The organism is Streptomyces humicola (assembly GCF_024436035.1).
In the GTDB taxonomy this organism is placed as follows: Bacteria; Actinomycetota; Actinomycetes; order Streptomycetales; family Streptomycetaceae; genus Streptantibioticus_B; species Streptantibioticus_B humicola.
The window spans coordinates 1-56,585 of the sequence record NZ_JANFNG010000014.1 but is presented as its reverse complement, the minus strand read 5'-3'; the positions used below and the strand labels follow the sequence as shown (position 1 = coordinate 56,585).

Sequence of the window (56,585 nt, the reverse complement as noted above, 5' to 3'; positions counted from 1 at the left end):
GCATACCGTACGCGCCGCTGAGCAGGCGGTCGGTGTTCTGGATCGCGAAGCTGTCGCGGTCCTTGGTGCCCTTCTTGTAGTCCCCGGGGAAGCGGGCGCTCGCCGTCGAGCAGTAAGAGCGGAAGTCCGCGTTCTGCAGCCCCGCGCGGGCGAAGAGCGTGAGGTCGTACGCCGACGAGACCTGACCGGGCATGTCGTAGCCGTCGGGCGAGACCACGTGCGTGTCGTACGCCTGCAGATCGTTGGCGCGCTGCTGCATCTCGGCGACGGTCTTGTCCACGCCACCGTTCATCGTGGCGAGCACGTGCACCGCGTCGTTGCCCGACCGCAGGAAGACGCCGCGCCACAAGTCCGCGACGCTGTAAGGGAGGTTGGGCTTGATGCCCACCATGCTGCTGCCGTCCCCTATCCCGGCGAGGTCCGAGGGCTGGACCGTATGCACCTCGTCCTTGGAGAACTTGGGGATGACGGTGTCGGCGAAGAGCATCTTCAACGTGCTCGCAGGCGCGAGACGCCAGTGCGGGTTGTGCGACGCGAGCACCTGGCCGGTGTCCGCGTCCGAGACGATCCACGAGCGCGCGGTGGTCCGCGGCGGCGCGGGGACGCCGGGCACGAGGTGCACCTGGGTGCCGGGCCTGCCCAGCAGGTCACCGCCGGTCGTCGACATGTGGTCGGGCGGGGCGGGCTCACTGGTTTCGGCGAACGCGATCGGGGCAGCAGCCGAAAGCAGTGTGCCGCCGGCCAGGGTGGCAGCACACAACGTCAACACGGGACGGCGCAGGGCCGGGTGAATCGAGGGCACTCAGCGAAAGTACAGGGAGATAGCCGATAAGAGGACATAAGCAAGCTGACCCAATGGAGTGAGGTGGCCCACTATCGACGGGCGGAACCGTTCACCCCATGGAGACCGTCTGTTGTCGAGTGGGCCTCGGACTGACACCATGAGGCACAGCCGTCACTCAGGTACCTCTGCCTGGATCGGGCAAGGGGTGGGCTAGACGTGACGGTAACAGACAGCGACCAGATTTGTGACGCTAGGTAACGGTATGCGCTTGTTGGCCCCCTCAAGGCCACGCGTTCTGGCGAGCTGTGTCTGGAGCCTTCCCCCCACGGCCCGGGCAACCCTGGCGGCCCCTGTGGCAGCCCCGGCGGGACCGCTCGCGAACTCCCCCCACGAAGACATTCGACAGGTTTCCTCCATGATTTTTGCTGGCTCGGAACGGCAGGTGTGGCAGTGACCGCGGTAGTGACAGGGCCGCGTGCCGCCAACCGGACCCAACAGCGGCCCCAGCAGGCCGCGAAGTCGAACCTGCCGTCCCTCACCGGGATGCGGTGGATGGCCGCGCTGCTCGTCTTCGGCCTCCACGTCCACAACTTCGGCTACTTCGCGGGCCGGGGACAGACCTTCGTGTCCTGGGGTTTCGACGCGGGCGACACGGGCGTGTCGTTCTTCTTCGTCCTCTCGGGCTTCGTGCTGATGTGGTCGGCGCGCCCGAACGACAAGGCCACCGGCTTCTGGCGGCGGCGCTTCGCCCGCATCTACCCGGTGCACTTCGTCACCGTGATCCTCGCCCTCCTCATGGCGTACACGATGGCGCCGGCGATGAAGCCCACCGGCGAGGAGGCGGCGGCCAATCTGCTGCTGGTGCACTCCTGGGTCCACGCCTGGTGGCAGACGCTGGACCCGGTCAGCTGGTCGCTCGCCTGCGAGGCCTTCTTCTACGCGCTCTTCCCCGCGCTCGCCTGGGCGCTGCGGAAGCTGCCCGCCCGCGCACTCACGGCGGTCACCGCGGCGTGCGTCCTCACCGTCCTCGCGCTGCCGTGGGTGAACACGCACTTCAACCTGGGCTGGGACATCTACGCCTACCCGCTCGCCCGCGTGCCCGAGTTCATCCTCGGCGCCGCCGCCGCCCGGCTCGTGCTTCTCGGCCGCTGGCGCGGGCCGCGGCTCGAAGCGTCCCTGGCGGTGACGATCATCGGCTACTTCCTCGCGCCGAAGCTCGGCGACGGCCCCGAACATGTCGCGGGGACCATCGTCGGCTTCGCACTGCTCATACCGGCCGCCGCGTGCGCTGATCTGAAGGGCGAGCCCTCCATGTGGCGGCACCGGATCCTGGTGCGCCTGGGTGAACTCTCCTTCGCCTTCTACATGATTCACCTGCTTGTACTCCACGCAGGCGAGCACCTGTTCGCCTCCTCGCCGCACCTTCCGGCGATCGAGGCGCTCGCCGCGGCGGGTGTGGCCTTCGCCATCTCCCTGGCCCTGGCGTGGGTACTTTATGAGGGCGTGGAACGCCCCGGCAGGCGCCTTCTGCTCCGCAGCCGGCGGCGCCGTCGCCCAGTGGCCGCAGCCGCGGCCACGGCCGAGTCCACGACCGCGGCTGCGACCGCAGGTGCCGGCGCCGGGGAGGCGTGAGGTGGGGCAGCGACATCGTCCTCCCCTCGCCACCAGGGGGCACCTCCCGCCGAAGGCAGAGGGAGGGGGAAGGCACCCCCGGACGCGGCGGGCAAGTCTGGCCAGGGCGGGCGTGCGGGCGAGCGCCATGGGCGCGGCGGTCGTTGCCCTCGCGCTGCCCCTGACCAGCAGCGGTGCGGCGAAGCCCGCCCGCACGGCGTCGACCGCGCACCAGCCGGGCCGCTGCCCCGCTGTCCGGGCGCCCCGCCACGCACCCCCGGACGGGAGCGGGGTCACCGTGGTGGTGGGCGCGTCGATCGCCGAGGGCTACCACACCACCGGAGGCGAGCGCACTGCCTGGCCGCACCTGCTCGGCGAACGGCTGCGGCACGAGGACGCGCCCGGGACGATCGTCAACGACAGCGTCAACGCCGCCCGCCTGCTGGCCGACACCACCGGCCACCCGTGCACCAGCGCCCTGCACCGGGAGGACCAGGCGCTCGCTGTACCGGGCGTGCGAACCCTCGTGCTCACCGACCTGATCAACGACATCCAGCAGACCCCGCACGTCCACGACCCCCGGACGATCACCGACGGTCTGAAGGCATTCGTGGCGAGGGCCCACGCGCGGGGCGTCCGCGTCGTCGCGGGCACGATCTCCCCGTACGGCGGATTCGTCAGTTACGAGCCGGCAGGCGAACGCACCCGGCGCGCGGTGAACGACTTCATCCGCCACAGCGGCCTCTTCGACGGCGTGATCGACTTCGACGCCATCGTCGCAGACCCGGGCAATCCCTCCCGTATGCGCCCCGCCTACGACTCGGGCGACCACCTCCACCCCAACGACGCGGGCCAGCGCGCCATAACGCAGGGCATCCCCCTCGACGTGCTGCAATAGGCCCCCCGCGTCGGGCACACGGGTGCGCCCGACGCATACTGGGCGCTATGAAGCTCAGCCGCCGTGTCTCCTGGTTCCTTGTCGCCTTCGGCGTCTGGAGCTGGTGGATCTGGATCACCTTCGCCAAGAACCTGTGGGCCGACGGGAGCGGCCTGGCCTTCCACGACGGCCACCCGACGGCGTACTTCTGGGTCCACCTGCTCCTTGCGATCACCTCCTTCATCCTGGGCACGGTGATCGGGATCATCGGCCTGCGGGGCCTGCGCGCGCTGCGCGCGGAGTGATTCGACGGCGAAGGCGGGTGTCTTTGCCGCACGTACGACGAAGGCCCCGCCGGACGGAGCGCGTCCGGCGGGGCCCACTTACGTGATGCGCGGATCGTCAGATTCGGCGCGTGATCAGGGCGCGCTTGACCTCCTGGATGGCCTTGGTGACCTCGATGCCGCGGGGGCAGGCGTCCGTGCAGTTGAACGTCGTGCGGCAACGCCACACGCCCTCACGGTCGTTGAGGATCTCCAGGCGCTGCTCGCCGCCCTCGTCGCGCGAGTCGAAGATGAAGCGGTGCGCGTTGACGATCGCGGCCGGGCCGAAGTACTGGCCGTCGTTCCAGAAGACCGGGCAGGACGACGTACACGCCGCGCACAGGATGCACTTGGTGGTGTCGTCGAAGCGCTCGCGGTCCTCCGCGGACTGCAGGCGCTCGCGGGTCGGCGCGTTGCCCTTGGTGATCAGGAAGGGCATGACGTCGCGGTACGCCTGGAAGAACGGCTCCATGTCGACCACGAGGTCCTTCAGGACCGCAAGTCCCTTGATGGGCTCGACCGTGATCGGCTTCTCCGGGTTGATGTCCTTCAGCAGCGTCTTGCAGGCCAGCCGGTTGCGCCCGTTGATCCGCATCGCGTCGGAGCCGCAGATGCCGTGCGCGCAGGAGCGGCGGAAGGTCAGCGTGCCGTCGAGCTCCCACTTGACCTTGTGGAGGGCGTCCAGGACGCGCTCCTTCGGGTCCATCTGCAGCTCGTAGTCCACCCATGACGCCTCGGCCGCGACCTCCGGGTTGAAGCGCCGGACCCGCAGGGTGATGGTGATCAGGTGCGAGGCGGTGCTCTCCGCCGTGTCCAGCGCTGCGGAGTGGGGGTTGTCCACCGTTGCGGTGCTCATCAGTACTTACGCTCCATCGGCTGGTAGCGGGTCTGCACGACCGGCTTGTAGTCGAGGCGGATCGACTCGGTGCCGTCCTCGCCGACCTCCCGGTACGTCATGGTGTGGCGCATGAAGTTGACGTCGTCGCGGTTCGGGTAGTCCTCGCGGTAGTGGCCGCCGCGCGACTCCTTGCGGGCGAGCGCGGAGACCGCGAGCACTTCGGCGAGGTCGAGCAGGTTGCCCAGCTCGATGGCCTCGAGCAGGTCGGTGTTGAACCGCTTGCCCTTGTCCTGGACGCTCACGTTCTTGTAGCGCTGCTTCAGCTCGGCGATGTCCTCGACGGCCTGCTTCAGCGTCTGCTCGGTGCGGAACACCATGGCGTTCATGTCCATGGTCTCCTGCAGCGCCTTGCGGATCTCGGCGACCCGCTCGGTGCCCGTCGAGTCGCGCAGCGACTCGACCTGGCCGGCCACCAGCGCGGCCGGGTCCTCGGGCAGCTCGACGAAGTCGTTCCGCGACGCGTACTCGGCGGCCGCGATGCCCGCGCGCCGGCCGAAGACGTTGATGTCGAGGAGCGAATTGGTGCCCAGGCGGTTGGCGCCGTGCACCGACACGCACGCGACCTCGCCCGCCGCGTACAGGCCCGGCACGGTGTCGATGTTGTTGGAGAGCACCTCGCCCTGGACGTTGGTCGGGATGCCGCCCATCGCGTAGTGCGCGGTCGGCTGGATCGGGATCGGGTCGGTGTACGGCTCGATGCCCAGGTACGTGCGCGCGAACTCGGTGATGTCCGGCAGCTTGGCGTCCAGCTGCTCCGGCGGCAGGTGGGTGAGGTCGAGGTAGACGTGGTCGCCCTCGGGGCCGCAGCCGCGGCCCTCGCGGATCTCGGTGTAGATCGCGCGGGAGACGACGTCACGCGAGGCGAGGTCCTTCATGACGGGCGCGTACTTCTCCATGAAGCGTTCGCCGTCCTTGTTGCGAAGGATGCCGCCCTCGCCGCGGGCGCCCTCGGTGAGCAGGATGCCCATGCGCCAGATGCCGGTCGGGTGGAACTGGAAGAACTCCATGTCCTCCAGCGGCAGCCCGCGCCGGTAGGCGACCGCCTGGCCGTCACCGGTGAGGGTGTGGGCGTTCGAGGTCACCTTGAAGAACTTGCCGGTGCCGCCGGAGGCGAAGACGACGGCCTTCGCCTGGAAGACGTGGATCTCGCCGGTGGCCAGCTCGTACGCGACGACGCCCGCGGTGCGCCGCACCCCGTCGACGTCGTTGAGCAGCAGGTCGAGGACGTAGAACTCGTTGAAGAACTCCACACCCTCCTTGACGCAGTTCTGGTACAGCGTCTGGAGGATCATGTGACCGGTGCGGTCGGCCGCGTAGCAGGCGCGGCGCACCGCCGCCTCGCCGTGATTGCGGGTGTGGCCGCCGAAGCGGCGCTGGTCGATCCGGCCCTGCGGCGTCCGGTTGAACGGCAGGCCCATCTTCTCCAGGTCGAGGACGGCGTCGATGGCCTCCTTCGCCAGGATCTCGGCGGCGTCCTGGTCGACCAGGTAGTCACCGCCCTTGATGGTGTCGAAGGTGTGCCACTCCCAGTTGTCGTCCTCGACGTTGGCGAGGGCCGCGGCCATGCCGCCCTGGGCGGCGCCGGTGTGGGAGCGGGTCGGGTAGAGCTTGGTCAGCACGGCGGTACGGCTGCGCTTGGTCGACTCGATGGCCGCGCGCATGCCGGCGCCGCCGGCGCCGACGATGACGGTGTCGTACTTGTGGATCTGCATGGTCGCGTCAGCCCCGGGTCTACTGGATGTTCGGGTCGAAGGTGAAGATCACCAGCGTGCCGAGGAAGACGGTGAACACCGTGGCGGTGTAGAGCAGCGTCTTCAACCAGAAGCGGGTGGTGTCACGCTCGGCGTAGTCGTTGATGACCGTACGCAGGCCGTTGGCGCCGTGCAGCATGGCGAGCCACAGCATGCCCAGGTCCCACAGCTGCCAGAACGGCGAGGCCCAGCGGCCGGCGACGAAGGCGAAGCCGATCTTGCTCACGCCGCCGTCGAGGACGAGCTGGATGATCAGGTGGCCCAGCACCAGCACCACGAGGACGATGCCGGACAGGCGCATGAACAGCCAGGCCCACATCTCGAAGTTGGTGCGGCTCACCTTCTTGGGGCTGCGCGAGGTGCGGGCCCGCGGCGGCTCGATCACCGGTGCGGGGTTGTCCGGGCTGTAGGTTCCCGCGCTGGTGGAGGTGAGCTCCACAGCGTCGGAGGGGGTCGAGGTCTCGGCAGACATAATCGGTTCCTCAGCTCCCGAACACAGTGCGCAGGGTGTGCTGCAGGACGGGGTAGAAGGCCCCGGCCATCAGCACGATCCAGATGCCGACCACGGACCACAGCATCTGCCGCTGGTACTTCGGGCCCTTGGACCAGAAGTCGACGGCGATGACGCGAAGGCCGTTGAGCGCGTGGAAGAGGATGGCGGCGACGAGGCCGTACTCCAACAGGTTGACGACGGGGTTCTTGTAGGTCGCCACGACGTTGTCGTAATCCTGCGGGGAGACGCGCACGAGCGCGGTGTCGAGGACGTGGACGAACAGGAAGAAGAAGATGAGGACGCCGGTGACTCGGTGAGCCACCCAGGACCACATGCCTTCCCGGCCGCGGTACAGCGTTCCAGCCGGCACGGAAAAACCCTCCGGTTACGGGACTAGGGACCTGCCGGCTTCACTGTCGGTCGGGCCCGGCCGGGGACGGTCACCGGCCCCGGCCATGGTAGCGACGCGCTGTCGGCTCCCGCTCCCGGGGTAGGCCAGGTGTGATCGATCTAGCACGAGCGGCTCAACGAACGGGCGCGGGGTTCAGGGCCGGGCGGAGCGCACCAGGCGGACGAGCCGGGCGCGGGCGATCCCGCGCAGCTCCTCGGCGGCGACCGCGCGCTCCTCGTCGGGCTCGTTGCCGAGCCGGGCGCGGATGCCGGTGAGCACCTGGTCGAGGTGCTCACCAGGATGCTCGGGGTCGAGGCAGATCACGAAGACGTGGCCGAAACGCGCCTCGTACGCGGCGTGGGCGGCGTGCAGCGCGGTGCGGGCGGCGGAGCCCACAAGCGTGGTGGGCGGAAGGTGTGGGAGGGCGGTCTCGTTGGCGAGCGCTTCGGCGAGATCGGCGGGGCGCATGTCGTACGCGGCCTCGTCGGCGGCGGCGAGCAGTGCGCCGAGGTCCGGGTACGGGCGGTGGGCGGCGAGCCTGCGCGCCCAGCGGAGGCTGCCGTAGCAGGTGAGCAGCGCGGCTTCGGCGGTTTTGGGGGGAATGGAGTTGAGATGGCTCAGGCCGTCACGGATGTACGGAATATCCGGTTGAGTGTCCGTTGGGTTCAGTGGCTCTGGTCTGCCGTCCCGAGTGGGGGCGTGGGTCCCGCTGCCACGGCTTTGCGCGGGCAGCGGAAGCGACGGTCTCGGCCGGGACGCCGCCGTCGGCGACGAGGCGGCCGGAAGCTTTCTGGCCAGCTTCGGACTCCTGGGGTGATGCCGCGAGGCGGAACAGGGCGGCGGGACGCGGAACGCAGGGCGGGAACGGGCGGGGGAAACGCAGGGCGGGAACGGGCGGGGGAAACGCAGGGCGGGAACGGGTGGGAGAAGCGCAGGGTGGGAACGGGCGGGGGAAGCGCAGGACGGGAACGGGTGGGAGAAGCGCAGCGAGATGGGGACGCCCTGACAACGTACTGACCCATGGACGCCGTTGACCGACAGATGCGCGAATTTCACCCGTACGGGCAATGTCTCGGCCCCTACGTGGACGGAAGCGCAGACGCGCGGGCACGAGCGGAGTAGACAGTGTCCTTGTCGGTTTCCTTGGCGTGACAAGGACGCCCGCGCGGACGTGAGAGACGGCCGGAGTCGCCTCCCCCCACAGGAGCTTCCCCGGCCGCCGTCTCGCAGCGCGCGCCGTTCTGCACGCCGCTTACTCAACACAGCGTCCGGTGGGCGGAAAGTGTCACACCAGCCCGGCTGCGGGGCTGGGACTCGGCTCGGGGGGACGGATCGGGCATGATGAGGCACGTGCTGCGGCGGGACGGAGATGGCGACGACGCGCAGGTGACGGCTGCCATAGCCGCTGCGCAGCGAGGCGATGAGGCCTCCTTTCGCACCGTCTACCGCAGCGTCCACCCCCGGTTGCTCGCGTATGTGCGCACGCTCGTGGGCGACGCCGACGCCGAGGATGTCGCCTCGGAGGCATGGCTGCAGATCACCCGTGACCTGGCACGATTCAGCGGGGACGCGGACCGCTTCCGCGGGTGGACGGCGACGATCGCACGCAACCGCGCGCTGGACCACGTGCGGCGGCTCGGCCGCAGGCCCGCCATCGGCGGCGACGAGACCGTGCTCTACGGGATGGCCGACCACCGCGCCGACACCGCCGGTGAGGCGCTGGAGGCGCTGGCCACCGAGCGGGCGATGGAGCTGATATCCCGGCTGCCGGTGGACCAGGCGGAGGCGGTGATGCTGCGTGCCGTCGTGGGGCTCGACGCGAAGAGCGCGGCGGAGGTGCTCGGCAAGCGTCCCGGCGCCGTGCGCACGGCCGCGCACCGGGGTTTGCGACGGCTCGCGGAACTGCTGGAGGCGTCCTCGGCGTCCGACGGTGTGACGTTTGCGGGCGCGCCGACGCAGAAGGACGTGAGATGAGCGGAAGCCGCCAAGACTGGCTGGACGACCACACCGCCGAGCGTCTGCTGCGCGGTGAGCCGGTCGACCCCGGTCGCGCCCGCGCGAGCGAGCCACTGGCGGCACTGCTGGCGGCAGCCGCCGCGGGCGGCCGGCCGGATCCGGCCGGTGAGGAGGCGGTGCTGGCCGCCTACCGCGCGGCGCTTGAGTCGGATACGGCGGTGGCGGTCACTGCTGCGCCTGTCGGCCCCCCTTGTGATTCCGTTGGCCGCCACCGGGGCCGGATGGACCGGCTGCGCGGCCTGCCCGGCTCGGCGAAGGTCGCGGTGGCGGCGGCGTTCGCCACGACCGCGCTGGTCGGCGGGGTTGCGGCGGCCGCCGGCACAGGCGTGATCCCGTCCCCATTCACCAGCACGGGCGGGGATCCCGCGACCGTTCCGTCGAGCGGGGCGTCGCATCCTTCGACGGACTCCACGACTCCGCAACGTGATCCTGAGGTCACCCCGTCGCCGTCGCCCACCCCGTCGTCCACCCCCCCTGCGTCGCCGTCGACGACGGCCGGTCCGTCCGGCACCGCCGGTACCGGGGCGGGAGGCGCTCCTACGCCGACGCACACCACGCCGGGCCATGACAAGGGCGGCCGGGGCCAGGACCCCGCCGACCCCAAGGGCCCGGTCAAGCACCACCGCGTCGACGTGTCGGGCCTGACGGACCAGCTGACGGACTCTGTCCCCGAGACGGTCTCGCACGTGGCGGACACCCCTGTGAAGGCCACGAAGGCCCCGAAAGCCCCGCGGACCCCGAAAGCCCCGCAGATTACGACGACCGCGCAGATCACGAAGACCGCGCAGATCACGAAGACCGCGCAGCCGACGCAGGCCGCGCACCCACGGGACGCCCAGCCCAAGCAGACCGGACAGGCCAGGCACGCCAAGCGCCCCAAGCACGCCAAGCCCTCCACCGGGCTGGCCCCGCTCCTGCGCTCGGGCGGCCGGGCAGGCAGCGGCGGAGGGCTGTAACACTTTTCAGCCGCCTGGCGCAGATGCTTATGGGTCGACTGGTCATCGACCCGCGGACGTGCCGGTTCCCCCGTTACTGGCCGAAGTCCGCGCCTGACGCGGGCGGGGTGTTTTTCCCCCCGCCCCGCCCGCGTCGACAGGCTCGTCCACCCGTCTTCTTCTTGTGCTCCCTACCCTGTGAGCAAGGTCCCAGCCTCAAGGCCTCCACGGCTCGCACGGTCGCCGCTACAGTCCGTGGCGAGGGCAGGGATTACCAGCCGGTAAGCCAGACGGAGGGTTGTGACGATGGGGCGCGAGTCAGAGTCGGGTCTGCCGATCGAGCCGGTGTACGGGCCCGATGACCTGGCGGGCTGGGATCCTGCGGTCAAGCTGGGCGAGCCGGGTGCATACCCGTTCACCCGCGGTGTGTACCCGACGATGTACACCGGCAAGCCGTGGACGATGCGCCAGTACGCCGGTTTCGGCACGGCGGCCGAGTCCAACGCCCGCTACAAGGAGCTGATCGCGCACGGCACGATGGGCCTGTCGGTCGCCTTCGACCTGCCCACCCAGATGGGCCACGACTCCGATGCGCCGATCGCGCACGGCGAGGTCGGCAAGGTGGGTGTCGCGATCGACTCCGTCGACGACATGCGGGTGCTCTTCGGCGGGATCCCGCTGGACAAGGTGTCGACGTCGATGACGATCAACGCCCCTGCGGCCCTGCTGCTCCTGCTCTACCAGCTCGTCGCCGAGGAACAGGGCGTCCCGGCCGACAAGCTCACCGGCACCATCCAGAACGACGTGCTCAAGGAGTACATCGCCCGCGGGACTTACATCTTCCCGCCCAAGCCGTCGCTGCGCCTGATCGCCGACATCTTCAAGTACTGCAAGGCCGAGATCCCGAAGTGGAACACCATCTCGATCTCCGGCTACCACATGGCCGAGGCCGGTGCCTCTCCCGCACAGGAGATCGCCTTCACCCTTGCCGATGGCATCGAGTACGTACGCACCGCGATCGCGGCCGGCATGGACGTCGACGACTTCGCGCCGCGCCTGTCGTTCTTCTTCGTCTCCCGCACCACGATCCTCGAGGAGGTCGCCAAGTTCCGCGCAGCGCGCAGGATCTGGGCGCGCGTGATGCGCGAGGAGTTCGGTGCGAGGAACCCCAAGTCGCAGATGCTGCGCTTCCACACCCAGACCGCCGGCGTCCAGCTGACCGCGCAGCAGCCGGAGGTGAACCTGGTGCGCGTCGCCGTCCAGGGGCTCGCCGCCGTGCTCGGCGGCACGCAGTCGCTGCACACCAACTCCTTCGACGAGGCGATCGCCCTGCCGACGGAGAAGTCGGCACGGCTTGCGCTGCGCACCCAGCAGGTGCTGGCCTACGAGACGGACGTGACGGCGACCGTCGACCCGTTCGCCGGCTCCTACGTCATCGAGAAGATGACCGACGAGGTGGAGGCCGCGGCCGTCGAACTGATTGCCAAGGTCGAGGAGTTCGGCGGCGCGGTCAATGCGATCGAGCACGGCTTCCAGAAGAGCGAGATCGAGCGCAACGCCTACCGCATCGCCCAGGAGACGGACTCCGGCGAGCGCGTCGTGGTCGGCGTCAACCGCTTCAAGCTCGACGAGGAGGAGCCGTACGAGCCCCTGCGCGTCGACCCGGCGATCGAGGCCCAGCAGGCCGAACGCCTGGCGAAGCTGCGCGCCGAGCGCGACCAGTCGGCAGTGGACGCGGCGCTGGCCGCGCTCAAGGAAGCTGCCGAGGGCACGAACAACGTCCTCTACCCGATGAAGGAGGCCCTGCGCGCCCGCGCAACGGTCGGCGAGGTCTGCAACACGCTCCGCGAGGTGTGGGGGGCCTACGTCCCCACGGACGCGTTCTGAGGGTGAGCGGCGGACGGTATACGTGCGGCAGCGCGAGCACACCCTTGCCGCACTCGACTGCTTCAGCCGGTCAGTGCTCGCCTGACGCGTGACGCGAGCGGGCGTTCGACGAAGCGGTGGAGGAGCCAGGCGAGGACCAGCATTGCCGCCGGGGTCACCACGAGGACGGCCGCGGCCGGGAGGCGGAGGTCATGGTGGAGGGCGGGGATGGCGACCCAGCCCAGGTGTTCGTGGACGAGGTAGAAGGGGTACGTCAAGGCGCCGGCCGTGGTCAGCCAGGGCCAGGGGGTCCGGGCGGCCGGGGTGAGGGTGACGACGGCGACGGCGACGAACGCGAGCGTCACCAGCGCGATCACGGTGAGCTGCGTGCGGTGGTGGAACGCCGCGACGTGCGCCGGGGCCACCAGCTCCTTCACCGCGTAGTGCTGGCCGAGCAGCCAGCCGACGGCGACGACCGACCAGGCGCTCGCGTCGTGCCCGTAACGGTGGACGAGATACAGGCCGATGCCTCCGACGAAGAACGGCGCATAGTCGGGCATCAGCACCTGCTGGAGCAGCGCGTTGTGCGCCGCGTCGGCGAAGAGCGCGCCAGCCGTCCACAGCACGCAGAAGAGCAGCACCCTGCGCCTCGTCGCGCCGCGCCACAGGACGCACAGTGCGAACAGGAGGTAGAAGCGCGCCTCCGCCCACAGCGTCCAGTCCACTCCGAGGACGCGCGGCGCGCCCACCGGCATCTGAAGCATCGTGAGGTTGGTGAGCAGATCGCTGGGCGAGACGGGGTGGAAGCGCACCCACGGAAGCGCGAACACCGCTGTGATCAGCAGCACCGCCGCCCAGTAGGCGGGAAAGAGGCGGGCGGCGCGCGAGGCGGCGAAGGCCCGCACCGTGCGGCCCCAGCCGCTCATGCAGATCACGAACCCGCTGATGACGAAGAAGAGCTGAACGCCCAGGCAGCCGTACGAGAATGGGCCGGAGAGCGCGGGGAACAACGTGTGCGGCGAGGTGCCCCAGGCGCGGGTGATGTCGCCGCCGCGTCCCGCGTAGTGGTAGGCGCACACCCCGAGCGCGGCGATCAGCCGTAGGCCGTCGAGGGCGCGCAGCCGCGCGGGCGCGGGCGGCGGCGTCGCGGATCTGGGGGCGGGGATGGCCGCCTCGACGGCGGTCATGTGCCTGTGCCTCCCTTGGGGCGGAGCCTGAGCAGTCGGAACGTGCGCCGCGCGACCCTGCGGACGAGCGGACTGCGCGGCAGGAAGGCGAGCCCGGAGGGGATGCCGCCGGGCAGCGCGAGTGCCACGAGGCGGCGGCGGCCGAAGTAGCGGCGGGTACGGCGGTCGCGGTGGCGGGCGAGATAGCGGACGGTCTCGACGCGCAGCTTCGGATACGCCTTCGCCTGCATGCAGAAGCCCACCGCCCGCAGCAGCGCGGTCAGTTCGGGCACGGTGAGCGGCTCGGCCGCGTCCTCCCGTGGATCGAGGGCCGGGAGCAGCGCCTCGGCGATGGTGACCGGCACCCGGTTGCTGTTCTGGTACGGGGTCAGCCGCCGCAGCAGCAGATCGGTGCCGGTACGGGCGACCGGAATCCCGTACAGCGCCGAAGCGGTGAACAGCGCGGTGGAGAAGCAGCCGACGACCAGCGCGGGCCGCAGCTGCTGGAAGAGCACCTCGGCGAGGACCGGCTCGTCGAAGACCGTCAGCTCGACGCCGAGATCCGCGGCCTCCTTCTCCAGCCGCCGCGACCAGCGCGCCGGCGCACTCGGGTGCGGCTTGAAAACGATGGTGCGGTGGCCGCGCGCCGCCGCGCCGCGCAGCATGCGCACATGCAGCCGCTCCTCCTCGTCGGCGGTGAGGATGCCGAGCACCGCCAGATACTGGCCGAGCAGCACCGCCGGGCCCTCCCCGGCGGGCTCGCCCAACGGTGTGGCCTTCGCCAGCTCCTCCAGCACGTCGACGAAGGCGGCCGTCGGCACCACCTGCGGTTCGACCCCGTACTCGGAGAGCAGCAACGGCCGCAGTCCGGGGACGAGATCGGGGTGGAGCAGCCGCCGGATGCGGGTGGTGACCAGCGGCTCCAGCTTGTTGCGCGTCGGGCCGTAGCTCATCAGCCCGTCCGCGTAGACGTCGACCGTCGCGGACGGGAAGAGCTGGACGAGCGCGAGGGCCGGCTCCACGTGGACGGACTCGACGGCCAGCTCGATCTCGTCGTCGCCGAGCCCCCACAGCAGCCGCAGATACCGCTCCCACATGGGCTCGTCGTCCGGGCGCGGCGCCCAACCGCTGGGATGGAACGGAGAGATCGCCTCGTTCCAGGAGAGCACGCCGTCGAAGCGGTCGCGCAGCGCGGCGAAGCCATGCGTGGCATCGAGCGGCGGGGTGGTCTCGGGGACGGCTGCATTGTTGGAGACCAGCAGCAGTCGGCGGTCGGCTGGGCCGAAGCAGCCGGCGTCGAGCGCGGCGGCCACGGTTGCCGCGCCGTAGAGGGTCGAGGCGAGGACGATCTGGGTGCGCGGCATCAGGCGGCGACCTCTTCCCCGGCAACAGCGCCGGCAACGACAGCTGCCTGCTCCCTGCTGAGACGCAGCAGACGTCGCAGCCGCAGCGAGCGGTCGAAGTTCATCGAGTCCAGTGCCTCAGCGAGCAGGTCCTGCGGCATCCGCTTCAGCGCGGCCGCACTCATCGACCGCAGCCGGCGCGCGATCGGCGGCTCGAACCGCTCGATCGTATTGAGATGATGGGCGATGATCGCGCAGTACGTGCGAACCGCCTTCGGCATCAGCTGATCGGCCTGCGGATCGTTTGCCGTCTCCGCGAGCACTTGATCGAACGAGCGGATGAAGTCGAGCTGGCGCACATCTCCGATCTGGGTGAGCGAGGTCGCAACCCCGCGCCGGTAGAAGACACCGAACATCCCCAGGACGGCGAACGACTCGGCCTCGCGGTGCAACCGCCAGATCCAGGGACGGTCCTCGGCGGTGCGCAGCCCGTCCCGGAAGTGCAGCAGCCCCGCATCCTTCAGCCGGCGGTGGTACATCCCGGCCCAGGCGTAGGGGTAGTCGACGGACGTCGAGCGGTCGGCGGGCAGGATCGCATCGCGCGGAACGAGCACCTCACCGCGCCTGCCGTGCGGTACGCGGCGGATCGTGCGCTCGCTGCCGGTGGCCTGCACATGGTCGGTGCGGACGAAGTCGCAGCCCAGCTTCTCGATGGCGGCGAGCAGGCCGGCCAGATAGCCGGGGCCGATCCAGTCGTCGCCGTCGAGGAAGGCGAGGTACTCGCCCTCGGCCGCGTCGAGGCCGGAGTTGCGGGCGGTCGCGAGCCCGCCGTTGCGTTCGTGCCGTACGAGACGGGCGCCGGGCACCCCGCCGCGCGCCGCCGCCTGCTGCAGTATGTCCGGTGTGCCATCGGTCGAACAGTCGTCGACCAGAACGAATTCAAAATCCGGGCGTGCATTCGACGCAAGGCTTCTCAGCATGTCGGGGGCGAATGCCTGCACGTTGTAGAACGGCACGATGACGGAGAGCTTGACCACCCGCGGAACGTTATGCGGGCCGCGGACGTTTGGGATGGCAGGACGCGTACCGGCGGGTGAACGCCGCATGGCGGGTGCGTGACGCATTCGCGCCACCCCATCCGTCGGCACGCTGTTAACTATTTGTTGCCGCATCGTTGGGCCGCCGCTCCGATTCGATTCCTACGGTCTGCGGCGTGCCAACAAGTGCCACACCGGTAAGTCGCATTACCGTTCTCGCCGATTCGGACACACGGTGGAAATGGGGTGCGCTCACGGGCCGCAGGATCGCTGCCGACGCGCGCCTCGACGCCCGTCTGCTGCGCGGCCGCGCCACCCCAACCCCCCGCCAGCTGGCCGAACTCGGCATCGCCGCCGACTCGCTGCGCGAGATCACGGCGGAGGAGTTCCTGCGCGAGGCCGACCGCGGGACGTGCGACGTGGTGATCCTCGCGTGCGTGGGCGGCACCGTCCAGGCGATGCTGCACGGGCTCGCCCGCGCCTGGCGCGGCCTCGAACGCAGGCCCGTGGTCGTCACCGGGTACGTCGGCGTGGTCTACGAGAAGCTCGCCGACGGGTTGCTGCTGCGGCACGGCGCGGACGTCGTCCTCGCCAACAGCCGCCACGACGCGCAGCGTTTCCGTCACACCTACGCCGGTGTGGGCGCCGACCCGTCGAGCGTCGTGGAAAGCGCGCTGCCGTTCCTCGACGGCGCGCCCTACGAACCGTACGACCCGGCGTGCGGACGACCGTTCACCGTGACCTTCGCTGCCCAGCCGTCGGTCCCGGACAGCCGCGCCGACCGCACCTACCTACTGGAGCGCGCCGCCCTGCACGCCGAACGCCACAGCGATCGGCAGGTGCTGGTCAAGCTGCGCAGCAAGCTCGGAGAACACACCACGCACATCGAGGAGTTCCCGTACACCCGGCTGGCGCGGCGGCGGCCCGGCGGTCTGCCGCCGAACCTGAGCCTGGTCTACGGCCACATGGGCGAGGTGCTCGACCGCACCGACCTGCTCGTCACCGTCAGCTCCACGGCCGCGATCGAAGCGATGCACCGCTCGATACCCACCGCCGTCCTCACCGACCTCGGCGTCCGCGAACCGCTCGGCAACCACCACTTCCTCGGCTCCGGCTGCCTCGCCTCGTGGGACATGCTCGACGAGGGGACGCTGCCGCGCGCCGACGCCGACTGGCTGCGCGACCACGGAGTGGCAGTTCCCGATCCGTTCCGCGCGACACGGGAACGTGTCACCGAACTGGCGTCAGCGGACCGGCTCCCGCCGCTGACGCCGTACTACACGCCGCGCACCGCCACCGGCTACCTCCCCGGAATCCTGGGCCGCCACCACCTCGACGCCAAGGGCGAACCGGCCGGCCCGGGCTCCGGCCCGCACCGGGTGCGGGAGCCGGGCCGGGCGGAGCGCGCCGCGCGCGCCGCGCTGCGCGATACGGCCCGCGCGGCCTACCGCCACGGCGTGCAACGGATCGCGCCGGTCATCAGACGGATGGGGGACCTGTGAGCGACGCGTGCGAGGCCGCCGGGCTGCGGGCGGCGACGATGCCCGCTCCTTTCGCCGAGCGGGCGGAGAAGCTCACGAAGGAGGCGCTGTGAGCGACGCGTGCGAGGCCGCCGGGCTGCGGGCGGCGACGATGCCCGCACTTCTCGCCTTGCGGGCGGAGAAGCTCACGAAGGAGGCGCTGTGAGCGACGTGGTGGTTCTTGCGGTCGTACCGGCGCGCGGGGGATCCAAGGGCGTGCCGGGGAAGAACCTCGCGTCCGTCGGCGGCGTGCCGCTCGTCGCGCGCGCCGTGCGCGCCTGCCGCACCGCACGGCTCGTCACCGATGTGGTCGTCTCCACCGACGACGCGGCGATCGCCGAGGCTGCCCGCGCCGCCGGGGCCGATCCGCTGCCCCGCCCGGCCGAGCTCGCGGGCGACACCGCGAGCAGTGAAGCCGCCGTGCTGCACGCCATGGACGCCTACGAGGCGTTGCACGGCGGGCGCGTCGATGCCGTCCTGCTCGTCCAGTGCACCAGCCCGTTCCTCACCGCGGAGGACGTCAGTGGTGTCGCCGCCGCCGTCGTCGAGGACGGCGCCGACTCGGCGCTGACCGTGGCGCCGTTCCACGGCTTCCTGTGGCGTGACGGGGACTCCGTCGGACCCGCGGTTCCCGTCGGCGTCAACCACGACGTGACCTGCCGCCCCCGGCGCCAGGACCGCCCCGAGGACCTGCTGGAGACCGGGGCCGCCTATGCGATGCGAGCCGACGGCTTCCGCGCCGTGGGCCACCGCTTCTTCGGCCGCACCGCGCTCGTACGGACCGATCCCGCACGGGTGCTGGAGATCGACGAGCCGGACGACCTGAGCCGCGCGCGGGCGCTGGCTCCCCTGCTCGACACCTACACACCCCTTGAACGATGTGAACGCTTCGAAAGGACCCTGCCGTGACCGTCACCCCCCACCGTTGCCGCACGATCGGTGACCGCCTCGTCGGCGCCGGCCGCCCCGTCTACGTCACCGGCGAGATCGGCATCAACCACAACGGCGATCTCGAGAACGCTTACCGCCTCATCGACGCCGCCGCGGACGCAGGGTGCGACGCGGTGAAGTTCCAGAAGCGCACGCCGGAGATCTGCACCCCGCGCGACCAGTGGGAGCTGGAACGTGACACCCCGTGGGGCCGGATGTCGTACATCGACTACCGGCACCGCGTCGAGTTCGGCGAGGAGGAGTACCGCTCCATCGACGCGTACTGCCGCAAGCGCGGCATCGACTGGTTCGCCTCCCCGTGGGACGTGCCGAGCGTCGAGTTCCTCGAGCAGTTCGACCTGCCCGCACACAAGGTGGCCTCCGCCTGCCTCACCGACGACGAGCTGCTGCGCGCCCTGCGCGCCACCGGCCGCACCGTCATACTGTCGACGGGCATGTCCACCCCGAAGCAGATCCGTCACGCGGTCGAGGTACTCGGCAGCGAGAACATCGTGCTCTGCCACGCCACGTCGACGTACCCGGCCAAGCACGAAGAGCTCAACCTGCGGATGATCCACACCCTGCAGGCCGAGTACCCCAACGTGCCGATCGGCTACTCGGGCCATGAGGTCGGGCTGCAGACCACCCTCGCCGCCGTCGCGCTCGGCGCCTGCTTCGTCGAGCGGCACATCACCCTCGACCGCGCCATGTGGGGCTCGGACCAGGCCGCCTCCGTCGAGACACCGGGCCTGCAGCGCCTGGTGCGTGACATCAGGATCGTCGAGCGGTCGCTCGGGGACGGGGTGAAGCGGGTGTACGAGGGCGAGCTCGGCCCGATGCGCAAGCTGCGCCGCGTACGCGGGGTGGTCGGCGATGCGGAAGCGGCGGCTTTGGCGTGAGCGACGCACGCGAGGCTGCCGGGCCGCACTTGTACGACCGCGTCAACCTTCGCCGATCGGGCGGCAGTGCCCGGGGCGGAGCCACTGATGTTGCCAGTAGCCGCCGGCGTGGCGGGGCTCACCGGGAGGCACAGTGACGGGGACTCTCGCCCTCGTCGAATCGCCGGTCCAGCTGCTCAACCTGCTGGAGTGGGTGCATACGGAACGTCAGGCCGGCGACGACCCCGACTGCACCGTCGTCGTGCTGCCGCCGCGTGACCCGATGAGCCGCGGCCAGCTGCGCCGGATGGCCGGGCTGGCGCGTGACGAGGGGCTCACCCTGCGCTGGTGCGAGCCGCGCACCGCGACGGCCGGGCCGCTGCGCACCCTTGCGCGCCTCACGCCCGCGCTGCTGCGCGCCCGGCGGCTGGTGCTGGGCGACCCCTTCTCGCGCTTCGTGCAGGCGCTGCTGCTGATCGGCCGTGCGCGTGACCTCGTGGTGATCGACGACGGCACGGCGACGATGGAGTTCGTCGCCCTGCTCGCCGGCAGGCAGCGTCTGGTGCGCTGGCACCGCAGCGGGCGCGGGGTGCGTGACGTCGCCTTCGGCGTGGTCGCCGCCTCCGCCCGGCGCAGGCTCACGCCTGGGGCGCGCCGCCGCGTGGAGCTGTTCAGTTCCATGCCGGTGACGGCGCCGCCCGGCACGCAACTGCGTGCCAACCGTCTGGAGTGGACCAGGTCCCGTTACGGCCCGCCGGCCGTCAGGGCGGGCGCCGATATCATCGGCACCTCGCTCGTGGAGACCGGCGTCGTCGACCTCGACCGCTACCTCGCCGCCGTCACCGCGATCGCCCGCGCCCAGGGCGCGACGCGCTACTTCGCGCACCGAAGGGAGCGGGAGGAGAAGCTGCGGCGCCTTGCGACGCAGGCGGGTCTGGAGATCGTCCGTCCGGACCTGCCGCTCGAACTCGTCGCACGCCGCGGCCCGATCGGCTCCCGGCTGCTCAGCTTCCCCTCCACCGTTGTCCACACGCTGCCGCTCGCGCTCGCCGGTACGGGCGTCGAGGTCGCCGTGTGCGACATCGACCCCTCCTGGCTGACCAGCGGTGCCTCACCACGCGCCGAGGGGTTCCTGACCGGCATCACCCAGGCCGCCCGTGCCCGCCACGGCATAGGCGCCGTCCACAACCCCCTCGCCCCGGCGGTCGCCCCGTGACGCTGATCACCGAAGTTTCTGCAGAGTCGGGGAAGTTGAACTCCTCCGAGGCCGCCCGCCTCGCCGCCCGGCACGGCCTGAAGCCGTCCGTGCAGCGGCCCAGCCTGCCAGCGTACGTCGGACAGCTGTGGCAGCGGCGCCACTTCACGCTCTCCTATGCCCGCGCCCGCCTCACCTCGTACTACGCGACGGCGACCCTCGGCCAGATCTGGCATGTGCTGACCCCGCTGCTCAATGTCGCCGTGTACTGGTTCGTCTGGGGATATCTGCTGAAGAAGACGGACGGCACGGGCGACAACTACATCGCCTTCCTCTGCGTCGGCATGTTCGTCTTCACCTACTCGCGAGAGTCGATCGCCGCCGGCACCTGGTCGATCTGCAACCGCCTGGAGCTGATCCGGGCGTTCCATTTCCCGCGCGCCTGTCTGCCGATCGCCACCACGCTCGTCCAACTCCAGCAGCTCGCCCTGTCGATGGGCGTCGTGGTGGCCATCTGTCTGGCGACCGGCGAACCCGTCACCAGCCGCTGGCTGCTGCTGCTTCCCGCGCTCGTGCTGCAGACGGTCTTCAACCTCGGCGTCGGGATGCTGATGGCGCGCATCGGTGCGCGCAACCACGACATCGGCGAGCTGATGCCGTTCGTGCTGCGTACCTGGATGTACACCTGCGGCGTCTTCTACAGCATCGCCAAGGTCACCGGGCACGCCCCGGCCGCCGTCCGGATGGTGATGGAGGCCAACCCGGGCGCGCTCTACATCGAGCTGGCCCGGCATGCGCTGCTCGCCGGCTACGGGAAGCTCACGCCGCACATCTGGGCGATGTCGGCGGGCTGGGCGGTGGTGTCGCTCGCGGTCGGCCTGGTGGCGTGCTGGCAGGCGGAGGACCGGTACGGGCGGGGCTGAAGCAGCCCCTCAGGTCCGGTCCGGGGCCTGGCCGGAGGTGTACACGCCGAGGAAGCCCAGCAGCTCCTCCTCACCGAGCAGACGGGAGCGGGCCTCGGCGCCGAGCTCGGTGGCGACCTCGGTGGCGAGCGCCTGCACCAGCGAGGTGAACGCCGTCATCGACCGCAGCACCGACACCCCGGCGGTGTCGATGAAGAAGCTCTGATCGGCGTCGGGGACGAGCGGCGAGCCCTGGTTGTCGGTGAGCGCGATGGTGGTGGCGCCCTGCCGCTTCGCCCAGTGGAAGCCGCGGACGGTGTCGGCGCTGTAGCGGTGGATGGCGATGCCGACGAAGCAGTCGCCGGCGCGTACCCGCCGCAGGTCGTCGGTGAGCATCCCGGCGGTCGCCGGCACCGTGGCGACGTCGTCGCGGAGCATGCGCAGCAGATAGCCGAGCAGGTAGGCGGGCGCATGGCATTTGCGCAGACCGAGGACGTGGACACGGGGGGCGGACGAGAGCGCCTTGGCGGCCTCCGCCCAGCTGTCGCGGTCCACGCGGGCCAGTGAGCGGGCGATGTTGGCCTGGTCGAAGGCCATCGCCAGTTCCAGCGGGTCGCGGGAGCGGCCGACGTCCCCGGTGACCGCCTCGAGCTGCGAGAAGCGGCGCAGCAGCTGAGCCTGCTCGCGCAGGCGCTCCCGGCACAGCCGGGTCAGGCCCGGATAGCCGTCGAGGCCGAGGCTTGTAGCGAACCTCACAACGGTTGATTCATTGACGCCGACGGTCGCCGCGAGCTCGGTGACGGTCATGAAGGCGACGCCCTCGGGATCCGACATCACGCGCTCGGCGAGGCGTTTCTGGGCGGGGGAGAGCTTTCCCGAGCGCTCCCTGAGGGCGGTGGCGAGGTCGTCGAAGGTCTGCACGCATGCATCTTGGCATAGCTGATCTTCTGTGCAAACGTATCTGCGCAAACAGATTTGCATGACCGAGTCTCTCGCAAATATTCAGGCAAACATGCAGGCAGAACTGTCGGCAGACGATCCGAACGGAGGATCCATGGTCGCCCACTCGGCCACACTCGCGATCAACGAACGGTTGGCGGCCCGGCGCGCCGCGGGAGAGCGCGTCGTGCACCTGGGATTCGGCGAGGCGGGGCTCCCCGTCCTGCCCTCCGTGGCCACGACCCTCGCCGAGGCCGTCGGCCGCAACGGCTACGGGCCCGTCGTCGGCTCCGCGCGCGTCCGCGACGCCGCCGCCGGCCATCTCTCGCGGCGCGGTCTCGCCACCGTGGGCGACCAGATGGTCCTCGCCCCCGGCAGCAAGGCCCTGCTGTACGCGCTCGTGGCCGCCCTGCCGGGCGACGTGGTGCTGCCGCGCCCGTCGTGGGTGAGCTATGCCGCCCAGGCCGCCATCGCAGGCAAGCACGCCATCACCGTGCCCACGCCCCGCGGCGCCGGCGGCGTCCCCGACCCCGACCTGCTCGACGCCACGCTGCGCAGCGCCCGGATGCGCGGTCGGGAGCCCGGTGTGCTGATCCTCACCCTGCCCGACAACCCGACCGGCACCATCGCCGACGCCGAGACGGTCAGGCGGGTCTGCGAGGTCGCCGAGGCGCACGACCTCACGGTCGTCTCCGACGAGATCTACCGCGACCTCGCCTACGACCCGCAGCGGGTGCCCAGCCCCGCCTCCTACGTGCCCGAGCGGTGCTTCGTCACCGGGGGCCTGTCCAAGTCGATGGCGCTGGGCGGCTGGCGTATCGGCTTCGCGCGCTTCCCCGCGGGCGAGCTCGGCACCCGCGCGCTGGACGAGGTGACGGGGCTGGCGAGCGAGGTGTGGTCGAGTCTCGCTGCGCCGATGCAGGAGGTCGCCGCCCATGTGCTCGACGATCCCGCCGACGTCACGGCGCACATCGCCGCCTCGCGGGCGCTGCACGAGCGGGTCAACAAGGCCGTGCACGCCGAGTTCGCCGCCGTCGGTGCGGTGTGCCGCCCGCCGCAGGCCGCCTTCTACCACTACCCCGATCTGGAGCCGCTGCGGCCGGCGCTCGCCCGGTTCGGCATCACCGACGCCGACTCGCTCGCCGGCCATCTGCTCGACGAACACGGCGTCGGCGTCCTGAGCGGCGCCGTATTCGGCGACGACCCGCGCGCGCTGTGCTTCCGCGTCGCCACCAGCCTGCTGTACGGGGAGACGGACGAGCAGCGCTGGCAGGCCCTGCGCAGCAGCGACCCCGAGCAGCTGCCGTGGATCGCCGACGCCCTGGCAGCCCTGCGGACGGCCCTGCGCTCGCTCTCGGCGAGCAGGGTGGTCTTCAGCTCGATCACGTCGAGCTCTGTGTGAACGACGAGGGCGCGTGAACGACGAGGGCCGCGGTGGTGCGCGCTTGGCGCACCACCCCGGCCCTCAGTACGTCAGGCGTCGGAGCCGATCAGGCCGCTTCCAGCGCCTCCGGGTACTCGATCTCAGCCTCGGCCTCGACCGCCGTGGCGACGTCCTCCTTGGGCATCGCGAGGGTGATCGCCCAGTAGTAGATCGCGAGCGCGAAGACGATCACGACCACCAGGTCCCACCAGTTGGGGATGGCGCCGTTGCCGCCGTACTGGCCGAAGTTGCCGATGATGAGCAGACCACCGAGCCACGGCCACACCCACATCGCCGACTTCAAGTGCAAGTTCACCCGGCGCTCCGCCGGGAGGGAAGCACGGGTCGCCGCGAAGATGATCAGGCCGAGCACGAGGCTGGCGCAGATCTTCCAGTCCGCCTGGTAGGTGGCCCAGTAGATGATCAGGTTCGCGGAGACGAAGGCGACCGGGGAGAGGATCTTCCACGCCGGCAGCTTGTATGGGCGGGCGCGGTCGGCGTCCTGCTTGCGCAGGGCGTGCAGCGCGACCGGCGCGAATCCATACATCATCACCGTCGCCGAACTGACCAGGTTGACCAGGGACGACCAGCTCGGGAAGGGCAGGAAGGTGATCTCGCCGACGATGAACGCGGTGATGATCGACCAGATCGGCACACCCCGCAGGCTCACCCGCGACAGGAAGCCCGGAACCGAGCGCTCGTGGCCCATGGCGTAGGAGATACGGGAGGTGGTGCCCACGTAGACCAGCCCGGTGCCGCCGGGGGAGACCACGGCGTCGATGTAGAGGACGACCGCCAGCCAGCCGGCGCCGACCGCGCTCGCGATCGTTGCGTACGGGCCGAAGTCACCGGCGCCGATCGGGTTGAGCCAGCCGTGTACCAGGTTGCTCGGGGTCAGGGCGCCGATGAACGCGACCTCCAGCGCCAGGTAGATGATCGTGCCGATGATGGTGGCGACGATCACCGCGCGCGAGATGTCCTTCTGCGGGTTGCGGGCCTCACCAGCCATCTGGATGGCCTGTTCGAAGCCTTGCAGCGCGAAGACCACACCCGCGGGCAGGGCGGCGAAGATGCCGTGCGCACCGAAGGGGGCGAATCCGCCGCCCGCGGTGAAGTTGCCCGAGTGGAAGGTGAGCGTCAGCAGGACGACAACCGTCAGCAGCGGGACGAGGGTCTTCCAGATCACCGCGATCGAGTTGGAGTCCGACAGCATCTTGACGCCCACGATGTTGATGATCGTGAACAGCAGCATGAAGACGCTGGCAATCCCGATGCCTGCCGCGGTCAGCGTGCCGTCCGCGTTGAGGAGCGTGACGTTCTTGGCCACCCAGCTGAGGTGAGCGGTGTACGACAGGGTCGCCTCGACCTCGATCGGGGCGATCGTCACCGCCTGCAGCCAGGCCATCCAGCCCGCGGTGAACCCGGCGAGAGGACCGAAGGCGAAGAGGGGGTAGCGAGCGGTTCCGCCGGCGAGGGGGTAGGCGCCGCCGAGTTCCGCGTGCACGAGGGCGAGTACGAGGAGCATCGCAGCGGCGATGACCCACGAGAGGATCGACGCGGGCCCCGCGATCTTTGCTGCATTCAACGCGCCGAGCAACCAGCCGGATCCGATGATCGATCCAAGCGACACGAACATCAGGCCCCAGAAGCCAACGTCCCGCTGGAGGTGTCTCGATCCGGCGGTCGTACCGCCCTTGGTGCTAATGGCCGTCATGTGCGCTCCTGTCATGAAGGTTCATGCGGTTCGTGCTGTCTGCGTAGGACCGCATCCGGATTGGCGGCGCGGTTGGACGCCCCCTGGGTCGGGGACAGCGACGGACTTCCCCCGTCGCGGCCTGTTCATGTCCTTGACGGAGCATTGTTGGGGCTTTAACGCCGATTCCTTACCAAGAAATCACCAAGTTACTTACCGTAAAAATCGGTGACGCTGTGTATGTAACGTCCCGATATCGATCGTGCGTCGCCTGATATCGATCGGGCGGTAACAGTTGCGGAAGATCCCTTGGGCGTTCAACCCGGCTTCATTCCTGATCCATTGAACGATCACCGGGGCCATATTCCATCGGTGCATGGGAAGCGCACCGCGGAACACCGCGCGCATCACGGTACTCGCGGACCGCGCGCTTGCACATGACGCCCGCGCCCAGCGTGTGGCCCTCGCGGCGGCCGGGGCGGGATACCGTGTGACCCTCCTCGGGCGGGCCGACGACGGCCCCGTGCCGCGGCTCCCCGGAGTCGACATACGCACCGTCCCGGTGGCCGAGACGCTCCACCGGCACCGGATGCGGCGGCCCCGGCCCGGGTTGCGGTGGCCGCTGGCGTACCGGAGTGAAGAGGCGTTCCTCTGCAGCCGTGACCGTATCGTTGTCCGTTCTTTACTGTTGGAGACGCGGGCGGCCGAACTCGGCATCGAATACCGGCCGTTCCCCCGGCACACCGTCGCGCGCGCCGTGCATACGGTCGCCCGCGCCCGGCTCTCCTTCCGCCGCGCCTGGACCGCGGTGCGCTCGGCCCAGTTCCGCGCCGCGGTCCGCCACCGTACTGCCCCCGACGGCCTCCTCGACAACGCCTCCACCGCCCTGACCCGGCTGCTGCTCGCCCGGCGGGCGTGGCGGCGGCTCGACCCCCTGCTGCTCGATTTGGAGGCGGCCTATGGGCCGGTCCTCGACGGGCAGCGCCCCGACCTCGTCCACGCCCGCGGGCACCGCACCCTCGGCGTCGCGGTGCGGGCCGCGCTCCGCGCCGAGGCGGCCGGGCGCGCGGTGAAGGTCGTCTGGGACGCCGACGAATGCGCAGCCGTCCCCTCAACGCCCTCCCGCCGCGCGGCGGCCGCCCGCGACGCCGACGAGCGCGCGCACGCCGCCGAGGCGGACGCGGTGGTCGCGGTGAGCGAGGCATACGCGGAGCGGCTGCGGGCCTGCCACCGGCTCCCCGCGGCGCCCGTCGTCGTTCTCAACGCGCCCTTCTTCGACGCCGGTTCGGCCCGGCGCGGAGGAGGGGTGCGGGAGGCTTGCGGGATCGGCCCCGAGGTGCCGCTGCTCGTGCACAGCGGTGCGGTGTCCCCGGAGCGCGGACTGCTCACCGTCGTCGAGGCGCTGCCCAAGCTGTACGACCTGCACGCGGCGTTCGTCGTCCCGCACTCCGATGCTTCGTACGTCCATACGCTGATCGAGCGCGCGGCCGAACTCGGCGTCGCCTCACGGCTGCACGTCCTGCCCTACGTCCCGCCCGGGGACGTCCCCGGCTTCCTGGCCTCCGCCGACATCGGCGTCGTGCCCGTCCACCACCTGCCGCACCACGAAGTCACCCTCGCCGCGCGCTACCTGGAATACGCTCACGCGCGGCTGCCGGTCGTGGTCAGCGACGTACGGGCGATGGCGGCGGCCACCTTGGAGCTCGGCAACGGTGAGGTCTTCCGCGCCCGTGACACCGCGGACTTCGTCCGCGCGGTCGGCGCCGTCCTCACCAACGAGCGCCGATACCGCAAGGCCTACGAGCGCTCCGACACGCTGCGCCACTGGTCCTGGCAGGTGCAGTCGGTGCCCCTGCTCGACGTCTACGCCCGGCTGCTCGGCACCCGCCGCTGATGCGGCGGCCCGCAGGGCCTGCAGGGCCTGCAGAGCCCGCGGGGCGCACCCAGCTCACGCAGCCGCTGGGCCATCCGGGGCGGCTGCCGCGCGGCGGGGAGCACGCGGGTTCACCATGGACGTACGGAAGTGACATAAGTCTCAATCAGGTAGGCATACCCGTGCAGACGGGCGAGTATGCGCCGCAGGGGTGATATTCGGTTCGCCCGTAAGCTTGATTTATCAGTATCGACACACCAGGAGTGGCCATGCGGCCTACGCTTTCGGGGGTGGACCACTCACTACCCGCACCCGGCGCACCGCTGCCCGCCCTGTCCGACGAGCTGGAAGCCGAACTCGTCGCGTTCCGCCGCGACTTGCACATGCACCCCGAGCTCTCCCGGCAGGAGTTCCGCACCACCGCGGCGATCAAGGAGCGCCTGGAGCAGGCGGGCCTGCAGCCTCGCGAGATGCCCGGCGGAACGGGCCTGGTGTGCGACATCGGCCGACCGGCCGACGGACCGGTCCTCGCGCTGCGCGCCGACATCGACGCACTGCCCATCCCCGACACCAAGACCGTGGAGTACCACTCGACGGTGGCGGGCTGCGCCCACGCCTGTGGCCACGATGTCCACACCACCGTGGTGCTCGGCGCCGGCCTGGTGCTCGCCGGCCTGGAGCGTGAGGGGAAGCTGCAGCGCCCGGTGCGCCTGGTCTTCCAGCCCGCCGAAGAGGTCATGCCCGGCGGCGCCCTCGACATGATCAAGGCCGATGTCCTGGACGGCGTCGGCCGTATTCTCGCCGTCCACTGCGACCCGAAGGTCGAGGTCGGGCGGATCGGCCTGCGCACCGGCCCGATCACCTCGGCCTGCGACCGCCTGGAGCTCTCGCTCGACGGCGCCGGCGGTCACACCGCGCGCCCGCACCTGACCACCGACCTGGTGATGGCCGCCGCCAAGATGGCCACCGAGCTGCCCGCCGCCCTCGCCCGCCGCATCGACCCCCGGGCCGGCCTCTCGGTGGTCTGGGGCCGCATCGACGCGGGCCACGCGTGCAACGTGATCCCGCAGCACGCGGAGCTCGAAGGCACCGTCCGCTGCCTCGACCTCGCGGCATGGCACGAGGCCCCCGACCTGATCCACGAGGTGATGGACCAGATCGCCGCGATGTACCGGGCCAAGTGGGAGCTCACGTACCACCGTGGAGTGCCGCCGGTGGTCAACGAGTCCACCTCGACGGAGCTGCTGCGCGATGCGATGACCGCGCGCTACGGAGCGCACGCGGTCGAGGACACCGAACAGAGCCTCGGAGGCGAGGACTTCTCCTGGTACCTGGAACAGGTCCCGGGCGCCCTCGCCCGCCTCGGCGTGCGTCCCATGGGCGACGCGGTCGTGCGCGACCTGCACCGTGGCGACTTCGACGCGGATGAGCAGGCGATCCGCGTGGGCGTGGAACTGTTCACGGCAGCGGCGCTGATCGACTGATCGACTGATCGGGCCCGATCGCCCGGGTTCGCCTGATCAGATGCTGATCAGGCGATCAGAAGGGGTACGCGGGCAGCGAACCGCGCACGGTCACCATTTCGTCTCGGTGAAGGCGTCGAGGTTGGCGCGCGCCGCCGTGCCGCGCGCCCGTACCGGAGTCGCCGACACCGCCGAACGGGATCGTTCCCTGATCGTCTGATCGTTGATATGGACAAGGCCGCTCGGAAATCCGAGCAGCGATCTCCATTGCCCGATTCACATCACCCCGACCGGAACCTGCTGGCTCAGACCCAGCCGCGCCGCCGCGGACCTGAGGACCTCACCGTAGGGGGCCGACGCCAGCGCCGCGGCCTCGTAGCACGCTGCGGACAGCCGCAGCTCTCCCCAGGCACGAAGTCCACCGCCGCCCTCGTGCCGGACCAGGTCGGCCGGTGCGGACGATGGCGTGCCCGGACCTGCCGCGAAACCCCTGCGTCACCCGCCCGAGATCGGCGCGCAATCCGGCGTTGGCGTCGATCCGATAACGGCTTCCAAACTGCCCTTTACGGCGTATCTACGCGCGTTAAGCTGCCGCAGAACCAGCGCCGGACGGGGCGCTAGACGGAATGAAGGGGTACCCCTAGTGCGCCGGGTAACCACGCTTGCCGCCGCGGGCATAGCCGCGGCTCTCGCGATCACTGCCACCGCCTGTGGGGCGAGCTCGACCCAGTCGGGCTCTTCTTCCACCTCGAGCTCGTCGGCGTCCGGCGGGCTGAAGATCGGCATAGCCTACGACGTCGGTGGTCGTGGCGACCACTCGTTCAACGACTCCGCCGGGCGCGGACTGGACAAGGCCATCAAGGACTTCGGCGGCACCGCCAAGGAGCTCACCGCCCTCAACACGGACACCGAGTCCGACCGTGAGCAGCGGCTCTCCGACCTCGCCACCGCCGGTTACAACCCCGTAGTAGCGGTCGGTTTCGCCTACGCCAACGCCGTTCAGGCGGAGGCCGCCAAGTTCCCGAACACCACCTTCGGCATCGTCGACTCGGTCGTGCCGGGCAAGAACGTCGACAGCATGACGTTCGCGACGCCGGACAGCTCGTACCTCGCGGGCGTCGCCGCGGCGCTGAAGTCGAAGACCGGTCACATCGGCTTCATCGGCGGTGTCGACAACGAGCTGATCAAGGGCTTCCAGGCCGGCTTCCAGCAGGGCGTCAAGGCCACCAAGCCCGGCGACGTGGTCAGCGCGCAGTACCTGAGCACCGGTTCCGACCTCTCCGGCTTCTCCAGCCCCGACGAGGGCAAGGCCGCCGCGGAGGGCATGCTCTCCCGCGGTATCGACGTGATCTACTCGGCGGCCGGCAGCTCCGGCACCGGTTCGATCGAGGCGGTGCACGACCACCCGGGTGCGTGGGCGATCGGCGTCGACTCCGACCAGTACCAGGAGCCGGGTCTGGCCCAGTACAAGAGCTCGATCCTGACCTCCGCAGTCAAGAACGTGGACGTCTCCGTCTATGACCTGATCAAGAGCGTCAAGAACGGCAAGCCGCTCACCGGCAACAACACCTACGGTCTCGCCGACGGAGGCGTCTCGCTGGCCACCAGCGGCGGCTTCATCAACGACATCGAGCCGCAACTGCAGGCGGTCGAGCAGAAGATCATCAACGGTCAGATCAAGGTCAGCAGCCAGCCGTGACGGCCTGACCTGGCGTGAGGGCTCGGCGGGGAGGGGAAGCGCCCTTTCTGCCGAGCCCCACGCCGTGTGCCGGACCGCTTGTGAATTCCGTACCGCTACGCGCGTAGACGGCGCAGACGCGCGGTACGTTCACCCCTCACCGCCCGGCTCCTTCGTCCCCGAGGAGAGTGCGCCATCAACGCGTCAAGCACCCCGAGCCCACCCCCGCCCACCGCGGGCCCCAACGCCGTCGAACTGCGCGGTATCACCAAGCGATTCCCAGGCGTCGTCGCCAACCACGACATCGACATCGCCGTTCGGCGCGGCACCGTGCACGCGCTCGTCGGCGAGAACGGCGCGGGCAAGTCCACCCTGATGAAGATCCTCTACGGCATGCAGAAGCCGGATGAGGGCACCATCGCCGTCGACGGCGAGCAGGTCACCTTCCACGACCCCGGCGACGCCATCGCGCGCGGCATCGGCATGGTGCACCAGCACTTCATGCTCGCCGACAACCTCACCGTGCTGGAGAACGTCGTCCTCGGCAGCGAGAAGCTGCACGGGATCGGCGACCGCGCCCGCGCGAAGATCCTGGAGATATCCGACGCCTACGGGCTCGGGGTGCGCCCGGACGTCCTCGTCGAGGCCCTCGGCGTCGCCGACCGGCAGCGCGTGGAGATCCTCAAGGTCCTCTACCGGGGCGCACGCACGCTCATCCTCGACGAGCCGACCGCCGTCCTCGTACCGCAGGAGGTCGACGCTCTCTTCGACAACCTGCGCGGGCTCAAGGCCGAGGGCCTGACCGTCATCTTCATCTCCCACAAGCTCGGCGAAGTCCTCTCCGTCGCCGACGAGATCACCGTGATCCGGCGCGGTACGACCGTCGGCTCGGCCGACCCCGCTTCCACCAGCACCAAGCAGCTCGCCGAGTTGATGGTCGGCAGCGAACTGCCGTCTCCCGAGACGCGCGAGTCCACCGTCACCACCGTCCCGATGCTCCGCGTGGAGGGCCTGCGGCTGATGGCGCCCGACGCCGACGGGGTGGACCGGACCGTGCTCGACGACATCGGCTTCACCATCCACAAGGGCGAAGTCCTGGGCCTCGCCGGCGTCGAGGGCAACGGTCAGGCCGAACTCGTCGAAGCCATCATCGGCATGCGCGACCCGGACGCCGGTGTCATCACCCTCGACGGCGCCGACATCTCTCACGCGCCCACCCGCACCCGGCGCGAGAGCGGCATCGGCTACATCCCCGAGGACCGCCACCGCCACGGCCTGCTCCTGGAGGCGCCGCTGTGGGAGAACCGTATCCTCGGCCACGTCACCGAGAAGCCCAACAGCCGTGGCGCCCTGCTCGACCCGGCCGCCGCACGCCGCGACACCGAGCGGATCGTGGAGGCGTACGACGTCCGCACGCCGGGCATCGAGGTCACCGCGGCCTCGCTCTCCGGCGGGAACCAGCAAAAGCTCATCGTCGGCCGTGAGATGAGCCACCACCCCAAGCTGCTCATCGCCGCCCATCCCACGCGCGGTGTGGACGTCGGCGCGCAGGCGCAGATCTGGGACCAGATCCGCGAGGCCAGGCGCGAGGGCCTCGCCGTGCTGCTGATCTCCGCCGACCTGGATGAGCTGATCGGCCTGTCCGACACCTTGCGCGTGATGTACCGCGGCCGCCTGGTCGCCGACGCCGACCCCGCCACGATCACCCCCGAGGAGCTGGGCTCCGCCATGACCGGCGCGTCCGCCGGCCACCTCACGCACGCCGGAGGAGAGTCCGCGCGACTTTCCGGAGGACTTTCCGGGGGACTTTCCGGGGGAGAGGACCGATGAAGAAATTCGCCAAGATAGACAAAGAGCGGCTGCTGCTCGGCATAGCCGCGCCCGTGCTCGCCGTGGTGGCCGCGTTCGTCGTCACCAGCCTCGTCCTGCTCGCCACCGGCAAGGAGCCGTTCCAGGCCTTCCAGATCATGGCCTCCTACGGCCTCAAGAGCGACAGCCAGGTCTACATCCTCAACAAGGCGACGACCTATTACCTCGCGGGCCTCGCGGTGGCCATCGGCTTCCGCATGAACCTGTTCAACATCGGCGTCGACGGCCAGTACCGGCTCGCCGCCTTCTTCGCGGCCGTCGTCGGCGGCATGGTCAATCTGCCTGGGATCCTGGAGATCCCGCTGATCGTCATCGTCTCGATGCTGGTCGGCGCCATGTGGGCGGGGATCGCCGGGCTGCTGAAGGTGACCCGGGGCGTCAGCGAGGTAATCGCGACCATCATGCTCAACTCGATCGCGACGGCGATCATCGCGTATCTGCTGCAGCCCGGGATGCTCGCCAACCTCAACTCCAACACCAACAGCGTGCAGACGACGTTGCTGCCGAAGTCGGGCTGGTTCTTCACCTTGACCCCCAACCCGGCCGCGGGCCCCATCGAGGGCTTCATCGTCGTCGCGCTGCTCGCGGGCGTCGGCTACTGGTTCGTGCTCTCCCGTACGCGCTTCGGCTTCGACCTGCGGACGGTCGGCCAGTCCGAGTCGGCGGCCGAGGCGAGCGGCGTGAACGTCAAGCGCATGATCGTCACCAGCATGCTGATCTCCGGCGCCGTCGCCGGACTCGTCGGCATGCCGGCGTTGCTCAACGAGGCGCACCAGTACAGCACCGAATTCCCCACGGGCATCGGTTTCACCGGCATCGCCGTCGCGCTGCTCGGCCGTAACCACCCGGTCGGCATCGCGATCGGCGCGCTGCTGTGGGGCTTCCTCGACCGCACCTCCAACTGGCTGGAATTCAACGGGTACGACAAGGAGATCGTCGGCGTGATCCAGGGCGTCATCGTCCTGTCCGTCGTCATCGCCTACGAAGTGGTGCGTCGTTACGGAGTCGGCCGCCAGCAGCGCAGGGTCGGCGAACAACTAGCCGCCGCGGCCCGCGCACAGGGACAGCAGCAGGAGGTGGCCGCATGAGCGGGACGAGCACCAGTGCCGTCACGGCACCGAGCACCGCGCCCAAGGCGGTGCACAACGGCGGCGGGAAGCGCCGCCTGTCCACCCCGGTCGTGCTGCTGATCGTCGCGGGCGCGCTGCTCGCGGTCTCCGCGGTACGGGCTATCACCGGCGCGCTGGACGTCACCTCGTCCGGACAGGTCGCGGGCGCGCTGCAGATGGCCGTGCCGATCGGCATGGCGGGTCTGGCCGGTCTGTGGTCGGAACGGGCGGGCGTCGTCAACATCGGCCTCGAAGGGATGATGATCCTCGGCACCTTCTTCGGCGCCTGGGCGGGCTGGCAGACCAACCCGTGGATCGGCCTGGTCGCAGGGATCATCGGCGGCATGCTCGGTGGTCTTGTCCACGCGATCGCGACCGTCACCTTCGGCGTCGACCACATCGTCTCCGGTGTGGCGATCACGCTGCTCGCGCAGGGTGCGACGCAGTACCTCGCCAAGATGTGGTTCAACACCGGCAAGGCGGCGACGCTCGGCGGCAACCCCAAGCAGTCACCGCCCGTCGGAAACGTTCCTTCGGTCACCGTGCCCGGTCTCTCCGGCTGGCTCGCCTCCATCGAGGCCCACCACTGGTTCCTCGTCTCCGACATCGCCGGCATCCTCGGCGGCCTGGTCACCGGGCTTTCCTGGTTCACCGTGATCGCGATGGTGCTCTTCGTCGCCACCTTCTACCTGCTGTGGCGTACGCCGTTCGGGCTGCGGCTGCGCTCCTGCGGAGAGGCGCCGATCGCCGCCGAGTCGCTCGGCGTCGACGTCTACCGGTACAAGTACGCGGCGGTCATCGCCTCCGGCGGCCTTGCGGGGTTCGGTGGTGCCTTCCTTGCCATGGTCCCCTCGCACATCTACAACGAGGGCCAGACGGGCGGACGCGGCTACATCGGCCTCGCCGCCATGATCTTCGGCAATTGGCGGCCCGGCGGACTCGCCCTGGGCGCCGGGCTCTTCGGCTACACCGACAGCCTTCAGTTGCGCGACGGCGGTCCGTCCGCGCACGCGCTGCTGCTCCTGCTGGTGGTGCTGCTCGCCCTGCTGGCGGGGTGGAAGGTCTACCGGAAGAGCTACCCGCAGGCCGTGCTGAGCGCGGTTTTCGCCGCTCTGCTGCTCTTCTGGTTCCTCATGACGAACACCATTCCCGACCAGTTCGTGAGCGCCACCCCGTACGTGGCGACACTCCTCGTGCTTGCGCTGTCCGCACAACGGCTGCGGATGCCCAAGGCCGACGGCAAGCCCTACCGGAAGGGTCAGGGCAAGTGACGCCCCCGGCGGCCGACGGGGTCGACTGGACCTCGCTCCGGGCGAAGGCGCGGGAGGCCATGTCCCGCGCCTACGCGCCGTACTCGCGCTTCCCGGTCGGCGCGGCCGCGCTGGTGGACGACGGCCGTACGGTCGTGGGGTGCAATGTGGAGAACGCGTCGTACGGCCTCGGTCTGTGCGCCGAATGCGGCCTGGTCTCCGCGCTGCACGCTACGGGCGGCGGGCGGCTCGTGGCGTTCACCTGCTGCGACCGCGGCGGCGGGCGGCTGATGCCGTGCGGGCGCTGCCGTCAGCTGCTGTGGGAGCACGGCGGCCCGGCGCTGCTGGTGGACACCGCGCACGGCATCCGCCCGCTCTCCGAACTGCTCCCGGACGCTTTCGGGCCCGACGACCTCGTCAACAGGTAAGGAACACACAGTTTCCATGGACATGGACGCCATCTCCGTCATCCGTACCAAGCGCGATCGTGGTCGTTTGAGCGATCAGCAGATCGACTGGGTGATCGATGCGTACACGCGCGGTGTGGTCGCCGACGAGCAGATGTCCGCGCTCGCCATGGCGATCCTGCTCAACGGCATGGACCGCGCCGAGATCGCCCGCTGGACCGCCGCGATGATCGCAAGCGGTGAGCGGATGGACTTCTCCTCGCTTCCGCGTCCGACCGCCGACAAGCACTCAACGGGCGGCGTCGGCGACAAGATCACTCTGCCGCTCGCGCCGCTCGTCGCCGCCTGCGGCGCCGCCGTGCCGCAGCTGTCCGGCCGCGGCCTCGGCCACACCGGTGGCACGCTCGACAAGCTGGAGTCGATCCCCGGCTGGCGTGCGCAGCTGACCAACGACGAGATGATGCGGGTGCTGCGGGAGGTCGGCGCCGTCGTCTGCGCGGCAGGCGACGGCCTGGCGCCTGCCGACAAGAAGCTGTATGCGCTGCGCGATGTGACGGGGACGGTCGAGGCGATCCCGCTGATCGCTTCGTCGATCATGTCGAAAAAGATCGCCGAGGGCACGGGTTCGCTCGTGCTCGATGTGAAGGTCGGCTCGGGCGCGTTCATGAAGAACATCGACGACGCCCGCGAACTGGCCCGCACCATGGTCGGGTTGGGTACCGACCACGGCGTGAAGACCGTCGCGCTGCTCACCGGAATGTCCACCCCGCTCGGCCTGACGGCAGGCAACGCCCTCGAAGTGCGCGAGTCGGTCGAGGTGTTGGCGGGCGGCGGTCCGGCGGACGTCGTCGAGCTGACGCTCGCGCTCGCCCGCGAGATGCTGGCTGCGGCAGGGCTGACCGATGCCGACCCGGCCAAGGCGCTCGCCGACGGCTCCGCGATGGACGTGTGGCGGCGCATGATCGCGGCGCAGGGCGGCGACCCGGACGCCCCGCTCCCGGTCGCTCGCGAGCAGCACGTCGTCACCGCCCCGGCCTCCGGTGTGCTGACGGAGCTCGACGCCTACGCGGTCGGCGTGGCCGCGTGGCGCCTCGGCGCCGGACGCGCGCGCAAGGAGGACCCCGTCCAGGCCGGCGCCGGTGTCGAACTCCACGCCAAGCCGGGCGATGTCGTCACCGCGGGGGCACCACTGCTGACCCTGCACACCGACACGCCCGAGCGGTTCGCCTATGCGCTGCAGGCGCTGGAGAGCGGCATCACGATCGCGCCGCAGGATGCGGCGTCGGTGTACGGACCGAGCCCGATCGTGCTCGACCGGATCGCCTGACGATCATTCGCTCGGCCGATCGCGGCTCGGACGATCGCGGCTCGGACGATCGCGCGGACTCGGGTGATCGATCGGATGATCGGTCGGGGCAGCGGAACGTATTGCGGTAGGCGCTCGGCGACACGCCGAGCGCCGCCTGCAGATGCTGGCGCAGTGAGGCGGCCGTGCCGAACCCCGCGTCGGATGCGATCCGGTCCACCGGCAGGTCCGTCTCCTCCAGCAGTTGCCGGGCCCGTTCGATGCGCTGCTGGGTGAGCCACTGCACCGGCGAGACCCCGGCCTCCTCACGGAAGCGACGAGTGAACGTCCGTACGCTCATCGCTTCCTTGGCGGCGAGCTCGCGCAAGGTGAGCGGGCGGTCCAGGTGCTGGAGAGCCCATGCACGGGCGGTGCCGGTGGAGGAGAACTGCGGCTCGGGCACGGGCCGTTGGATGTACTGGGCCTGTCCGCCGTCGCGGTGCGGCGGTACGACCGTTCCGCGGGCCACCTCGTTGGCGACCGCCGCGCCGTGATCGTTTCGGATCATGTGCAGGCACAGATCGATTCCGGAGGCGACGCCGGCCGAGGTGAGTACGTCGCCCTCATCGGTGTAGAGGACGTCCGGGTCGAGATCGACGGCCGGAAACTGCTTCCTGAACTGATCGGACGATCGCCAGTGCGTCGTCGCCCGCCGACCGTCGAGCAGTCCGGCAGCCGCGAGCACGAACGCGCCGGTGCAGATGGAGGCGATCCTGGTGCCGGGTCGTATGCGGTCGAGCGCCGCAGCGAGCGGCTCGTCGAGCGTTGCCCCACGGGGCTCGTAGTCCGCGTGCGCGGCGGGGATGATCACGGTGTCGGCCTCGTCGAGCGCCTCCGGGCCATGCGTCACATTGATGCTGAAGTCGGCGTCGGTCGGCACCTCGCCGGGCACGAGCGTGCAGGTCACCACCTCGTAGAGCGGTTCACCGGCGCCGGAGACGGCCTTGCCGAAGAGCCGGTGCACGATCCCCAGCTCTATCGGCAGTAGCCCGTTGCGTACGAGGACGGCGACGCGATGCCGGTCGGCGTGCGTGAAGGCGGCCATGGCCTGATTCTTGCATGCGGCCAGGATCAGGCCAAGGATGCATGGGCGTCGCAGGATATTCCCGAGCCGTTCGACGTGAAGATCGCCACGAGCCGCTTCCACCTCAACTGACCGCCGCGCCCCGCCGTTCCGCGACCGCCGCACGCCGCGTCGCGTACAGCGTCACGCCCGCCGCCACGGCCATCGCCGTCAGGCCGACGGCCACCATGCCCGGCCAGCCGCTCGTGTGGAAGGCGGTCGCGCCGACCGTGCCGCCCACGCTGTTGCCGACGTAATACGCCGTCAGGTACAGGGCGCTCGCCTGGGCGCGGCCCGATGTCGCCGCACGGGAGACCGCACCGGAGGCGACCGCATGCCCGATGAAGAACCCGGCCGTGATGAGCACGAGCCCCGCCAGCACCGCGGCGAGCGAACCCGCCAGGGTCAGCACGAGCCCCGCCGCCACGGCCGCGATCCCGCAGTACAGCGCACCCCGGCGCCCCAGGCCGGCCACCAGCTTTCCGGCCGCCGCGGAACTCGCGGTGCCCACCAGGTAGACCAGGAAGATCGACCCGACGGCGCCCTCGGGGAGATGGAAGGGCGCCTCGCTGAGGCGGTAGCCGAGCACCGTGTAGACCGACCCGAAGACGGACATGAACAGCAGTCCCAGGACATACAGCCGCACGAGCAGCGGGTTGGCCAGATGACCGGTGACCGTGCGCAGCAGCGCACGCGGACTGATCGCGGCCGGTGTGAAGTTCCTTGCCGTCGGAGTGAGAAGCCGGAACGCGATCGCGCACACCAGCGAGATCACGCCCAGCACGAACAGCGCCACCCGCCACCCCGCGAACTGCGCGACGAACCCCGCGATCACCCGTGAGCTCATCCCGCCGATGCTGTTGCCCGCGACGTAGAGCCCGATGGCGGAGGCGATCGCCTGTGGCGAGACCTCCTCGGCGAGATAGGCCATGGCGGTGGCCGGCAGACCGGCGAGCGCGACGCCCTGCAGCGTACGGAGCACCACCAGCACGGTCAGGTCGGGGGAGAAGGGAATGGCGAGCCCGATCAGCGCGGCGCTGAAGACGGAGGCGGCCATCACCGGCGTGCGCCCGTACTTCTCCGACAGTGCGCTGAGCGGGATCAACGCCACGGCGAGCCCTGCCGTCGTCATGGCGACGGTGAGGCTGGCCTGCGCCGGGGACACCCCGAGGTCGTCGGAGATCACGGGCAGCAGGCCCTGCGTGGAGTAGAGCAGCAGGAACGTGGCCATGCCCGCGGCGAAGAGCGCGAGGATGGCGCGGCGGTACCCGGTGGTGCCGGGCAGCAGCTTGGCTGACCGTGTTTCCGTGGTCGTGGGTCCGGCGGAGGCTCTGCTGCTCTCTACGGGAGGCATGCTGCGAGGCTAGGTTCCCCGTCGTTGATGCGTCCAATGCACGGATCGACGATAATCGTTCCATCTGAGCATCAGCAAAGCTCAGGTAATGCGTATGCCGTATGTCACCAGTACGCAACGGAAGAGACCTCCCGTGACCGAACCGTCCTCCCCTGCATGGCCCGCTGCCCTCGCTCCGCGGCTGGCTCAGTTCGTGGCCGTGGCGCGGCGCGAGCACGTGACGCGTGCGGCCCAGGACCTCGGGGTGCCGCAGTCCACGCTCAGCCGGGCCATGGTGCGGCTCGAAGCCGATCTCGGGGTGACGCTCTTCGCCCGCCACGGAAGAAACGTTTCGCTTACCCCGGCCGGGCGCACCTTCCTGCACTCGGTGGAACGCGCGCTGGACGGGATCGAACGCGCCGCCGAAGCGGTCCGAGCGGACGCCGACCCCGCATCCGGGCGTGTCGCCTTCGGCTTCCTGCACACTCTCGGGCCCGAGACCGTTCCCGGCCTGGTGAGCGAATTCCGCTCACACCATCCGCGCGTGCGCTTTCAGCTCGTCCAAAACTACGCCGAAGCCATGCTCGAACGGCTGCGCACAGGCCAACTCGACCTGTGCCTGACCGCACCGCTGCCCGATGCGCCCGATCTCGTCGTGCGGCCCCTCGACGAGCAGCGGCTGCGCCTCGTCGTACCGGACGGCCACCGGCTGGCCGCCCGCAAGCGTGTCCGCCTCGCCGAGGCGGCCGACGAAGTCTTCGTCACCCTCGAACCCGGTTACGGGCTGCGCCGTATCACCGATGAGCTGTGCGCCCAGGCGGGCTTCACCCCGACGGTCGCGTTCGAGGGCGAGGAGGCGGAGACGCTGCGCGGCCTGGTCGCCGCCGGTCTCGGCGTGGCGCTGCTCCCGCCGCCGGCCTTCCCCCGGCCCGGCGTCGTCGAGCTCGCCGTCACCGCACCCCGCGCGGTCCGCGAGATCGGGGTGGCCTGGCTCGACGGTCATCCCGACACCCCGCCGGTCGCCGCGTTCAAGCGCTTCCTGCTGAGCAGACGCGGGCAGTTGCTGCCACGGTGATCGTTCGCTCTTCCCTTCCCGCCGTAAGCCGATCGCCCATGTGATCATCGAAGCGGCAATGCGGCAAAAGCGGCAGCGATCCGCTCAACAGAAGCAAACGCTCACCGATCGACCGCGGTCACCGGAGCGAAGAGAGGAAGCGCATGGGTCGTCCGGGTCGTCCAGGTCGTCCGGGCCATTCCGCCGACCGCTGGCCCGTCTACGCCCAGTGGGCCCCCACCACGCTGATCGCAGCGGGCGTCATCTTCGACCTGCTGACCCCGATTCAGTACTCGGGAGGCCCACTGGTCGCCGTCGCCTGTGTGGCGGCCGGAGCGACCCTCCCGCTCCGCTCCACCGCGGCGGTCTGCGCCTTCACCTCGCTCGCCGTCCTGTGGCTCGCCTTCCGGCACGGCCTGTTCGGCCCCGAGCACGGCGGCGCGGAAGTCGCCAACGTGGTGATCGCCGCCCTCGCAGGCCTGGAGGTGAACCGGGTGATCCGGCGGTACGGGCGCCGCCTGGAGGCGGTGAGCACGGTGGCCGAGGCCGCCCAGCGCGCCGTGGTCCCCATGCCGCCGGAGCGCATCGGCCCGCTCACCGTCGCTGCCGTCTACCGGGCCGCACAGAGCGAGGCCCGGATCGGAGGCGACGCGTACGCCGTCGAGGACACCCCGTACGGCGTGCGGCTGCTCATCGCCGACGTGCGCGGCAAGGGCCTGGAGGCGGTCGGCGCCGTCTCGGTACTGCTCGGCGCCTTCCGTGAGGCGTCGCAGTGGTCCCCGGACCTTGGGGCGCTCGCCGGACGCCTGGAGCAGGCCCTCGTCCGGGAGGCGCGCCGCCGCAACGGCGAGGAGCTGCAGGAAGGATTCGTCACTGCCCTGCTCGGCGAGTTCGACCCCGACGGCTCCACGGTGCGCCTGCTCAACCGGGGCCACCCCGCGCCGTACCTCCTCCAGGCGTCGGCCCCGCCCCGCCCGCTCGACGCCTCGGCGCCCGACCTCCCGCTGTGCCTGGGGCCGCTGGGCGAGGAGCGCTCGGCCCCCGACAGCTTCGCCCTCCCGCCCGGTGCGACATTGCTGCTGGTCACGGACGGAGTGACGGAGGCACGCAACAAGGCGGGCGCCTTCTACGACGCGCGCGCCCGCCTGACCGGCCGTGGTCCCTTCGCGCGGCCGCAGGATGCGGTCGACACCCTGATGCGCGACGTCGAACGCTGGACGAGCGGCCGCCGCGCGGACGACATGGCGGTCCTCGCGGTCACCCACGGCACGGCTTGCCCAGAGGCCTTCATGCCGTCACATTGACGGCATGACGACAGGCCCAGCCTTTGCTGCCGTGTGTCTGGCAGCTGCGCCACAACTTCATGGCGTATGACGCCTCGCACGTAGCACTCGCGGAAAACCTCGGCGCGCGACTCATCACGTGCGACCCGAAGTTCGGCGACGGCTCCGGGGCTCGCTGCGCGATAACCGTCATCGAAGGGTGACCACCTCGCGCTGCGCGGCGCCCGTGATCTCACGGATGCCGGTGAGGATCGGCCGCAGCGCATCACGGCCGGATGCGTTCTCGGCGGCGGCCTCGAGTTCACGAAGCCGCCGGCGCGGGCGGGGAAGCGCTGGATGGCGACGAACTCTCCCCACCGTTGGAGGAAGGATCGCAGTGGGGCAATGGTGCTCTGGGCCGCTGATTGTCCCGCGGCTTCGTCCAGGTGTTCCAGGTGTTCCATGAAGGCGGGCAGGTGCGCGGGGGCGATCTGCGCGACCGCTGAGCGCAGGGCTCGCGGCATCAGGGCAGGCATGGAGATGAGGGGCCCGTCGGGCGTGGTGCGGTGGACGGTCATGTGCCTCTCCCGGCGGCGGACGGGTCGATCACCGCGACGCAGCTCGTGGCCGCACCCGAAGCCGAGCGTACGCCGTGTGGGGTTCTTCGCGGGCCGCTACCGCCCGAAGCCCACCGCCAGTGGCATGCGCAGGCCGAGCGGTGGCGGCGCGGCCAGCGCGTCCGTCACCGGGCGGGCGAAGGCGCGGCCGCAGAGCGTGCCCAGGGTGAAATCGGCCGCCAGGGCGAAGACTTCGGTGCGGTGCTGGTGGAGCGAGTGGCCGTCGGAGTGGACTTCGAAGCGGCAGACGTTCGGGTTGACCTTCTTCGCGCGCTCGGCGAAGCGGTACGACAGGTCCGGATCGGAGGTGCCGTCATCGGTGCCGTGGGCGATCAGGACGTGGCGGCCGACGAGGTGCCTGACCGGTTCCGGCTCCTGGGCCTCCTGACTGGGAGGAAGCCAGGGGGCGAGCGCCACCACGGAGTTGACGGCGGGGTGGCCTGCGGCGCGCAGCGCGGCGCGGGCACCCATGTCCACGCCGGCCAGGCACACCGGCACGTCGCCGTAGCGCCGTACGACCTCGTCCACCGCCCATTCGGCGTCCGCCGCGGGATGCGCGTGGCCGCCGTTCCAGCCGCGGAAGCGGTAGTGGACGATGTGGGCCACGAGCCCCTCGGTGCGCCCGGCCCGCACCAGGCGGCGGGCGAGCGGGAGCGCCGCCGCGGCGGCCACGGGGGAGCGGCGGCGCGTGCTCACCGGGCTGCCCGCGGGCAGCACGAGCACCGCCGCGCGGACGGCCGAACCCGTCCCCGCGCCGATCGCACGTCCCAATCTCGCCCCACGCACCGGTAAAGCTTGCGAAGCCATGGCAAAACCTTGGCAGAAGGAGAGGTGCGTTCCACCTGGCCGTCAGGTCAATCTTCGGTATCGGATCGGGACCGGATCCTGGACGACGCGCTCTCTACGCGCGTAGGAGCTAGCATCGGTGAATGCAGAGCGAGAGCATCACACCCGGTACCCCTGGCCCCTCCGGCGCCCCCGGCGCGCCCGCCATGGACCACATCCGCCGGGCACCCAAAGCCGTGCTTCACGATCACCTCGACGGCGGACTGCGCCCCGCCACCATCGTCGAACTCGCCGACGCCGTCGGCTACGGCGACCTGCCGGAGACCGACCCGGCGCAGCTCGCCATCTGGTTCCGTGAGGCCGCGGACTCGCCGGCGCTCGAAGGCGGGGCCGGGCTCGAACGGTACCTGGAGACCTTCGCCCACACCTGCGCCGTCATGCAGACCCGCGACGCGCTCTTCAGGGTCGCCGCCGAGTGCGCCGAGGACCTCGCCGCCGACGGGGTCGTCTACGCCGAGGTGCGCTACGCCCCCGAACAGCACCTGGAGGCCGGGCTCACCCTCGAAGAGGTCGTCGAAGCCGTCAACGAGGGATTCCGTGAAGGCGAGCGGCGAGCCCTCGCCGCGGGCCACCGCATCCGCGTTGGGGCGCTGCTCACCGCGATGCGCCACGCCGCCCGGTCGCTGGAGATCGCCGAGCTCGCCAACCGCTACCGCGACCTCGGCGTCGTCGGCTTCGACATCGCGGGCGCCGAGGCGGGCTTCCCGCCCACCCGTCACCTCGACGCGTTCGAATACCTCAAGCGCGAGAACAACCACTTCACCATCCACGCCGGCGAGGCCTTCGGCCTGCCGTCGATCTGGCAGGCGCTGCAGTGGTGCGGCGCCGACCGGCTCGGCCACGGCGTGCGGCTGATCGACGACATCCAGGTGGCGCACGACGGTTCGGTGAAGCTCGGGCGGCTGGCCGCGTACGTAAGGGACAAGCGTGTCCCGCTGGAGATGTGCCCGACCTCCAATCTCCAGACGGGTGCCGCGCCGTCGTACGCCGAGCATCCCATCGGGCTGCTCCGCCGACTGCATTTCCGGGTGACCGTCAACACCGATAACCGCTTGATGGGCGGAACGAGCATGAGCCAGGAGTTCGCACACCTGGTGAACGCTTTCGGATACACGCTCGACGACATGCAGTGGTTCACCGTCAATGCGATGAAGTCGGCGTTCATTCCTTTTGACGAACGTCTCGCGATGATCAACGACGTGATCAAGCCGGGTTACGCGGAGTTGAAATCCGAGTGGCTGTTCCGGCAGGCGGCCGCGGAAACCGCTGTGGCCAGCGAATCCACCCGGGACCAGGGGGTTGGGCAGGGCTGACGGTACCCGCGCCGGGCGCGGGAGGGGCTTGCGTCAGCACCGGGCGGCGCCCGCTCCCGGTTGATTGCGCGGCCAGCAGCACTTGGCTAGCGTCTGCGAATGGTGATCACTTCGTAACCAGGCGTGATCTCCCTTCGCCGGGCGACCGGCTGCCGGACGCGTGAATTCGGGTGCCGACGGTGCCGAATCCACGGCATTCGATGTTGCACATCCGACGTCACGCTCCGGAATTCCGAGGTAAGGCCTCAGCGCCTCCCCTGGCCCCGGGCCGGGGGCGCCCTTTTGCGGACCGAAACAAGCCACCCCTGAGGATGTAATTCGATGAAGACGGGAACCATCAAGACCCTCGGTGCCGCCGCGCTCGGCGTGGCCTTCGCCGCTGCCGCGGCGGGGACTGCGAGCGCCGCCCCCGTGACCTCGGCGCTGCCGAGCCTCCCTGGGACGGACGGTGCGACCTCGGCGGTGGGCAACATCACCAAGGCAGCGCCGGACCAGGTCGGCAAGACCGAGGACGCGATCAAGAGCGCCCCCAACACCCTCAAGGCCGCTCTGCCGAACACGGGCAACCAGGGCAACAGCGGACTGCTCGGCGGCCTGCAGGCCGGCCAACTGCCGGGCGCCGACGGCCTCGGCTGAGCCCGGCCGCACCCGAACGGGCCGCACCCCTGCTGCGTCCGCGTCGCAGGGGGCGGCCCGCTTGCTGCGCGCGCGCCGACGCGCCGGGCCGGTGGCTCAGCGTGCGGCGAAGCCCCGCGTGCTGCCCTCACCCGGCATCAGCACCCACAGCGCCAGATAGACCAGGAACTGCGGCCCGGGCAGCAGACAGGAGAGCAGGAAGATCACCCGCATCATCCCCGCGGAGATCCCGAAGCGGTCGGCCAGGTCGGCGCAGACTCCGGCGATCATCCGGCCGTTGCGGGGTCGTACGAGTGCGGCGGCCATGGACAGCAGCTCCTTCGGTGGAGAACCGGCCGACCGGTCAGTGGACCGGTGCGGTGATGGACTGCCTCCACGCTACGGGTGCATACCGGCGCGAATCATCGCTCTACGGGGCGACCCCGACCCTGGAAATCGTCGGGGTCGGTCCCTGAGCCGGGACCACTGTGGGCCCGTAGCCGCACCGCCGCAGCAGCGCCCGCCCGCCCGGCACCACCGCGAGGTGGGCGATCGCCACGCCCGTCGCGTTGAGCAGCACGGCGTCCACGTCGAACAGGTGCCCGCCGAACCACGTCCGCACCACCTGCAGCGCGAACGAGACCATCAGGCCGGCGAAGACCGTGCGGGCGAACGACGCCGCACCCAGCACGTCCACCCGCCCACCGGCCAACGGCAACAGGACGCCGAGCGGCGCCAGCAGCAGCAGCCCGCCACCGAGCGGCCGCCACGCCTCGGACGGGCCCAGCGCCAGATCGGCCCGGATCGTGTGCAGCGGGGTGAAGTTGCCCGCGGCCACCCACGTCGCCGACTGCGGCCGCAGCAGGAACCAGGCCACGACCGCCAGGTACAACGCCGTGAGCACCACACCGGCAGGGCGCGCCCAGGCAATGGTTCGCGTTTGGACTACTCGCTGCACGTGGGGAATGACGTCCCCCACTTCCGTCCGGTTCCAGCTTTACCGGTCTTTCGCCTGGTTGGCTCAGACATTTCTCGGCTCAGCTCCGACATTTCTCATGAGACGCTCGTCCCGGCGGTCGCGCCCGCGTCCGGCCGGGTGCGCATAGCGTCGTCGCACTGGTAGCGGCGGGGCGGAACGCTGTCGTCCGGGCCCCCGAGCACCACGCTGTGGTCCGTGGAGCCCGCCGCCGTCCCCGCGAACGTGCACACCAGTTGGGCGGCCGCGAACGAGGGCAGGCCGTCGGGATCCTGGTTGAGCCGCAGCGTGTCGGCAGGATCCCCGTGGGCCGGGCCGCTGACGGAGAGTCCGCCGGGCACCTCGGAGGCGAAGCCCCCGTTCTCCTCGGCCGCATCCGGCTTGCTCTGCAACTCGGCCAGCAGCAGCCGCGCGGTGGCCAGCCGGTCGGTGGGAAGGCGCGGGATGATGCGCTCGACGGGTGCTACGCGCTGCGCGCACACCAGGTAGATCTGCACGCCCTGTGTGCGCTGTGCGCCCTGCACGCCCGCGGAGCCCGTGGCGGGCGTCGACGTTCCCGACAGCGGCACGGCGCACGAGACCCGGCTGGGCGCGGCGCCCGCGTCCACCGGCACGCTCGTGGACCGGATGCCGCAGCCCGCCACGGCGCTCAGGCCCAGCAGCGAAAGCGCCGTCACCACCACCGGCCGCCACTTCATTGCTGCTCCCCGCCCTCGGTGTCGTGGTCGTCCACGTCTGTGTTTGCGTCGGCGTCGTTCACCTCGTCGTGTTCGCACTCCTGCGATGCGTGCCGGTCGCCGTCGTCCCGGCCTTCGGAATCCTCCGGCGGGATCGGCAGCCGCATGGTGAACACCGCGCCGCCCTCCGGGCCGTTGGCCACCGTGATCGTCCCGCCGTGCAGGCGTACGTTCTCCATGGCGATGGACAGGCCCAGACCGCTGCCCTCGGAGCGGGCGCGTGAGGCATCGGCCTTGTAGAAGCGGTCGAAGACGTGCGGCAGGACCTCGGCCGGGATGCCGGGACCGTTGTCGGCGACCTCCACGACCACCTCCGCCGGCTCGGTGAGGTCCTCCCGCACCGACACTCGTACCGGCGATCCGCCGTGTTTGAGCGCATTGCCGATCAGATTGGCCAGCACCACATCTATCCGCCGCGGGTCGAGGCGGACGACGATGCCGCGCGGGGCGTCCAGTTCGACCGCGTCCAGCCAGGCGCGCGCGTCGATGCACGCCGTCACCAGGTCGGCGACGTCGATCGGATCGAGGTGCACCTTCGCGGTGCCCGCGTCGAAGCGGGTCACCTCCATCAGGTTCTCCACCAGATCGCCGAGCCGCCGCGTCTCGTCGACGACGAGCCGTACCGCCGGTGCGATCATCGGATCGAGTGAATCGGCCTCGTCCTCCAGCACTTCGGTCACCGCGGTGATGGCCGTGAGCGGTGTGCGCAGCTCGTGCGACATGTCGGCCACGAAGCGGCGCGACGCCTCCTCGCGGCTGCTCAACTCCTCGACCCTGCGCTGCAATGCCTCGGCCGCATTGTTGAACGTGTGTGACAGCTCGGCGAGTTCGTCGGTGCCCGACACCCGGAGCCGGGTGTCCAGATGGCCCTCGCCGAGCCGCCGTGCCGCGTCCCCGAGCCGCTGCACCGGACGCAACACGGTCGACGCGGCGGCCTGTGCCAGCAACGCCGCACCGATCAGGGCGAGGAGCGTTGCGATACCGAGTGACCAAGCGAGCGAATTGAGGTCCGAACGCTCGGCGTCGAGCGATTTGTACATGTAGCCGGTCGGGCCGTTGCCGATCATCTTGGCGCCGCCGACGAGGAACGGGCGCCCGCCGGGCGTCGTCCGCTGCCAGTACAGGTGGTACGTGGAGTGGTTGCCGCCGCCCAGCGGGCGTGCCTTCTCCACCGCCTTCTGCAGTGCGGCCGGCACCTGGTCGAGGGTGAAGACGTCACGGTCGGAGGTGGCGGCGCACTGGTTGCCGTCGGCGTCTCTTGAGATCAGCAGCACCTGGTAGTTCTGGGTGCTCTGCGCCATCCGGTCGGCCGCCTGCTGCAGCTCGTCGCAGGGCGGGTTGACGGGCAGCGAGCCGACGTTGCGCGTCATCGACGCCCGGAAGTCGTCGAGCGCCGCATTCTGCGCACGAGTGAGCACGGCGTCGCGGTTGAGCCAGTACGCGATGCCGGACGCGGAGACCGCGGCAGTCAGCGCCACTGCGGCGAACACCGCGACAAGGCGCAGCCGCAGGCTCCCGAACCGCAGCCGGGACAACCCCACGACCAGACGCTTCATGTGCGCCTCACCGCGCTTTTCACGACGGCGGGTCCAGCCGGTAGCCGACGCCCCGCACGGTGCGGATCAGCTTCGGGGACGACGGCACGTCCTCGACCTTCGCCCGCAGCCGCTGCACGCAGGCGTCGACAAGACGCGAGTCGCCCAGATAGTCGTGCTCCCACACCAGCCGCAGCAGCTGCTGGCGGGAGAGCGCCTGGCCCGGTCTGCGGCTCAGTTCCAGCAGCAGCCGCAGCTCGGTCGGGGTCAGCTGCAGGTCCTCGCCGTCCTTCGTCACGGTCATCGCCGATCGGTCGATCACAAGCGAGCCGAAAGAAGCGGCATCCGAGCTGTCGCGCTCCCCGCGCCGCAGCACCGCCCGGATACGAGCGTCGAGCACTCGCGGCTGGATCGGCTTGACGACGTAGTCGTCCGCACCCGATTCGAGGCCCACCACCACATCGATGTCGTCGCTGCGCGCCGTGAGCAGGATGATCGGCAGCTGGTCGGTCCGGCGGATCCGCCGGCACACCTCGAACCCGTCGATGCCGGGAAGCATCACGTCCAGCACGATCAGGTCGGGACGCTGCTCGCGCAGCCGGTCCAGACCGTCTTCGCCGGTCGCGGCGGCCACCACACGGTGGCCCTGCCGGGTCAGGGCAAGTTCAAGGCCGGTACGGATGGCGTCGTCGTCCTCGATAAGCAACAGGAAGGGCACGGGGGTCATTGTGGCCCAAGGGTGTGCGCCGTATCGAACCGTGAGCCGGACCACGCCTGCGTCCTCTGTTGCGAGGCTGTGACACTCGGCGGACAGGCTCATGAAAGTGGTCCGACAGTCTGGTGGAACGACGGCGGGCACCACCGCCGCGAACAACCGTCCGAATCCGTTTCCACCCACGGGGGCATGAGATGAGCGCCATGCACACCACCACCTCCACCGCGCCTGTGCGGCAGCGACCGCGCACCGCCGGGTGGAACACCGCAGAGCTGTCCGGTGCCGCCGCCGCGCGGGGGTGCGCTCGTGGCACCGGACGTACGCCCGTACGCCACCGCCCGCCCTACATGACGGCGATCGACGGCGGAGCCGTCTGCGAGGGCGAGCGGGAGGCCGCGACCGAAGCGGACTTCACGGCGTACGTCAACGAGCGCCGCGCCGCGCTCTACGCCACCGCCTACCACCTGACCGGCGACCGCCACGAGGCCGAGGACCTGCTGCAGAGCGCGCTGTTCTCGACCTACCGGGCCTGGGACCGGATCAGCGACAAGGCGGCGGTCGGCGGCTACCTGCGCCGCACCATGACCAACCTGCACATCAGCGCGTGGCGCCGCCGCAAGCTCAACGAGTACCCGACCGAGGAGCTCCCCGAGACCGCGGGCGACGCGGACACGATGAGCGGCACCGAGCTGCGCGCCGTGCTGTGGCAAGCCCTCGCCCGCATACCGGAGACGCAGCGCACGATGCTCGTGCTGCGCTACTACGAAGGCCGGACCGACCCGGAGATCGCCGACATCCTCGGCATCAGCGTCGGCACCGTCAAGAGCAGCATCTGGCGCTCGCTGCGGCGGCTGCGCGAGGACGAGGGGCTGGCCCGCGGGCGTGACGAGAGCGAGGCCTTCGGCGAGCTGGTCACCTGAGGCACACGAGGACGCGAGGACAGGGGGGACCGGGGGGGTTCCGGGGGAAACCGGAGGAACCGGGGGAATCCGGGGTGCGAAGGGGCGGGACCGTTCGGTCCCGCCCCTTCGTGCTGCTCGTATGTGCGTTTCGAGCGGTTGTGGACGATGCGCGTTCAATCAATTACCCTACGCTGTCAAGCCGCTTGTGTCCGCGATGTCAGGTAGGTCGCTATGCCGTCTATTCGTACCCGTCCCACCGCGCGCGCCCTGATGCGCTCCGCCGTCGCCCTGTCGGCCGCGGGCGCGGCCCTGGCAGCCGGCGCCGGAGCCGCCGCGGCCAACGGCAAGCCGTCGCACGATGCAGCGGGCCCGGTCGCGGCGGGCCCGGTCGGTGAGCTCAGTCCGGCGATCGCGCCGATCACACACCTGCAGCTCAACCCGCTGGGCCGCACCCCGGTCGACCCGACCACCAACGGCGTCGGTATCCAGCTCGCCGACTTCAAGCCGATCGCCACGACGGATCTGACGAAACCGCTCTCGGACGGCGATTCGATCTCCCAATTGCCGTATGTCGGCGAGGCGACACGGGCCCTTGTGGGGTGAGGGGACCGACGCCGCTGACGATCACACGCCGATCGGATGCCAGACGGTCTTCGTCTCGAGGAAGGCGAGCAGCCGCTCGGTGCCGGGGTCGGCCGCCCAGTCCACAGGCTGTGGACGCAGGACTCGCTTGAGGTTTCCGGTCGCCGCGATCTCGAGCTCCTTCGCCGTCTGCGAGGCTCCGGCTCCGGTCAGATCGATTGCATTGACATCCTGGTGCGCCGCCAGGTGCGGACCGATCTCCGCGGCCTTGCCCGAAAGGATGTTGACCACACCGGCCGGCAGGTCGGAGGTGGCGAGCACCTCGGCGAGCGAGAGCGCGGGCAGCGGGGCCCGCTCGGAGGCGATCACGACGGCCGTGTTGCCCGTTGCGATCACCGGTGCGAGCACCGACACCAGGCCGAGGAACGACGACTCCTGCGGCGCCAGCACCGCGACCACGCCGGTCGGCTCGGGGGTGGAGAGGTTGAAGTACGGACCGGCGACCGGGTTCGCCGCGCCCGCGATCTGCCCGATCTTGTCGGTCCAGCCCGCGTACCAGACCCAGCGATCGATGGTGGCGTCGACCACCGCGGCCGCCTTCGCCCTCGACAGTCCCTCGGCGTCGGCGACCTCACGGGCGAACTGCTCGCGGCGCCCCTCAAGCATCTCCGCGATCCGGTACAGGATCTGACCGCGGTTGTACGCGGTCGCGCCCGACCAGCCGGCGAACGCCTTGCGTGCGGCGACGACCGCGTCCCGTGCGTCCTTGCGGGAGGCCAGCGGTGCGTTGGCCAGCCACTTGCCCTTTGCGTCGGCCACCTCGTACACCCGCCCGCTCTCGCTGCGGGGGAACTTCCCCCCGAAGAACAGCTTGTAGGTCTTGAAAACGCTCAAACGCTCAGATTTCGCGTCAGACATTCAGATACGCCTCCAGACCGTGGCGGCCGCCCTCACGGCCGAAGCCCGACTCCTTGAAGCCGCCGAACGGCGAGGTCGGGTCGAACTTGTTGAACGTGTTGGCCCACACCACGCCCGCGCGGAGCTTGTCGGCCATCCACAGGATGCGCGAGCCCTTCTCCGTCCAGATCCCGGCTGACAGGCCATACGGCGTGTTGTTCGCCTTCTCCACGGCCTCGGCAGGAGTGCGGAACGTCAGCACCGACAGCACCGGCCCGAAGATCTCCTCACGCGCGATGCGGTGCGCCTGCGTGACGCCCGTGAACAGCGTCGGGGCGAACCAGAAGCCGGTGGACGGCAGCTCGCACGCCGGTGCCCAGCGCTCGGCGCCCTCTGCCTCGCCGCTGTCGGCGAGCGCGGTGATCCGGGCCAGTTGCTCGGCGGAGTTGATGGCGCCGATGTCGGTGTTCTTGTCGAGCGGGTCGCCGACGCGCAGCGTCGCCATGCGGCGCTTGAGCGAGTCGAGCACTTCGTCCGCGACCGACTCCTGCACCAGCAGGCGCGAGCCGGCGCAGCACACATGGCCCTGGTTGAAGAAGATCCCGTTGACGATTCCCTCGACGGCCTGGTCGACGGGCGCATCGTCGAAGACGATGTTGGCCGCTTTGCCGCCGAGTTCGAGGGTGAGCTTCTTGTCGGTGCCGGCCACCGTGCGGGCGATGGCCTTGCCGACCTCGGTCGACCCGGTGAAGGCCACCTTGTCGATCCCGGGGTGGGCGACGAGTTCGGCGCCGGTCGAGCCGTCACCGGTGAGGATGTTGACGACGCCCTTCGGCAGCCCCGCCTGGCGGCAGATGTCGGCGAAGAACAGCGCGGAGAGCGGGGTCGTCTCTGCGGGCTTGAGCACCACCGTGTTGCCGCAGGCCAGCGCGGGGGCGACCTTCCAGGCGAGCATCAGCAGCGGGAAGTTCCACGGGATGACCTGGCCCGCGACGCCCAGCGGCCTGGGATCGGGACCCCAGCCCGCGTACGAGAGCTTGTCGGCCCAGCCCGCGTAGTAGAAGAAGTGCGCGGCGACGAGCGGAAGATCGGTATCGCGCGATTCGCGGATCGGTTTTCCGTTGTCGAGCGATTCGAGCACAGCGAGCTCGCGTGAGCGTTCCTGGATGATCCGTGCAATGCGGAACAGATACTTGCCGCGCTCGGCGCCGGGCAGGGCGGACCACGACGAGTACGCCGTGCGCGCGGCCTTCACCGCCGCGTCGACATCGTCGCCGCCGGCATGGGCGACCTCGGAGAGCACTTCCTCGGACGACGGCGAGATCGACTTGAAGACCTTGCCGCCGGCCGCCTCGCGGAACTCGCCGTCGATGAACAGGCCGTAGGACGGCGCGATGTCGACGACCGCTCGCGACTCAGGTGCGGGTGCGTATGCGAAAGCCATCGTGACTCCTCAGTCCACCGTCACGTAATCGGGGCCGGAGTAGCGGCCCGAGCTGAGCTTCTGGCGCTGCATCAGCAGGTCGTTGAGCAGACTGGAGGCCCCGAAGCGGAACCACTGCGGGCTCAGCCACTCCTCGCCCAGCGTCTCGTTCACCATCACCAGATACTTGATCGCGTCCTTGGTCGTCCGGATGCCGCCGGCCGGCTTCACCCCCACCTGTACCCCGGTGGCGGCGCGGAAGTCGCGTACCGCCTCCAGCATCAGCAGGGTGTTGGGCGGGGTGGCGTTGACGGCCACCTTCCCGGTCGAGGTCTTGATGAAGTCGGCACCGGCCAGCATCGCCAGCCACGAGCAGCGGCGGATGTTGTCGTACGTCGCCAGTTCACCGTTCTCGAAGATCACCTTCAGGTGCGCGGACGTCCCGTCCGCGCGGCCGCACGTCTGCTTGACGGCCTTGATCTCCTCGAAGACCTGCATGTACCGCCCGGAGAGAAAGGCGCCGCGGTCGATGACCATGTCGACCTCGTCCGCGCCCGCGGCCACCGCATCGGCGGTGTCCGCGAGCTTGACCTGCAACGACGCACGTCCGGCGGGGAATGCGGTGGCCACCGAGGCAACGTGCACAGGGGGGCTTCCGGCCCCGGACAGTGCCTCCTTGGCGGTCTTCACCATGTCCGGGTAGACGCAGATCGCGGCGACGCGCGGCGTCGTACGGTCCGCGGGGTCGGGGTGGACGCCCTTGGCGCACAACGCCCGGACCTTGCCCGGGGTGTCCGCGCCTTCCAGGGTGGTCAGGTCGATCATCGAGATCGCCAGATCGATGGCGTACGCCTTTGCGGTCGTCTTGATCGAACGGGTGCCGAGCATGGCGGCGCGGCCTTCGAGGCCGACCGCGTCGACTCCGGGCAGTCCGTGCAGGAAGCGGCGCAGTGCTGCGTCGGACGCGGTGACGTCGGCCATCGACGCCAGCCGCCCGGCGGCCTCCGGGCCGTGAGCTGGAACAGTGGGCATGGTCACCAGCGGAGCATATCTACGCGCGTAGCGGCTGTCATCCCCCACCCAGCCGCCGACGCCGATCGATGCGATACCGCAACCCGCACTCGCCTGCCCCGGACCTGCCCCGGACCTGCAGCGATCGGCCGCCCCGGACCTGCCGCGATCGCGCCGCCCCGCCGTCGTGCAGAATCGGTCGCATGACGACCCCGAAGTCCGAAGCTCCCCGCCCGCACTACGCCGACCGTGCCTTCCGCTCCCCGATGGGCGTACTCGGCGGCGTGCTGCTGCTCGGGCTCGGCGGTTGGATGGCCGGCGACGCGATGGTGCAGGGCACCGGGCGCGCTCCCTGGCTCGCGCTCGCTGCGGTGATCGCTCTTGCACCGCTGGTGATCGCTTTCACCCTCCGCCCTGTCGTCTACGCAAGCGATGTACGAATGCTCGTACGCAACCCGTTCCGCACCATCACCATCCCGTGGGCACAGATCACGGAGCTGCGATCGGGCTTCTCCAACGAGGTCCTCGTCGACGGCGTGAAGTACCAGCTGTGGTCGGTCCCCGTCTCGCTGCGCGCCCGCAAGAAGGCGACCCGCCGCACCGCCCGGCAGCTCCAGGGCGCGGACGCCGATCAGGCCCCGGCGCGCCCCTCGTCCGACCAGGACATGGAGCACCTGCGCGAACTCGCCCAGCGGAACGCGACCAACGAGGGCGCGAAGGGCGAGATCACCGTCCGCTGGGCCTACGAGATCATCGCGCCCGCCGTCGCGGGCGCGATCGTCTTCGCTGTCCTGCTGGCCACGGGTTAGACCCGGTCCGGACCGGGTGCCTGGATCCCGGCCGCCGCCGACAGGTCCTTCTTCATCTCCGCGAGCACCGAGGACGCGGTGACCCGGGCCTGTGCCAGCGCCTGCGCCGACCCGACCGGAACGACCGCCTCCAGGTAGCACTTGAGCTTCGGTTCCGTACCGCTCGGCCGGACGATCACGCGCGCCGACTCCACTCTGCTGTCGCCCGCCAGCCGATAGCGCAGACCGTCGGTGGGCGGGAGCGTCTCGCTTCCCTTGCTGAGATCCTCCGCCGAGACGACCGCAAGGCCCGCAAGGCGGGACGGCGGTCGCTCGCGCAACCGCGCCATCGCGTCGGCGATCAGCGACAGGTCGGCGACCCGCACCGACAGCTGGTCCGTCGCGTGCAGACCGTGCTCCAGCGCGAGCTCGTCGAGCAGTCCGGTGAGTGTGCGGCCGGAGCGCTTGAGCGACGCGGCGAGCTCAGCGACGACCAGGGCGGCCGTGATGCCGTCCTTGTCCCGTACGCCCTCAGGGTCGACGCAGTAGCCGAGCGCCTCCTCGTACCCGTACCGAAGGCCCGGCACACGCGCGATCCACTTGAAGCCGGTGAGCGTGTCCGCGTACTCGACACCCGCCGACGCCGCGATCCGCGACAGCAACGAGCTGGAGACGATCGACGCCGCGAACGTCCCCGATGCGCGACCGCCGTCCACCAGATGCGCCGCCAGCAGCGCACCGACCTCGTCGCCACGCAGCATCCGCCACCCCGACGCCTCACCCGCGTCCGGGACGGCGACCGCGCAGCGGTCCGCGTCCGGATCGTTGGCGATGACGATGTCGGGCCGGGCCGCGGAAGCGGTGGTGAACGCCATGTCCATCGCCCCCGGTTCCTCGGGGTTGGGGAAGGCGACGGTGGGGAAATCAGGATCCGGTTCTGCCTGCATGGGCACGACGACCGGCGCCGGGAAACCCGCCTGCGTGAACGCCGCGCTCAGCACGTCCCGCCCCACCCCGTGCAGCGGCGTGTAGACGACCGACACATCGCGCGGCCCGTCCGGCGACACGACGGAAACCGCCCGCGCCAGATACGCATCGACGACCTCCTCGCCGAGCACCTCCCAGCTGCCCTCGTCCGCGAGTTCCACACCGGCCAGCGGGCCGACGGCGGCGATCCGTTCAGCGATCTCAGCGTCGGCGGGCGGCACGATCTGCGAGCCGTCGCCCAGGTAGACCTTGTAGCCGTTGTCGCGCGGTGGGTTGTGGCTGGCGGTCACCATCACGCCGGCGGCCGCGCCCAGATGACGGATCGCGAACGCGAGTACGGGAGTCGGCAGCGGCCGCGGCAGCAGCGCGGCACGCAGCCCGGCACCGGCCATGACGGCGGCGGTGTCCCGTGCGAAGTCGTACGACTTGTGGCGCGCGTCGTACCCGATCACGACCAGGCCGCCTGCCTGTCCCTGCGCCTTCAGGTATGCCGCAAGCCCGGCGGCGGCCCGGATCACCACGGCGCGGTTCATCCGCATGGGCCCCGCGCCCAGCTCGCCGCGGAGCCCCGCGGTGCCGAACTGCAGCGTCCCGCTGAAGCGGTCGGCGATCTCGGCCTCGGCCTGCGGCGTGCCCGCGTCGAGCAGGGCCGCCAACTCGGCCCGGGTCTGCGGGTCCGGGTCCTCCGCAAGCCATGCGCGGGCCCGGGACAGCGTGTCGATTCCCAACGGGGACTCCTTAGAGACGGCCGAGCACCTGTGCGAGGAGGCTGCCCATCCGGGTGGCGGAGTCGCGTCCGGCCTCCAGCACCTCTTCGTGGTTGAGCGGCGCTCCCGTCATGCCGGCGGCGAGGTTGGTCACCAGGGAGATGCCGAGCACCTCGGCGCCGGCCTCGCGGGCGGCGATCGCTTCGAGCGTCGTCGACATGCCGACCAGGTCCCCACCGATCGCCCGAACCATGCCGATCTCGGCCGGCGTCTCGTAGTGCGGGCCGGGGAGCTGGACGTAGACGCCCTCGGTGAGGGTCGGATCGACCTCCTTGCACAGCGCGCGCAGCCGCGGCGAGTACAGGTCCGTCAGATCGACGAAGTTGGCGCCGACGATGGGCGAGGTCGCCGTCATGTTGATGTGGTCGCTGATGAGGACCGCCTCACCGGGGCGGAAGGCGGGGCGCAGGCCCCCGCATCCGTTGGTGAGCACCACGGTCTTGCAGCCGGCGGCGACGGCCGTGCGCACACCGTGCACGACGGCGGCCACGCCGCGCCCCTCGTACAGGTGGGTGCGGCCCAGGAAGATCAGCGCGCGCTTGTCGCCGACGCGTACGGACCGCACCTTGCCGGCGTGGCCGGCGACGGCGGGCGGGGGGAAGCCGGGGAGGTCGGTGACGGGGAATTCATGGTCGGCTGCGCCGAGGGCGTCGGCGGCGGGGACCCAGCCGGAGCCCATGACGAGGGCGACGTCGTGGGAGGAGGCGCCCGTCAGCTCGCGCAGGCGGGACGCGGCGTCTTCGGCGGCGGCGTAGGGGTCGGGGGAAGGAGTTGCGTTCACGCGCATGAGGGTAACCGGTAATCGCCTACGCGCGTAGACGCCTCCCGGCGCGGGATCGCGATATTTGGGCGTTCGCCCAATTGACGCGGGCCCCGTGACTGGTCTGGTCACGTGTCCGGGCTCACGTGCGCCTTGGCGCTGCGCGCCGGCTTCCCGGTGGCGTGATTGGCCTGATCACGTGCGCCTGGCCGCCGTCGGCCCGATGGCGTGATTGGCCTGATCACGTGCCCGGGCTCACGTGCGCGCGGCACCGCTGGCGTGATTGGCCCGGTCGCGTGTCTGGGGGCGCGTTGCGCCGTGGCGTGGTTGGGGGGGTCGGTGCCGCTGTGGGGTGCCTCCTCGGCGCTCGAACGTCAGGTGGCCTGCTTTGTGTGCCGCGCGGTTGTTCTCGTCGCCTGCGGGGGCACCCCTGCGCG

53 protein-coding genes and 1 pseudogene (1 of these 54 running past the window's edge) are annotated in these 56,585 nt (G+C 70.4%); 29 read left to right on the top strand and 25 right to left on the bottom strand.

All coding sequences use genetic code 11. The annotated features are described in order from the left end of the window. A protein-coding gene (locus NGB36_RS18635) for a D-alanyl-D-alanine carboxypeptidase family protein (protein ID WP_255921454.1) crosses the window boundary here: on the bottom strand, positions 1–802 show its 5' portion. The gene continues 497 nt to the left of window position 1, outside the view; the window shows 802 of its 1,299 coding nt (coding positions 1–802); it begins with the start codon at positions 800–802; its stop codon lies beyond the left edge, outside the window. Between the two features lie 432 nt (positions 803–1,234). Here NGB36_RS18635 and NGB36_RS18630 point away from each other — a divergent pair, with 432 nt between their 5' ends. The 3 genes from NGB36_RS18630 to NGB36_RS18620 all read left to right on the top strand — a co-directional run bounded on the left by NGB36_RS18630 (position 1,235) and on the right by NGB36_RS18620 (position 3,577). Further along, positions 1,235–2,416 (top strand): acyltransferase family protein, encoded by a 1,182-nt coding sequence (locus tag NGB36_RS18630; RefSeq protein WP_255921453.1) that lies wholly within the window; start codon positions 1,235–1,237, stop codon positions 2,414–2,416. A gap of 127 nt (positions 2,417–2,543) precedes the next feature. Next, positions 2,544–3,293: a GDSL-type esterase/lipase family protein gene (locus NGB36_RS18625; protein WP_255921452.1), complete on the top strand. Its 750-nt coding sequence runs from the start codon at positions 2,544–2,546 to the stop codon at positions 3,291–3,293. Between the two features lie 47 nt (positions 3,294–3,340). Then, entirely contained in the window at positions 3,341–3,577 is a 237-nt protein-coding gene (locus tag NGB36_RS18620) for an SCO4848 family membrane protein (protein ID WP_255921451.1), read from the top strand. Between the two features lie 97 nt (positions 3,578–3,674). Here the strand turns inward: NGB36_RS18620 and NGB36_RS18615 are convergent, their stop codons facing one another. From NGB36_RS18615 to NGB36_RS18595, 5 genes are all read right to left on the bottom strand, one after another. Beyond that, the gene (locus NGB36_RS18615) at positions 3,675–4,451 is read right to left on the bottom strand and encodes a succinate dehydrogenase iron-sulfur subunit (protein WP_255921450.1); all 777 of its coding nucleotides are present in this window, start codon (positions 4,449–4,451) and stop codon (positions 3,675–3,677) included. Then, entirely contained in the window at positions 4,451–6,205 is a 1,755-nt protein-coding gene (sdhA, locus tag NGB36_RS18610; protein ID WP_255921449.1) for a succinate dehydrogenase flavoprotein subunit, read from the bottom strand. The genes NGB36_RS18615 and sdhA overlap by 1 nt, the downstream gene beginning before the upstream one ends. Before the next feature lie 19 nt (positions 6,206–6,224). Further along, the gene (locus NGB36_RS18605; protein ID WP_255921448.1) at positions 6,225–6,716 is read right to left on the bottom strand and encodes a succinate dehydrogenase hydrophobic membrane anchor subunit; all 492 of its coding nucleotides are present in this window, start codon (positions 6,714–6,716) and stop codon (positions 6,225–6,227) included. A 10-nt stretch (positions 6,717–6,726) separates the two neighbouring features. Next, a complete protein-coding gene (gene sdhC / locus NGB36_RS18600; protein ID WP_255921447.1) occupies positions 6,727–7,107 on the bottom strand; it encodes a succinate dehydrogenase, cytochrome b556 subunit in 381 nt (126 codons plus the stop codon). Positions 7,108–7,281: 174 nt separating this feature from the next. Further along, a complete protein-coding gene (locus tag NGB36_RS18595; protein WP_372509475.1) occupies positions 7,282–7,860 on the bottom strand; it encodes a 2-oxo-4-hydroxy-4-carboxy-5-ureidoimidazoline decarboxylase in 579 nt (192 codons plus the stop codon). A 609-nt stretch (positions 7,861–8,469) separates the two neighbouring features. On the opposite strand from NGB36_RS18595, the gene NGB36_RS18590 reads away from it, so the two are divergent. From NGB36_RS18590 to NGB36_RS18580, 3 genes are all read left to right on the top strand, one after another. Further along, the gene (locus tag NGB36_RS18590; RefSeq protein WP_255921547.1) at positions 8,470–9,102 is read left to right on the top strand and encodes an RNA polymerase sigma factor; all 633 of its coding nucleotides are present in this window, start codon (positions 8,470–8,472) and stop codon (positions 9,100–9,102) included. Then, positions 9,099–10,100, top strand: coding sequence for a hypothetical protein (locus NGB36_RS18585; protein WP_255921446.1), 1,002 nt, complete (start codon positions 9,099–9,101; stop codon positions 10,098–10,100). Before NGB36_RS18590 ends, NGB36_RS18585 begins: the two co-directional genes overlap by 4 nt. A 285-nt stretch (positions 10,101–10,385) precedes the next feature. Next, positions 10,386–11,966 (top strand): acyl-CoA mutase large subunit family protein, encoded by a 1,581-nt coding sequence (locus NGB36_RS18580; RefSeq protein WP_255921445.1) that lies wholly within the window; start codon positions 10,386–10,388, stop codon positions 11,964–11,966. A 62-nt stretch (positions 11,967–12,028) separates the two neighbouring features. Here NGB36_RS18580 and NGB36_RS18575 read toward each other — a convergent pair whose 3' ends face one another. Genes NGB36_RS18575 through NGB36_RS18565 form a run of 3 tightly spaced genes read right to left on the bottom strand, consistent with a single transcriptional unit; the run spans position 12,029 to position 15,491 of the window. Beyond that, positions 12,029–13,132, bottom strand: a complete 1,104-nt coding sequence (locus NGB36_RS18575) for an acyltransferase family protein (RefSeq protein WP_255921444.1) — start codon at positions 13,130–13,132, stop codon at positions 12,029–12,031. Next, a complete protein-coding gene (locus tag NGB36_RS18570) occupies positions 13,129–14,475 on the bottom strand; it encodes a polysialyltransferase family glycosyltransferase (protein WP_255921443.1) in 1,347 nt (448 codons plus the stop codon). The genes NGB36_RS18575 and NGB36_RS18570 overlap by 4 nt, the downstream gene beginning before the upstream one ends. Next, positions 14,475–15,491 (bottom strand): glycosyltransferase family 2 protein, encoded by a 1,017-nt coding sequence (locus NGB36_RS18565; protein ID WP_255921442.1) that lies wholly within the window; start codon positions 15,489–15,491, stop codon positions 14,475–14,477. The genes NGB36_RS18570 and NGB36_RS18565 overlap by 1 nt, the downstream gene beginning before the upstream one ends. A 176-nt stretch (positions 15,492–15,667) precedes the next feature. Here NGB36_RS18565 and NGB36_RS18560 point away from each other — a divergent pair, with 176 nt between their 5' ends. The 5 genes and pseudogenes from NGB36_RS18560 (at position 15,668) to NGB36_RS18540 (ending at position 20,937) form a co-directional block, all read left to right on the top strand. Further along, positions 15,668–16,993, top strand: coding sequence for a DUF6716 putative glycosyltransferase (locus NGB36_RS18560; RefSeq protein ID WP_255921441.1), 1,326 nt, complete (start codon positions 15,668–15,670; stop codon positions 16,991–16,993). Positions 16,994–17,173: 180 nt separating this feature from the next. Beyond that, positions 17,174–17,869: pseudogene (locus NGB36_RS18555) on the top strand (acylneuraminate cytidylyltransferase family protein); the annotation flags it as partial. A 47-nt stretch (positions 17,870–17,916) separates the two neighbouring features. Continuing rightward, entirely contained in the window at positions 17,917–18,840 is a 924-nt protein-coding gene (locus NGB36_RS18550; protein ID WP_255921440.1) for an N-acetylneuraminate synthase family protein, read from the top strand. A gap of 133 nt (positions 18,841–18,973) precedes the next feature. Then, positions 18,974–20,035, top strand: a complete 1,062-nt coding sequence (locus NGB36_RS18545; protein ID WP_255921439.1) for a hypothetical protein — start codon at positions 18,974–18,976, stop codon at positions 20,033–20,035. A 35-nt stretch (positions 20,036–20,070) separates the two neighbouring features. Further along, complete coding sequence (locus tag NGB36_RS18540; RefSeq protein WP_255921438.1) at positions 20,071–20,937, top strand: ABC transporter permease; 867 nt, start codon at positions 20,071–20,073, stop codon at positions 20,935–20,937. Between the two features lie 9 nt (positions 20,938–20,946). Here the strand turns inward: NGB36_RS18540 and NGB36_RS18535 are convergent, their stop codons facing one another. Further along, positions 20,947–21,837, bottom strand: a complete 891-nt coding sequence (locus NGB36_RS18535) for a MurR/RpiR family transcriptional regulator (RefSeq protein WP_255921437.1) — start codon at positions 21,835–21,837, stop codon at positions 20,947–20,949. Between the two features lie 133 nt (positions 21,838–21,970). Here NGB36_RS18535 and NGB36_RS18530 point away from each other — a divergent pair, with 133 nt between their 5' ends. Then, entirely contained in the window at positions 21,971–23,257 is a 1,287-nt protein-coding gene (locus NGB36_RS18530) for a pyridoxal phosphate-dependent aminotransferase (protein WP_255921436.1), read from the top strand. Between the two features lie 88 nt (positions 23,258–23,345). Here NGB36_RS18530 and NGB36_RS18525 read toward each other — a convergent pair whose 3' ends face one another. Next, complete coding sequence (locus tag NGB36_RS18525; protein ID WP_255921435.1) at positions 23,346–24,992, bottom strand: APC family permease; 1,647 nt, start codon at positions 24,990–24,992, stop codon at positions 23,346–23,348. A gap of 355 nt (positions 24,993–25,347) precedes the next feature. On the opposite strand from NGB36_RS18525, the gene NGB36_RS18520 reads away from it, so the two are divergent. The 9 genes from NGB36_RS18520 to NGB36_RS18480 all read left to right on the top strand — a co-directional run bounded on the left by NGB36_RS18520 (position 25,348) and on the right by NGB36_RS18480 (position 35,947). Beyond that, a complete protein-coding gene (locus NGB36_RS18520; RefSeq protein WP_255921434.1) occupies positions 25,348–26,865 on the top strand; it encodes a glycosyltransferase in 1,518 nt (505 codons plus the stop codon). A 248-nt stretch (positions 26,866–27,113) separates the two neighbouring features. Further along, on the top strand, positions 27,114–28,328 hold the full coding sequence (locus NGB36_RS18515) for a M20 family metallopeptidase (RefSeq protein WP_255921433.1): 1,215 nt from the start codon (positions 27,114–27,116) through the stop codon (positions 28,326–28,328). A 40-nt stretch (positions 28,329–28,368) separates the two neighbouring features. Continuing rightward, a complete protein-coding gene (locus NGB36_RS33830) occupies positions 28,369–28,527 on the top strand; it encodes a hypothetical protein (protein ID WP_372509474.1) in 159 nt (52 codons plus the stop codon). 423 nt (positions 28,528–28,950) lie between these two features. Continuing rightward, complete coding sequence (locus NGB36_RS18505; RefSeq protein WP_255921432.1) at positions 28,951–30,006, top strand: BMP family lipoprotein; 1,056 nt, start codon at positions 28,951–28,953, stop codon at positions 30,004–30,006. Between the two features lie 174 nt (positions 30,007–30,180). Beyond that, complete coding sequence (locus NGB36_RS18500) at positions 30,181–31,815, top strand: ABC transporter ATP-binding protein (RefSeq protein WP_255921546.1); 1,635 nt, start codon at positions 30,181–30,183, stop codon at positions 31,813–31,815. Further along, positions 31,812–32,942, top strand: a complete 1,131-nt coding sequence (locus NGB36_RS18495; protein WP_255921431.1) for an ABC transporter permease — start codon at positions 31,812–31,814, stop codon at positions 32,940–32,942. Before NGB36_RS18500 ends, NGB36_RS18495 begins: the two co-directional genes overlap by 4 nt. After that, positions 32,939–34,234 carry an ABC transporter permease gene (locus tag NGB36_RS18490; RefSeq protein ID WP_255921430.1) on the top strand — a complete coding sequence of 432 codons (1,296 nt, stop codon included), beginning with the start codon at positions 32,939–32,941 and terminating at the stop codon, positions 34,232–34,234. The genes NGB36_RS18495 and NGB36_RS18490 overlap by 4 nt, the downstream gene beginning before the upstream one ends. After that, the gene (locus NGB36_RS18485) at positions 34,231–34,641 is read left to right on the top strand and encodes a cytidine deaminase (RefSeq protein ID WP_255921429.1); all 411 of its coding nucleotides are present in this window, start codon (positions 34,231–34,233) and stop codon (positions 34,639–34,641) included. The genes NGB36_RS18490 and NGB36_RS18485 overlap by 4 nt, the downstream gene beginning before the upstream one ends. A 22-nt stretch (positions 34,642–34,663) precedes the next feature. Continuing rightward, positions 34,664–35,947 (top strand): thymidine phosphorylase, encoded by a 1,284-nt coding sequence (locus tag NGB36_RS18480; protein WP_255921545.1) that lies wholly within the window; start codon positions 34,664–34,666, stop codon positions 35,945–35,947. On the opposite strand, the gene NGB36_RS18475 is transcribed toward NGB36_RS18480, so the two are convergent. Beyond that, positions 35,877–37,010, bottom strand: coding sequence for a GlxA family transcriptional regulator (locus NGB36_RS18475; protein ID WP_255921428.1), 1,134 nt, complete (start codon positions 37,008–37,010; stop codon positions 35,877–35,879). The two genes, NGB36_RS18480 and NGB36_RS18475, sit on opposite strands and share 71 nt — an antisense overlap. Between NGB36_RS18475 and NGB36_RS18470 the strand changes: the two genes are divergently transcribed. Then, on the top strand, positions 36,981–37,121 hold the full coding sequence (locus tag NGB36_RS18470; RefSeq protein WP_255921427.1) for a hypothetical protein: 141 nt from the start codon (positions 36,981–36,983) through the stop codon (positions 37,119–37,121). The genes NGB36_RS18475 and NGB36_RS18470 overlap by 30 nt on opposite strands. Here NGB36_RS18470 and NGB36_RS18465 read toward each other — a convergent pair. Further along, positions 37,114–38,382, bottom strand: a complete 1,269-nt coding sequence (locus tag NGB36_RS18465) for an MFS transporter (RefSeq protein WP_255921426.1) — start codon at positions 38,380–38,382, stop codon at positions 37,114–37,116. The two genes, NGB36_RS18470 and NGB36_RS18465, sit on opposite strands and share 8 nt — an antisense overlap. A gap of 133 nt (positions 38,383–38,515) precedes the next feature. Here NGB36_RS18465 and NGB36_RS18460 point away from each other — a divergent pair, with 133 nt between their 5' ends. Both NGB36_RS18460 and NGB36_RS18455 read left to right on the top strand, forming a co-directional pair. Next, positions 38,516–39,436 (top strand): LysR family transcriptional regulator, encoded by a 921-nt coding sequence (locus NGB36_RS18460; RefSeq protein ID WP_255921425.1) that lies wholly within the window; start codon positions 38,516–38,518, stop codon positions 39,434–39,436. Between the two features lie 143 nt (positions 39,437–39,579). Next, positions 39,580–40,719, top strand: a complete 1,140-nt coding sequence (locus NGB36_RS18455) for a PP2C family protein-serine/threonine phosphatase (protein WP_255921424.1) — start codon at positions 39,580–39,582, stop codon at positions 40,717–40,719. 168 nt (positions 40,720–40,887) lie between these two features. On the opposite strand, the gene NGB36_RS18450 is transcribed toward NGB36_RS18455, so the two are convergent. After that, positions 40,888–41,055: a hypothetical protein gene (locus NGB36_RS18450; RefSeq protein WP_255921423.1), complete on the bottom strand. Its 168-nt coding sequence runs from the start codon at positions 41,053–41,055 to the stop codon at positions 40,888–40,890. A gap of 296 nt (positions 41,056–41,351) precedes the next feature. Next, complete coding sequence (locus tag NGB36_RS18445) at positions 41,352–42,101, bottom strand: alpha/beta hydrolase (protein WP_255921421.1); 750 nt, start codon at positions 42,099–42,101, stop codon at positions 41,352–41,354. Positions 42,102–42,286: 185 nt separating this feature from the next. Here NGB36_RS18445 and NGB36_RS18440 point away from each other — a divergent pair, with 185 nt between their 5' ends. Continuing rightward, positions 42,287–43,453, top strand: coding sequence for an adenosine deaminase (locus NGB36_RS18440; RefSeq protein ID WP_255921544.1), 1,167 nt, complete (start codon positions 42,287–42,289; stop codon positions 43,451–43,453). Between the two features lie 321 nt (positions 43,454–43,774). Further along, a complete protein-coding gene (locus NGB36_RS18435; RefSeq protein ID WP_255921420.1) occupies positions 43,775–44,089 on the top strand; it encodes a hypothetical protein in 315 nt (104 codons plus the stop codon). A gap of 96 nt (positions 44,090–44,185) precedes the next feature. On the opposite strand, the gene NGB36_RS18430 is transcribed toward NGB36_RS18435, so the two are convergent. The 5 genes from NGB36_RS18430 to NGB36_RS18410 form a co-directional block, all read right to left on the bottom strand. Further along, entirely contained in the window at positions 44,186–44,395 is a 210-nt protein-coding gene (locus tag NGB36_RS18430; RefSeq protein WP_255921419.1) for a PspC domain-containing protein, read from the bottom strand. Positions 44,396–44,498: 103 nt separating this feature from the next. After that, positions 44,499–45,026, bottom strand: coding sequence for a VanZ family protein (locus tag NGB36_RS18425; protein ID WP_255921418.1), 528 nt, complete (start codon positions 45,024–45,026; stop codon positions 44,499–44,501). Positions 45,027–45,121: 95 nt separating this feature from the next. Continuing rightward, positions 45,122–45,742, bottom strand: coding sequence for a hypothetical protein (locus NGB36_RS18420; RefSeq protein WP_255921417.1), 621 nt, complete (start codon positions 45,740–45,742; stop codon positions 45,122–45,124). Further along, positions 45,739–47,337, bottom strand: coding sequence for a sensor histidine kinase (locus tag NGB36_RS18415; RefSeq protein ID WP_255921416.1), 1,599 nt, complete (start codon positions 47,335–47,337; stop codon positions 45,739–45,741). The genes NGB36_RS18420 and NGB36_RS18415 overlap by 4 nt, the downstream gene beginning before the upstream one ends. 19 nt (positions 47,338–47,356) lie before the next feature. Further along, positions 47,357–48,034, bottom strand: a complete 678-nt coding sequence (locus NGB36_RS18410) for a response regulator (RefSeq protein ID WP_255921415.1) — start codon at positions 48,032–48,034, stop codon at positions 47,357–47,359. Between the two features lie 191 nt (positions 48,035–48,225). Here NGB36_RS18410 and NGB36_RS18405 point away from each other — a divergent pair, with 191 nt between their 5' ends. Next, the gene (locus NGB36_RS18405) at positions 48,226–48,951 is read left to right on the top strand and encodes a SigE family RNA polymerase sigma factor (RefSeq protein ID WP_255921414.1); all 726 of its coding nucleotides are present in this window, start codon (positions 48,226–48,228) and stop codon (positions 48,949–48,951) included. A gap of 213 nt (positions 48,952–49,164) precedes the next feature. Further along, a complete protein-coding gene (locus NGB36_RS18400; protein ID WP_255921413.1) occupies positions 49,165–49,536 on the top strand; it encodes a hypothetical protein in 372 nt (123 codons plus the stop codon). A 21-nt stretch (positions 49,537–49,557) separates the two neighbouring features. Here the strand turns inward: NGB36_RS18400 and NGB36_RS18395 are convergent, their stop codons facing one another. Genes NGB36_RS18395 through deoC form a run of 3 tightly spaced genes read right to left on the bottom strand, consistent with a single transcriptional unit; the run spans position 49,558 to position 52,867 of the window. Beyond that, positions 49,558–50,433 carry an aldehyde dehydrogenase family protein gene (locus NGB36_RS18395; RefSeq protein WP_255921412.1) on the bottom strand — a complete coding sequence of 292 codons (876 nt, stop codon included), beginning with the start codon at positions 50,431–50,433 and terminating at the stop codon, positions 49,558–49,560. Beyond that, entirely contained in the window at positions 50,426–51,856 is a 1,431-nt protein-coding gene (locus NGB36_RS18390; RefSeq protein ID WP_255921411.1) for an aldehyde dehydrogenase family protein, read from the bottom strand. The genes NGB36_RS18395 and NGB36_RS18390 overlap by 8 nt, the downstream gene beginning before the upstream one ends. A 9-nt stretch (positions 51,857–51,865) precedes the next feature. Beyond that, positions 51,866–52,867 (bottom strand): deoxyribose-phosphate aldolase, encoded by a 1,002-nt coding sequence (gene deoC / locus NGB36_RS18385; RefSeq protein WP_255921410.1) that lies wholly within the window; start codon positions 52,865–52,867, stop codon positions 51,866–51,868. Positions 52,868–53,049: 182 nt separating this feature from the next. Here deoC and NGB36_RS18380 point away from each other — a divergent pair, with 182 nt between their 5' ends. Next, entirely contained in the window at positions 53,050–53,655 is a 606-nt protein-coding gene (locus NGB36_RS18380) for a PH domain-containing protein (protein ID WP_255921409.1), read from the top strand. Here the strand turns inward: NGB36_RS18380 and NGB36_RS18375 are convergent. Further along, positions 53,652–55,349: a phospho-sugar mutase gene (locus NGB36_RS18375; RefSeq protein WP_255921408.1), complete on the bottom strand. Its 1,698-nt coding sequence runs from the start codon at positions 55,347–55,349 to the stop codon at positions 53,652–53,654. The genes NGB36_RS18380 and NGB36_RS18375 overlap by 4 nt on opposite strands. Positions 55,350–55,359: 10 nt before the next feature. Next, a complete protein-coding gene (locus tag NGB36_RS18370; protein ID WP_255921407.1) occupies positions 55,360–56,175 on the bottom strand; it encodes a purine-nucleoside phosphorylase in 816 nt (271 codons plus the stop codon). Positions 56,176–56,585: the final 410 nt, after the last annotated feature.

What these genes read in the sequence shown, in the direction of transcription:
- NGB36_RS18625 (WP_255921452.1), top strand. Translation starts at nt 2,544, where the DNA reads ATGGGCGCGGCGGTCGTTGCCCTCGCGCTGCCCCTGACCAGCAGCGGT.
- NGB36_RS18620 (WP_255921451.1), top strand. Translation starts at nt 3,341, where the DNA reads ATGAAGCTCAGCCGCCGTGTCTCCTGGTTCCTTGTCGCCTTCGGCGTC.
- NGB36_RS18615 (WP_255921450.1), bottom strand. Translation starts at nt 4,451, where the DNA reads ATGAGCACCGCAACGGTGGACAACCCCCACTCCGCAGCGCTGGACACG.
- sdhA (WP_255921449.1), bottom strand. Translation starts at nt 6,205, where the DNA reads ATGCAGATCCACAAGTACGACACCGTCATCGTCGGCGCCGGCGGCGCC.
- NGB36_RS18605 (WP_255921448.1), bottom strand. Translation starts at nt 6,716, where the DNA reads ATGTCTGCCGAGACCTCGACCCCCTCCGACGCTGTGGAGCTCACCTCC.
- NGB36_RS18590 (WP_255921547.1), top strand. Translation starts at nt 8,470, where the DNA reads ATGAGGCACGTGCTGCGGCGGGACGGAGATGGCGACGACGCGCAGGTG.
- NGB36_RS18585 (WP_255921446.1), top strand. Translation starts at nt 9,099, where the DNA reads ATGAGCGGAAGCCGCCAAGACTGGCTGGACGACCACACCGCCGAGCGT.
- NGB36_RS18580 (WP_255921445.1), top strand. Translation starts at nt 10,386, where the DNA reads ATGGGGCGCGAGTCAGAGTCGGGTCTGCCGATCGAGCCGGTGTACGGG.
- NGB36_RS18575 (WP_255921444.1), bottom strand. Translation starts at nt 13,132, where the DNA reads ATGACCGCCGTCGAGGCGGCCATCCCCGCCCCCAGATCCGCGACGCCG.
- NGB36_RS18570 (WP_255921443.1), bottom strand. Translation starts at nt 14,475, where the DNA reads ATGCCGCGCACCCAGATCGTCCTCGCCTCGACCCTCTACGGCGCGGCA.
- NGB36_RS18530 (WP_255921436.1), top strand. Translation starts at nt 21,971, where the DNA reads ATGGTCGCCCACTCGGCCACACTCGCGATCAACGAACGGTTGGCGGCC.
- NGB36_RS18525 (WP_255921435.1), bottom strand. Translation starts at nt 24,992, where the DNA reads ATGACGGCCATTAGCACCAAGGGCGGTACGACCGCCGGATCGAGACAC.
- NGB36_RS18520 (WP_255921434.1), top strand. Translation starts at nt 25,348, where the DNA reads ATGGGAAGCGCACCGCGGAACACCGCGCGCATCACGGTACTCGCGGAC.
- NGB36_RS18515 (WP_255921433.1), top strand. Translation starts at nt 27,114, where the DNA reads ATGCGGCCTACGCTTTCGGGGGTGGACCACTCACTACCCGCACCCGGC.
- NGB36_RS33830 (WP_372509474.1), top strand. Translation starts at nt 28,369, where the DNA reads ATGCTGATCAGGCGATCAGAAGGGGTACGCGGGCAGCGAACCGCGCAC.
- NGB36_RS18495 (WP_255921431.1), top strand. Translation starts at nt 31,812, where the DNA reads ATGAAGAAATTCGCCAAGATAGACAAAGAGCGGCTGCTGCTCGGCATA.
- NGB36_RS18490 (WP_255921430.1), top strand. Translation starts at nt 32,939, where the DNA reads ATGAGCGGGACGAGCACCAGTGCCGTCACGGCACCGAGCACCGCGCCC.
- NGB36_RS18480 (WP_255921545.1), top strand. Translation starts at nt 34,664, where the DNA reads ATGGACGCCATCTCCGTCATCCGTACCAAGCGCGATCGTGGTCGTTTG.
- NGB36_RS18470 (WP_255921427.1), top strand. Translation starts at nt 36,981, where the DNA reads ATGCCGGTCGGCGTGCGTGAAGGCGGCCATGGCCTGATTCTTGCATGC.
- NGB36_RS18475 (WP_255921428.1), bottom strand. Translation starts at nt 37,010, where the DNA reads ATGGCCGCCTTCACGCACGCCGACCGGCATCGCGTCGCCGTCCTCGTA.
- NGB36_RS18465 (WP_255921426.1), bottom strand. Translation starts at nt 38,382, where the DNA reads ATGCCTCCCGTAGAGAGCAGCAGAGCCTCCGCCGGACCCACGACCACG.
- NGB36_RS18455 (WP_255921424.1), top strand. Translation starts at nt 39,580, where the DNA reads ATGGGTCGTCCGGGTCGTCCAGGTCGTCCGGGCCATTCCGCCGACCGC.
- NGB36_RS18445 (WP_255921421.1), bottom strand. Translation starts at nt 42,101, where the DNA reads ATGGCTTCGCAAGCTTTACCGGTGCGTGGGGCGAGATTGGGACGTGCG.
- NGB36_RS18440 (WP_255921544.1), top strand. Translation starts at nt 42,287, where the DNA reads ATGGACCACATCCGCCGGGCACCCAAAGCCGTGCTTCACGATCACCTC.
- NGB36_RS18435 (WP_255921420.1), top strand. Translation starts at nt 43,775, where the DNA reads ATGAAGACGGGAACCATCAAGACCCTCGGTGCCGCCGCGCTCGGCGTG.
- NGB36_RS18430 (WP_255921419.1), bottom strand. Translation starts at nt 44,395, where the DNA reads ATGGCCGCCGCACTCGTACGACCCCGCAACGGCCGGATGATCGCCGGA.
- NGB36_RS18420 (WP_255921417.1), bottom strand. Translation starts at nt 45,742, where the DNA reads ATGAAGTGGCGGCCGGTGGTGGTGACGGCGCTTTCGCTGCTGGGCCTG.
- NGB36_RS18415 (WP_255921416.1), bottom strand. Translation starts at nt 47,337, where the DNA reads ATGAAGCGTCTGGTCGTGGGGTTGTCCCGGCTGCGGTTCGGGAGCCTG.
- NGB36_RS18405 (WP_255921414.1), top strand. Translation starts at nt 48,226, where the DNA reads ATGAGCGCCATGCACACCACCACCTCCACCGCGCCTGTGCGGCAGCGA.
- NGB36_RS18400 (WP_255921413.1), top strand. Translation starts at nt 49,165, where the DNA reads ATGCCGTCTATTCGTACCCGTCCCACCGCGCGCGCCCTGATGCGCTCC.
- NGB36_RS18395 (WP_255921412.1), bottom strand. Translation starts at nt 50,433, where the DNA reads ATGTCTGACGCGAAATCTGAGCGTTTGAGCGTTTTCAAGACCTACAAG.
- NGB36_RS18390 (WP_255921411.1), bottom strand. Translation starts at nt 51,856, where the DNA reads ATGGCTTTCGCATACGCACCCGCACCTGAGTCGCGAGCGGTCGTCGAC.
- deoC (WP_255921410.1), bottom strand. Translation starts at nt 52,867, where the DNA reads ATGCCCACTGTTCCAGCTCACGGCCCGGAGGCCGCCGGGCGGCTGGCG.
- NGB36_RS18380 (WP_255921409.1), top strand. Translation starts at nt 53,050, where the DNA reads ATGACGACCCCGAAGTCCGAAGCTCCCCGCCCGCACTACGCCGACCGT.
- NGB36_RS18370 (WP_255921407.1), bottom strand. Translation starts at nt 56,175, where the DNA reads ATGCGCGTGAACGCAACTCCTTCCCCCGACCCCTACGCCGCCGCCGAA.